This is a genomic window from Streptomyces sp. NPDC047061, assembly GCF_040643955.1.
Lineage (GTDB): Bacteria > Actinomycetota > Actinomycetes > Streptomycetales > Streptomycetaceae > Streptomyces.
In genome coordinates this window covers 56,388-103,822 of sequence record NZ_JBEYVI010000039.1, presented here as the reverse complement: position 1 = coordinate 103,822, position 47,435 = coordinate 56,388, and the positions used below count along the sequence as shown (strand labels likewise).

The 47,435-nt window shown below is 71.9% G+C and carries 41 protein-coding genes and 5 pseudogenes (1 of these 46 only partly in view); 24 read left to right on the top strand and 22 right to left on the bottom strand.

The genetic code is table 11. The features are described 5' to 3' along the window. Nucleotides 1-689 precede the first annotated feature (689 nt). The 3 genes and pseudogenes from ABZ887_RS39755 to ABZ887_RS39745 all read left to right on the top strand — a co-directional run. Nucleotides 690-1,223: a cupin domain-containing protein gene (locus ABZ887_RS39755; protein ID WP_361301198.1), complete on the top strand. Its 534-nt coding sequence runs from the start codon at nt 690-692 to the stop codon at nt 1,221-1,223. 13 nt (nt 1,224-1,236) lie between these two features. Next, nucleotides 1,237-1,821 carry a hypothetical protein gene (locus ABZ887_RS39750; RefSeq protein WP_361301195.1) on the top strand — a complete coding sequence of 195 codons (585 nt, stop codon included), beginning with the start codon at nt 1,237-1,239 and terminating at the stop codon, nt 1,819-1,821. A 1,272-nt stretch (nt 1,822-3,093) separates the two neighbouring features. Next, nucleotides 3,094-3,192: pseudogene (locus ABZ887_RS39745) on the top strand (CorA family divalent cation transporter); the annotation flags it as partial. A 6-nt stretch (nt 3,193-3,198) separates the two neighbouring features. Here ABZ887_RS39745 and ABZ887_RS39740 read toward each other — a convergent pair. Continuing rightward, nucleotides 3,199-4,611: a DUF1214 domain-containing protein gene (locus ABZ887_RS39740; protein ID WP_361301192.1), complete on the bottom strand. Its 1,413-nt coding sequence runs from the start codon at nt 4,609-4,611 to the stop codon at nt 3,199-3,201. Nucleotides 4,612-4,867: 256 nt separating this feature from the next. Continuing rightward, nucleotides 4,868-5,515 carry a superoxide dismutase gene (locus ABZ887_RS39735; protein ID WP_361301216.1) on the bottom strand — a complete coding sequence of 216 codons (648 nt, stop codon included), beginning with the start codon at nt 5,513-5,515 and terminating at the stop codon, nt 4,868-4,870. An 809-nt stretch (nt 5,516-6,324) separates the two neighbouring features. Here ABZ887_RS39735 and ABZ887_RS39730 point away from each other — a divergent pair. Continuing rightward, nucleotides 6,325-8,022, top strand: coding sequence for an esterase (locus ABZ887_RS39730; RefSeq protein WP_361301189.1), 1,698 nt, complete (start codon nt 6,325-6,327; stop codon nt 8,020-8,022). A gap of 677 nt (nt 8,023-8,699) precedes the next feature. On the opposite strand, the gene ABZ887_RS39725 is transcribed toward ABZ887_RS39730, so the two are convergent. Further along, entirely contained in the window at nt 8,700-9,152 is a 453-nt protein-coding gene (locus ABZ887_RS39725) for a hypothetical protein (protein ID WP_361301186.1), read from the bottom strand. Between the two features lie 25 nt (nt 9,153-9,177). Between ABZ887_RS39725 and ABZ887_RS39720 the strand changes: the two genes are divergently transcribed. After that, on the top strand, nt 9,178-9,534 hold the full coding sequence (locus ABZ887_RS39720) for a CAP domain-containing protein (protein WP_361301183.1): 357 nt from the start codon (nt 9,178-9,180) through the stop codon (nt 9,532-9,534). A 57-nt stretch (nt 9,535-9,591) separates the two neighbouring features. Here the strand turns inward: ABZ887_RS39720 and ABZ887_RS39715 are convergent, their stop codons facing one another. Then, complete coding sequence (locus ABZ887_RS39715; RefSeq protein WP_361301180.1) at nt 9,592-10,464, bottom strand: universal stress protein; 873 nt, start codon at nt 10,462-10,464, stop codon at nt 9,592-9,594. Between the two features lie 5 nt (nt 10,465-10,469). Beyond that, nucleotides 10,470-11,492, bottom strand: coding sequence for a zinc-dependent alcohol dehydrogenase (locus ABZ887_RS39710; protein ID WP_361301177.1), 1,023 nt, complete (start codon nt 11,490-11,492; stop codon nt 10,470-10,472). Nucleotides 11,493-11,908: 416 nt separating this feature from the next. Between ABZ887_RS39710 and ABZ887_RS39705 the strand changes: the two genes are divergently transcribed. The 3 genes and pseudogenes from ABZ887_RS39705 (at nt 11,909) to ABZ887_RS39695 (ending at nt 13,430) form a co-directional block, all read left to right on the top strand. After that, nucleotides 11,909-12,373, top strand: coding sequence for a cyclic nucleotide-binding domain-containing protein (locus tag ABZ887_RS39705; protein ID WP_361301174.1), 465 nt, complete (start codon nt 11,909-11,911; stop codon nt 12,371-12,373). An 18-nt stretch (nt 12,374-12,391) separates the two neighbouring features. Continuing rightward, nucleotides 12,392-12,748 (top strand): annotated as a pseudogene (locus ABZ887_RS39700) (CBS domain-containing protein); the annotation flags it as partial. Nucleotides 12,749-12,758: 10 nt separating this feature from the next. Next, nucleotides 12,759-13,430, top strand: a complete 672-nt coding sequence (locus ABZ887_RS39695; RefSeq protein WP_361301171.1) for a hypothetical protein — start codon at nt 12,759-12,761, stop codon at nt 13,428-13,430. Here ABZ887_RS39695 and ABZ887_RS39690 read toward each other — a convergent pair. Further along, nucleotides 13,373-14,095: pseudogene (locus ABZ887_RS39690) on the bottom strand (NAD(P)-binding domain-containing protein); the annotation flags it as partial. The gene ABZ887_RS39695 and the pseudogene ABZ887_RS39690 overlap by 58 nt on opposite strands. Before the next feature lie 91 nt (nt 14,096-14,186). On the opposite strand from ABZ887_RS39690, the gene ABZ887_RS39685 reads away from it, so the two are divergent. Together ABZ887_RS39685 and ABZ887_RS39680 are read left to right on the top strand one after the other, a co-directional pair. Further along, nucleotides 14,187-14,564 (top strand): helix-turn-helix domain-containing protein, encoded by a 378-nt coding sequence (locus tag ABZ887_RS39685; protein ID WP_361301168.1) that lies wholly within the window; start codon nt 14,187-14,189, stop codon nt 14,562-14,564. A 97-nt stretch (nt 14,565-14,661) separates the two neighbouring features. Further along, nucleotides 14,662-15,027, top strand: coding sequence for a hypothetical protein (locus ABZ887_RS39680; protein WP_361301165.1), 366 nt, complete (start codon nt 14,662-14,664; stop codon nt 15,025-15,027). Here the strand turns inward: ABZ887_RS39680 and ABZ887_RS39675 are convergent. Continuing rightward, nucleotides 14,972-15,544, bottom strand: coding sequence for a hypothetical protein (locus ABZ887_RS39675; protein WP_361301162.1), 573 nt, complete (start codon nt 15,542-15,544; stop codon nt 14,972-14,974). The genes ABZ887_RS39680 and ABZ887_RS39675 overlap by 56 nt on opposite strands. 314 nt (nt 15,545-15,858) lie before the next feature. Between ABZ887_RS39675 and ABZ887_RS39670 the strand changes: the two genes are divergently transcribed. Beyond that, nucleotides 15,859-17,469 (top strand): M48 family metallopeptidase, encoded by a 1,611-nt coding sequence (locus tag ABZ887_RS39670; protein ID WP_361301159.1) that lies wholly within the window; start codon nt 15,859-15,861, stop codon nt 17,467-17,469. Nucleotides 17,470-17,562: 93 nt separating this feature from the next. Here ABZ887_RS39670 and ABZ887_RS39665 read toward each other — a convergent pair whose 3' ends face one another. Continuing rightward, entirely contained in the window at nt 17,563-19,122 is a 1,560-nt protein-coding gene (locus tag ABZ887_RS39665; RefSeq protein ID WP_361301213.1) for an SDR family oxidoreductase, read from the bottom strand. A 306-nt stretch (nt 19,123-19,428) separates the two neighbouring features. Between ABZ887_RS39665 and ABZ887_RS39660 the strand changes: the two genes are divergently transcribed. Next, nucleotides 19,429-20,151 carry a hypothetical protein gene (locus ABZ887_RS39660; RefSeq protein ID WP_361301156.1) on the top strand — a complete coding sequence of 241 codons (723 nt, stop codon included), beginning with the start codon at nt 19,429-19,431 and terminating at the stop codon, nt 20,149-20,151. A 113-nt stretch (nt 20,152-20,264) separates the two neighbouring features. On the opposite strand, the gene ABZ887_RS39655 is transcribed toward ABZ887_RS39660, so the two are convergent. Beyond that, entirely contained in the window at nt 20,265-22,124 is a 1,860-nt protein-coding gene (locus ABZ887_RS39655; protein ID WP_361301153.1) for a glycoside hydrolase family 76 protein, read from the bottom strand. 366 nt (nt 22,125-22,490) lie between these two features. Here ABZ887_RS39655 and ABZ887_RS39650 point away from each other — a divergent pair, with 366 nt between their 5' ends. After that, entirely contained in the window at nt 22,491-25,409 is a 2,919-nt protein-coding gene (locus ABZ887_RS39650; RefSeq protein ID WP_361301151.1) for an alpha-L-rhamnosidase, read from the top strand. Here the strand turns inward: ABZ887_RS39650 and ABZ887_RS39645 are convergent. From ABZ887_RS39645 to ABZ887_RS39615, 7 genes are all read right to left on the bottom strand, one after another. Then, complete coding sequence (locus tag ABZ887_RS39645) at nt 25,399-25,548, bottom strand: hypothetical protein (RefSeq protein ID WP_361301148.1); 150 nt, start codon at nt 25,546-25,548, stop codon at nt 25,399-25,401. The genes ABZ887_RS39650 and ABZ887_RS39645 overlap by 11 nt on opposite strands. Nucleotides 25,549-25,592: 44 nt before the next feature. Beyond that, nucleotides 25,593-25,742 carry a hypothetical protein gene (locus ABZ887_RS39640; RefSeq protein WP_361301145.1) on the bottom strand — a complete coding sequence of 50 codons (150 nt, stop codon included), beginning with the start codon at nt 25,740-25,742 and terminating at the stop codon, nt 25,593-25,595. A 70-nt stretch (nt 25,743-25,812) separates the two neighbouring features. Then, nucleotides 25,813-26,481: a response regulator transcription factor gene (locus ABZ887_RS39635; protein WP_361301142.1), complete on the bottom strand. Its 669-nt coding sequence runs from the start codon at nt 26,479-26,481 to the stop codon at nt 25,813-25,815. Continuing rightward, on the bottom strand, nt 26,478-27,773 hold the full coding sequence (locus ABZ887_RS39630) for a sensor histidine kinase (protein ID WP_361301139.1): 1,296 nt from the start codon (nt 27,771-27,773) through the stop codon (nt 26,478-26,480). Before ABZ887_RS39630 ends, ABZ887_RS39635 begins: the two co-directional genes overlap by 4 nt. A gap of 27 nt (nt 27,774-27,800) precedes the next feature. Then, nucleotides 27,801-28,646, bottom strand: coding sequence for an ABC transporter permease (locus tag ABZ887_RS39625; protein WP_361301136.1), 846 nt, complete (start codon nt 28,644-28,646; stop codon nt 27,801-27,803). Further along, nucleotides 28,643-29,581, bottom strand: a complete 939-nt coding sequence (locus tag ABZ887_RS39620; protein WP_361301133.1) for an ATP-binding cassette domain-containing protein — start codon at nt 29,579-29,581, stop codon at nt 28,643-28,645. Before ABZ887_RS39620 ends, ABZ887_RS39625 begins: the two co-directional genes overlap by 4 nt. Before the next feature lie 244 nt (nt 29,582-29,825). Next, nucleotides 29,826-31,349 (bottom strand): hypothetical protein, encoded by a 1,524-nt coding sequence (locus ABZ887_RS39615; RefSeq protein ID WP_361301130.1) that lies wholly within the window; start codon nt 31,347-31,349, stop codon nt 29,826-29,828. Between the two features lie 471 nt (nt 31,350-31,820). Between ABZ887_RS39615 and ABZ887_RS39610 the strand changes: the two are divergent. Next, nucleotides 31,821-32,423 (top strand): annotated as a pseudogene (locus ABZ887_RS39610) (phosphatase PAP2 family protein); the annotation flags it as partial. Between the two features lie 155 nt (nt 32,424-32,578). Beyond that, the gene (locus tag ABZ887_RS39605) at nt 32,579-33,169 is read left to right on the top strand and encodes a hypothetical protein (RefSeq protein ID WP_361301127.1); all 591 of its coding nucleotides are present in this window, start codon (nt 32,579-32,581) and stop codon (nt 33,167-33,169) included. Here ABZ887_RS39605 and ABZ887_RS39600 read toward each other — a convergent pair. Then, nucleotides 33,132-34,385 carry an acyltransferase gene (locus ABZ887_RS39600; RefSeq protein ID WP_361301124.1) on the bottom strand — a complete coding sequence of 418 codons (1,254 nt, stop codon included), beginning with the start codon at nt 34,383-34,385 and terminating at the stop codon, nt 33,132-33,134. The genes ABZ887_RS39605 and ABZ887_RS39600 overlap by 38 nt on opposite strands. A 142-nt stretch (nt 34,386-34,527) precedes the next feature. Between ABZ887_RS39600 and ABZ887_RS39595 the strand changes: the two genes are divergently transcribed. Then, nucleotides 34,528-34,719 carry a hypothetical protein gene (locus tag ABZ887_RS39595; protein ID WP_361301121.1) on the top strand — a complete coding sequence of 64 codons (192 nt, stop codon included), beginning with the start codon at nt 34,528-34,530 and terminating at the stop codon, nt 34,717-34,719. 93 nt (nt 34,720-34,812) lie between these two features. Then, nucleotides 34,813-35,802 carry an NAD-dependent epimerase/dehydratase family protein gene (locus tag ABZ887_RS39590; protein ID WP_361301118.1) on the top strand — a complete coding sequence of 330 codons (990 nt, stop codon included), beginning with the start codon at nt 34,813-34,815 and terminating at the stop codon, nt 35,800-35,802. A gap of 7 nt (nt 35,803-35,809) precedes the next feature. Here ABZ887_RS39590 and ABZ887_RS39585 read toward each other — a convergent pair whose 3' ends face one another. Both ABZ887_RS39585 and ABZ887_RS39580 read right to left on the bottom strand, forming a co-directional pair. Beyond that, entirely contained in the window at nt 35,810-36,922 is a 1,113-nt protein-coding gene (locus ABZ887_RS39585; protein WP_361301115.1) for a HAMP domain-containing sensor histidine kinase, read from the bottom strand. Between the two features lies 1 nt (nt 36,923). Continuing rightward, nucleotides 36,924-37,697, bottom strand: coding sequence for a response regulator transcription factor (locus tag ABZ887_RS39580; protein WP_361301112.1), 774 nt, complete (start codon nt 37,695-37,697; stop codon nt 36,924-36,926). 181 nt (nt 37,698-37,878) lie between these two features. On the opposite strand from ABZ887_RS39580, the gene ABZ887_RS39575 reads away from it, so the two are divergent. From ABZ887_RS39575 to ABZ887_RS39565, 3 genes and pseudogenes are all read left to right on the top strand, one after another. Continuing rightward, nucleotides 37,879-38,601: a glycosyltransferase family 2 protein gene (locus ABZ887_RS39575; RefSeq protein WP_361301109.1), complete on the top strand. Its 723-nt coding sequence runs from the start codon at nt 37,879-37,881 to the stop codon at nt 38,599-38,601. Between the two features lie 146 nt (nt 38,602-38,747). Next, nucleotides 38,748-39,374 (top strand): DUF2064 domain-containing protein, encoded by a 627-nt coding sequence (locus ABZ887_RS39570; protein ID WP_361301106.1) that lies wholly within the window; start codon nt 38,748-38,750, stop codon nt 39,372-39,374. Further along, nucleotides 39,371-39,799: pseudogene (locus ABZ887_RS39565) on the top strand (class I SAM-dependent methyltransferase); the annotation flags it as partial. The gene ABZ887_RS39570 and the pseudogene ABZ887_RS39565, both read left to right, overlap by 4 nt. Before the next feature lie 170 nt (nt 39,800-39,969). Here ABZ887_RS39565 and ABZ887_RS39560 read toward each other — a convergent pair. Both ABZ887_RS39560 and ABZ887_RS39555 read right to left on the bottom strand, forming a co-directional pair. Further along, nucleotides 39,970-40,458 (bottom strand): hypothetical protein, encoded by a 489-nt coding sequence (locus ABZ887_RS39560; protein WP_361301103.1) that lies wholly within the window; start codon nt 40,456-40,458, stop codon nt 39,970-39,972. Beyond that, nucleotides 40,458-41,696, bottom strand: a complete 1,239-nt coding sequence (locus tag ABZ887_RS39555) for a molybdopterin-dependent oxidoreductase (protein ID WP_361301100.1) — start codon at nt 41,694-41,696, stop codon at nt 40,458-40,460. The genes ABZ887_RS39560 and ABZ887_RS39555 overlap by 1 nt, the downstream gene beginning before the upstream one ends. Before the next feature lie 113 nt (nt 41,697-41,809). Here ABZ887_RS39555 and ABZ887_RS39550 point away from each other — a divergent pair, with 113 nt between their 5' ends. Continuing rightward, nucleotides 41,810-43,153 (top strand): hypothetical protein, encoded by a 1,344-nt coding sequence (locus ABZ887_RS39550; protein ID WP_361301097.1) that lies wholly within the window; start codon nt 41,810-41,812, stop codon nt 43,151-43,153. A 345-nt stretch (nt 43,154-43,498) separates the two neighbouring features. Continuing rightward, entirely contained in the window at nt 43,499-44,161 is a 663-nt protein-coding gene (locus tag ABZ887_RS39545) for a LuxR C-terminal-related transcriptional regulator (RefSeq protein ID WP_361301094.1), read from the top strand. Between the two features lie 15 nt (nt 44,162-44,176). Here the strand turns inward: ABZ887_RS39545 and ABZ887_RS39540 are convergent, their stop codons facing one another. Beyond that, nucleotides 44,177-44,707, bottom strand: a complete 531-nt coding sequence (locus tag ABZ887_RS39540) for a MarR family transcriptional regulator (RefSeq protein ID WP_361301091.1) — start codon at nt 44,705-44,707, stop codon at nt 44,177-44,179. A 111-nt stretch (nt 44,708-44,818) separates the two neighbouring features. On the opposite strand from ABZ887_RS39540, the gene ABZ887_RS39535 reads away from it, so the two are divergent. After that, nucleotides 44,819-45,892 (top strand): substrate-binding domain-containing protein, encoded by a 1,074-nt coding sequence (locus ABZ887_RS39535; RefSeq protein WP_361301088.1) that lies wholly within the window; start codon nt 44,819-44,821, stop codon nt 45,890-45,892. A gap of 133 nt (nt 45,893-46,025) precedes the next feature. Then, on the top strand, nt 46,026-47,435 hold the 5' portion of the coding sequence (locus ABZ887_RS39530; protein ID WP_361301085.1) for a hypothetical protein. 315 nt of this gene lie beyond the right edge of the window; only the first 1,410 of its 1,725 coding nucleotides appear in the window; it begins with the start codon at nt 46,026-46,028; the stop codon falls past the right edge of the window.

The following is a 47,435-nucleotide window of genomic DNA, read 5'->3' as shown; positions in this document are numbered from 1 at the left end:
TTGCCCGCGCGGGCGAGCAGCACCGCGAGCAGGTACGACTGCTGCCGAGGCCCGGGGTCCAGTTCGACACCGTCCCGCCAGATCCGCAACGGACCCAGGATCTGTAGATACGGCGAGCCGCTCCTGGCCGGCCGATCTTCCCCGCCGGACCGGGCTGCAAGGACTGGCACCGCTACCCTCCTCGGTCCCGGGACGGACACGACCCGGTCTTCGCTAGTGCCGGCTTCGTGCGAGTGTACGGGGACCGGCCGAATTCCACCGCCGGGTACGGCAAGGCTCGACCACGCCTTCGCAGGTGCAGGCGGCCACTCCGGCGGCCGGCGAGACGCCGCAGCCTGCGGTGCAGCACCGGCGGAGGGGGCCGGTGCGGGGCGTCGGCCGCTGCAGTCACACCGGCACCATCGTCGGATCCTCCGTGGCGAGCACCGACTTCTCATTGGGGCGAGGGCGACGTCGGTCGGCGCCCTTCTCCCCGGGCGTGCATAGCGAGACGGACTTTACGGGCGATGGAGCACCGTCCGCAGACGATTCACTCCGCGTCAAGTCGAGGGCGCCAGTCTTGCGGTGTGCGGCGGCGCCACTGCCTGCCGGGCTGCTTTCCGCACTGACGTGACGACCTTCGAATACCCAAATAAGCCGAAAGGGGCAGGACTTACCATATGAGCCCAGTGCAACCGTTCCGGAGAATCGTGACCGGCCATGACGCGTCCGACCGTGCGGTGATCACGCAGGACGCACCGCCGACTCGCGTGGTGCAGATCGGCGGACCTGGTGGCCCGACCTTCTACGAGGTGTGGAACACACGCCAGACGCCGGCCGTCATCGACCGGCAGTCGGGTGAGCCCGCGGAGGACGGTCTGGTGCTCGGACCTCCCGAGCGCGGCACCCGCATCCGGGTGATCGACTTCCCTCCGGAGGACGACCGGATCCGGAGTCTGACGGGGGCCGAGGCGGCAGAGAAGTTCGGGGAGATGGGCGGTGCCGACGCCGCACGGTCCACTGCCGGCGCCCCGCATCCGTTGATGCACCGCACACAGACGATCGACTACGGGATCGTCATCGAGGGCGAGCTCACGCTGGTTCTCGACGATGGCGAGACCATCGTCCGCACCGGAGACATCGTGATTCAGCGCGGCACCAACCACGCATGGGCAAACCGGTCGGCTGCGAACTGCCGGGTCGCCTTCGTACTCATCGACGGCCAGTACACCGACGGACTCTGAGGAGGAGCATCGTATGCGTATTCGACCCATCCCACCCGGTGAGCTCAACCCTCAACTCCGCGAGGTGCATGACGGCATCGCCGGCCTCGTCACCGAGGAGCAGGGCCGCGTCGTCATCCTCGACGACGACGGCGCGCTCGTCGGGCCGTTCGCTGCGATGCTGCACTTCCCCACGTTCGGGGTTCCGGCGCTGTTTCTGCAGCGGGCGGTCGCGGCCGAGGCTCGCCTCGATCCCATCGTTCGCGAGGTGGCGATCCTCACCGTCGGCGGCGCCTACGGCGCCCGGTACCTGCTGTACGCACACGAGCAGACGGCGGATGAGGTCGGCCTTCCGGCAGCGCAGATCGCGACCTTGGCGGCGGGCGGGCGACCCTCCGGGCTGAGTGACGAACAGGCCGTCGCCCACGACGTCGCGATGGCGTTGACCGCCGGGCGCATACTGCCGGACTCCACATACGACCGGGCCACACAGTTGCTGGGCCATGACGGGGTCGGCGAGCTCGTGTTCCTCATCGGCAGCTACTGCCTCATCGCGATGGTGCTGAACTGCTTCGACGTGCCGGTCCCCGGTCAGGATCCGTCGACTGCCCCGTCGTGACGACTACGAGGTGCCTGCCGACGACTGCAGCATTGCGGATCGTCGGTTCACAGCGCTCGGGGTCCGGGCGCAGAGGTGTGGGCGTCGTCTGACACGCCCCCGGATCCGGCCGGATGCGGGGGCGGCCCCCGCCGATCCGAGGCACGGCGACGGGTCCCGGATCGTGACGAGGCTGGGCCGTCACGAGATGCCCATGCTCCGCGCCCCGGCTCCGTCGAGTGAGTCGGGGCGAGCTGCGGGACTCCCGCCGACGCCCGGCGGTCAATCCGCGCAGACGCCGCGGTATCGGTGTGGGCGGGCGCGAGAATCCACAGACGCAGGTGTCCGCCGGGGGAAGCCATGCCCACCCCTGCCCCTGCTCACGGACCGTCGGGCGGTGCTGCTGTCGTGGCAGAACCAGGTTCCCGATCGACCGGCACCAACGCATCGATGGCCCACGGTCGGTCCACGTGCCGACCCGCAGGGGCCTCGCCGGTGGATGAGCGCAGACCGGGTTCTTGACGTGCCTTGGACGGTGCGCCGACCCGCGTCGGGCGGTGCGTCCAGGCGCAGTGCCGTCCTCGCCAAGTGCGTGGATCTGCCGTGCCGTGCGCGCCGGCCGGCCTCGTTCCGGCTGCCAGCCACATCTCACCGAGGAGCCCGTACCAGGTGGCCAGGCCCGAGCGTGGCGGGTCGGAGAGCGACGCGACGATCAGATCCTGCGCCTCCGCGGCTGCGCCGACCGGGTCCTCGCCGGTCACGGCACGCGCCCAGCACCGGGCCAGCGAGGACAAGGTCCCTTGTGAAGACCTGTAGAGCTCCTTTGCCAACACGCGGGAGGTGCCACAGGTCGGCAGCCCTGCATTCACTGTTCCGCCAGCTTGATGCCACAGACACGGGAAGTCATACACATGACCGACGGCGTTGTGGACGCCCATCCCGCACCCCCGACACCTGTACGAGGGCTCGGCGTGGCCATACGCGTCTTGGACGGCGCCCCCTTCTGCGTGAAGAACATCAGCTGACAGGAGCGCTCCAACCATGGCCCTTCTCCTAGAACACAACATCACTCCGGAGCCCGGCACCCAACCGAGACCGCCGCACCCCGTCGCCGGCGATCACCAAAAGGACGACGGACTCGCCTGCACCCCAGGGAGTAACTCACCGTAACGGTGGTATCCAAACAGGCGTGCGCGGGTATCGCCTGACCTACGCTCCAAGACCTCGAAAGACGCATCGACGCAGGCCACACACGTCGGCAGCAACATCGTTGCAGGTCAGTCCCGTTAGGTAGACGACTTCAAGAAGATCTCCTCCTGGGCCGCCATCCTCTTCGCCCCGACCCTGGTCGGCACGATCTACGGCATGAGCTTCCGGGAGATGCCGGAGTTGCGGGGGTCATCGGCGCATGCCCTTCGTGACCGGCGGTGGTTTCCAGGTGCCGTCGAGAGCCGCGGTGTCCGGCCAGTACGCGCGCAGGTAGAGGGAGAAGCGTCCGGCGGGCGCGGGCAGCCAGTTGGGCAGGTCGGCCTCGTCGGCGGGTGGTGCGGCCCCGGCGTACAGGGTCAGGGAACCGTCGGCTGCCAGGCGCAGGGTCTTGGTCTTGGTGCCCAGGGAGTACCGGTCGAGTGCGTTGGGATGGAAGAAGTGGTGCTCGTTGTAGAGGGTCACCGACCAGAAACCCCGCACCGGGGGCAGGGCTCCGGCGGGGAAGGTGAGCGTGCAGCCGTGCTCTCCGGTGAGGAGTTCGCCGGTGTCGTCCTGGTCCTGGTAGAAGTACGCGGTCTCGGACGGCACGTTGACGAAGATGTTGGCCTTGGCCATGGCGGCGCGGCTGAGGTAGTCGCCGCCGAACGCCGCGCCGTTGCGCTGGGTGCTCCAGTGGTGGTCGAGGGGGACGCCGATGTTGCGGAACTCGAACAGCTCCCGCAACAGCGTGGCGTCGGACTCGACCGCCGCCTCTCGCAGCGCCGCGGCCGCTCGCGGGTCGCGGGCCGCCTGGTCCACGAGCGAGTGCAGCACCCCGTAGAGGGCCTCCTCGCCCGGGCGCGGGGGCACCTCGCCCAGAACCGCCGGGAGGGTGTCGAAGAAGGTGGTGGGGTCGACCCAGCGGGTCTCGTGTTCACCGCTGGTGGCGTCACCGGCCGGGTGGGTCGGTGCCTTCGACCAGTCGGTGCCGCGCGGTTCGCCGGTGTACTCGGCCAGTGGGTAGGCCATGATCCGGTTCACCAGGGGGCGGACCGCGGACCGGTCCTCGTCGGTGTCGTTCATGAAGACCCGCGGGATACAGGCCGCGATGCGGGTGTCGAAGCGGAACATCCCCGCGATCCCGTCCGGGACCCGGCCGTTCCACCCGGCCGGGGCCAGGAGGTAGCAGCCCGGCTCGGTGCCGTACATCGCGCCGAGCCGCGCGAACGCCTCCGTGCGCTGGTCGACCACCTGGTAGACCCAGAACCGGTCGCCGAAGTCCGGGACCTGTACCACCGAGGGTCCGCGCCGCGCGTCCAGGACGCCCATGCCGTAGACGACGTCCTGGTTCGGGCAGGCCACGATCCGCTCCTGCGCAAGGATGTAGTCGTGCAGCATCCCGAGCGTCCCCGGAGGACCGGCCGGGACCACGCCGCCGAGCAGTCCGGGAACGGGCACCTGCTCCATGACACCGAGCCGGTTGTGCATGTTCACCAGCGGCCAGCCCCAGAGGTAGGCGACCCGGCCCATGGCACGCAGGTACTCGCCGGTCATCCGTGACCCGGAGACCGGGACCGCGAGTGCGCCAAGGGTGCCGGGGGTGGCTGGTGCGGAGGGCGACATGTGTCGAACGTACGGACTCCGGGCCGGGGGCACGCTGCTGGGCTACGCCGTTCGGCTGCCGTGGTGGCGGGCCCGGGGCGTCGTCCCGTCGCCCGCGAGCATCAGCTGTACGCCCCGCCGGTCCAGTTGGCGGGCCTGCCCTCACAGAAGGGCTCCCGCAGGCATCCGGCCCGCGGGAGCCCTCCCTTGTACCGCCTGCCGTCGTGAAGGGTGAGAAGACGATCACGAGGCAGGACGCTCGGGGGGCGTCAGGGCGTCAGGGGCGGAGGAGCAGGCTGTCGCCGCGTTCCTTGGCTGCGGTGTAACGGCGGGCCACGTCCTGCCAGTTGACGACCGCCCACATGGCGTCGATGAAGTCGACCTTCTGGTTCTTGTACTGGAGGTAGAAGGCGTGCTCCCAGGCGTCGAAGACCAGGACCGGGGTGGAGCCCTGCCCGACGTTGCCCTGGTGGTCGTAGACCTGCTCGACGATCAGGCGGCCGCTGAGCGGCTCGTAGGCGAGGACGCCCCAGCCGGAGCCCTGAGTGGTGGCCGCCGCCTTGGTCAGCTGGGCCTTGAAGCCGGCGAATGAACCGAAGGACTCGGTGATCGCGTCGGCGAGGTCGCCCACGCCGTCCGCGGCCAGGGGCTCGCCGCCGCCGTCCTTCGGGCCGGTCATGTTCTGCCAGTAGATGCTGTGCAGGATGTGGCCGGAGAGGTGGAAGGCCAGGTTCTTCTCCAGGCCGTTGATCGAGCCCCAGGTCTCCTTCTCCCGCGCCTCCGCCAGCTGCTCCAGCGTGTCGTTGGCGCCCTTCACGTAGGCCGCGTGGTGCTTGTCGTGGTGCAGCTCGATGATCTCGGGGCTGATGACCGGGGCGAGCGCCGAGTAGTCGTACGGGAGCTCCGGGAGCGTGTACACCGGCATGTCGAACATCCTCCGACGTTATTGCGACTTTTATGCAGCTGCACATTAGCAGCAGGAACCGTAGGGTGCCGATCAGGCACTGGTCCTAGGCCCCCTGCCGTGTCGCGCACATCAGCAGCGGCATTGCGGCACGGCCAGAGGTGCGCGAACCGCTCCGGGTGCGCGGTCCGCGCCGCACTCCGGGCCGACCGGGGATGCTCGCCCTGCCCTGCCCCGCTCTCCGATCGGGAGCGCCCGCTCTCGACGGCGGAAGTCGGGCGGCGAGTGGATGCGGGGCGACGCCCTCCGAAGGGACGCTGTCAAGCAGAGGCCGCCCCGCACCCGGCGGGCTGGGTTTGGCCGCCCGCCCGCTCGCCGCAATCTAGTTGTTATTGCGATAGATATGCAATAGAGCTCGCCTTCGAGGTCCCCCTTCGAAGGCACCCTTGCAGCCGCGGCGGGGCGGGGCGCCGAGGACATGCAGGCCGTCGCGGATCCGGGCAGGGCGCGGGCCCGGCGCCCGGTGTCGGAGTTCTGTCCGATCGGGCGGACGGCGATGCCGCGGTCGGTGAGCAGTCGGCGCAGCCGGTTCTTGCCGACGGCGCCCGCCTCACCCCTCCGCTCCGCCCCCTGCGTCCCGACGAACACTCCTGACCAAATCGTCACCGAAATCGTCAACAATCCAGAGGTAATCCTGGGCCAATCCCTGGACTCCTTGCCTACGGTCTGGGACTCGAACGAGCCGCACAGCCCGCCTACCCACGGTGTCGCCCAGGAGGTGCACAGGCACGGCTGTGACCACGCAACCCACCGCACAAGGAGGTCCACTGGTGGACATCAACCGCCGAGCCGTTCTCCGGGGCGCCGCAGCCATAGCCGCGTTAGGAATCGCCGAGAGCGCGGCAGGCACGGCCTTCGCCGCCGCTTCGTCGTCGTCGAGCACGTCCTCCACGTACTCGCTGGAGTTCGACTCCACCGCCTGGTCGTACGACTCGACCAACGACGTGTACTACCAGCTCGGGACGGTGTACTGCACCGACCCGGCCGCCACGGACTACGAGAACCTGTCGGTCTACGTGCCGGGCGCCTATCTGACGGCCACCGTGAACAGCGACGGGACCACGTACACCGCGACGGTCAACGCCAGCGGCACCGTCGGCTCGTACACGGGAAGCACCGCGCCGATCGTGATCCCCGTCAACACCCCCGGCTACGCCGCGCAGTCGCCGGCCACGTCCTACAGCTACAGCAGCGTCTCGGAATACCTCGAGGCCGGTCTCGTCTACGTGTGGCCGGGCCTGCGCGGCCGGGACAGCTCGACCAGCAGCCGCTCCGACGCGGCCCCCTGGGGCGTGACCGACCTCAAGGCCGCGGTCCGCTACGTGCGGTACAACGCGAGCCTCCTGCCGGGCAGCACGGACTCCATCGTCCTGTTCGGCATGAGCGGCGGCGGCGCGCAGGACACCGTGGCGGGCGCGTCCGGCGACAGTTCCCTGTACGACCCCTACCTGACCGCGATCGGCGCGGCGACCGAGGACGCCGACGGCAACACCCTCAGCGACGCGGTCGCCGGCGTCATGGCCTGGTGCCCGATCACCAACCTGAACGAGGCCAACCTGTCCTACGAGTGGAACATGGGCCAGTTCGCCTCGACGAGCACCCGCGCGTCCGGGACCTGGACCAGCGTCTACTCGACGGACCTCGCGAAGGCCTGGCCCACGTACCTCAACAGCCTGGCTCTGACCGACAGCGACGGCAACGCCCTGGAGCTGACCGAGTCCGACAGCGGCGTCTACCTGGCCGGCAGCTACTACGACCACGTGATCGAGGTGATCACCACCTCGCTGAACAACTTCCTGTCCGACACCACCTTCCCGTACACCTCGTCCGGGACCACGTACGAGACGGCCGACGACTACATCGCCTACCTCAACACCGACAGCACCTGGGTCACCTACGACTCATCGGCCAACACCGCGACGGTGTCCGGCCTCGAAGGCTTCGTCACCAGCCAGAAGACCGCGAGCAAGCCGGTCGGCGCGTTCGACGGGTACTCCCGCGGGCAGACCGAGAACAACGTCTTCGGGATGGGTCTCGACTCGCCGGCGCACTTCGCGCCGCTCACCCGTGACGTCGTCGCGGCCAACGAGTCGACGTACGCCACGTACTCCGACTGGGACTCCGACTACGGCTCCTCGGCGTACGACAGCGACTTCGCCGAGACGGACAGCGTCGGCGAGGAGATGGCCTGGCGGACCGACGCGTACAACCCGCTGTACTTCCTCTCCTCCGCCTTCGACGGCTACCAGCAGTCGACGGTGGCGCCCCACTGGCGCATCCGCACCGGCATCATGCAGGGCGACACCGCCAACACGACCGAGATCAACGTCGCGCTGGCCCTGCAGAGCTACGACGGGGTCAGCGACGTCGACTTCGCCACCGTGTGGGGCCAGGGACACACCGAAGCCGAGCGCACCGGCGACTCGACGACGAACTTCATCAGCTGGGTGGAGTCCGTCCTCGGGTAGTGCCCCCGGTCGTCCGAACAGTCCGGGGGCCCGGCCGACACCCGCCGGCCGGGCCCCTGGCACCGGAGCGGACCCACGGCCACAGTCACAGCCACAGCCACAGCCACGGCGGGCATCACCACCATCACCCGGTCGTCATGCCCACCACCTTCCGCGCCGGGCTTGATCCAGCAGCGTACGGGTGGCCGGTTTCCCGGCCGTCGCGCCATTGGCGCAGGGCGCTTGCCTGCCGCGCTTCGCCCACTCCGCGCCCCGATCTGCTGCATCCAGGCCGGGCCAGAACCGGAACCGGAACACGTGATTCCGTGAAGTCCGTCACAGCGAACCTGGGACCTAGGCGGGCCGGATAGTAGAGGCCGCTCTGGCGATATATGGGACTTGTCCGTCTTGGGGTGCGCATACGCCGCGCCCGGATTCACGGCTTTCCGTCTGCAAGCAACCTCCGTCGGTTCTGCACGCGGGCAGGGGTTCTGACGGGTCGACAGAATCTCGCAGAGGTCCCGGCAACCGGACCAGTGCACCCCGCTGCCGCGGCAAGGGCCGCCGGAGCCTACTAAGCGGGCTAGTACCGAGGCCCTTTGCGCTCCGCGTGAAGGCTTCCTAAGAATGACGACCCGCAGGACACCGCCGCAGCTCAGGAGCGGGTTACGCATGGGTAGACATCGCAAGAACACGCATTACCGGCGGATAGTCATCGCCGCCGTCGCCTTGGGCGCCGTGGGCATACCGTCCGCCGCCATGGCCTGTACCAATTGGCCCGACAGCGGCGGACACCGGTCCGACAGCGCCGAGAACACCACGACGAAGGGCTGGTGGAACGACGCGAGCTGGGGCCGCCCCTGGAACGCCACCAGCCCGGCCGCCGAGCCGTCGGCGACGACATCGGCGGTGCCGAGCGCCACGAAGACTTTGAGTGCCTCCGCAAACGCCGCGAAGACTCCTCGCGCCGCTGCGGGCGCCAGGAAGACCACCGTGCACAGGCCGAAGGCAACACCGCGCCGGCACATCGTCCGGACGGCCGCGCCCACGCCCAGCACCACCGCGTCGCCCAGCCCCCGGACCACCACCACCACCGCCGCCGCCACTTCCGCAGCCCCCAAGCCGTCGAGCACCCCGAAGGCCACCGCCACGGCGTCCGGAGTCGTCGCTCGCATCGTGGAACTCGTCAATGCCGAGCGCAGCAAGGTCGGCTGTTCGGCCCTGACCCTGAACACGACCCTGACCAAGGTCGCGCAGGCGCACAGCGAGGACATGGCGCTTCACCAGAACATGTCGCACTCCGGGTCCGACGGCTCCTCCCCCGGAGACCGGATCACCAGCGCCGGATACACCTGGAGCGCCTACGGCGAGAACGTGGCCTACGGTTACGCCTCCCCCGAGCAGGTCATGGCCGGCTGGATGGCCAGCCCCGGCCACAAGGCCAACATCCTCAACTGCGCGTTCAAGGAGATCGGCGTCGGTCACGCACAGCCCGACGACTACTGGACCCAGGACTTCGCCACCGCCCGCTGAGCGGGTGCCGCCTGCCGTCGCGGCGCTTCCCCACCTGGTCGCCGCCTTCCGTCGCCGTCACGCCGGCTCGGGTACGACGGCGACGGGGCAGGCGGAGTGGTGCAGTACTCCGTGGGCCACGCGGCCCAGCTGGAGCCCGAAGTGGCCGGGGCGGCGCCTGGCTCCGACGACCAGGAGGCCGGCGTCGTACGAGGCGTCCACGAGGACGTTCCGGGTGTGGCCCTCGACCGTGTGGCCGGTCGATTCGATGTCGATGGGGGCGTCCTGGAGGGCCGCCTTCAGGGATTCGACCGCCTGCTGCTCGTGCAGGCGCGCGGGCTCGCCGGCGAGGAGGGGGTGGTCGGTGGTCTCGTGCGCGGGACACCGCCAGGCTCGTACGGCCTCCACCGGCACCCCGCGCCGGCGCGCTTCCTCGAAGGCGAACCGCATGGCCGCGGAGCCGGTCGGCTTGTCGCCGACGCCCACGACGACACGGCCCTGGGCGGCGGAGCGGGCCCGGTTGTCGTGGTGGCCGCGTACGACGATCATCGGGCAGTGGGCGTGTCCGGCCACGATCAGGCTCACCGAGCCCAGCAGGGCCTCGGCGAGGCCGCTGCGGCCGCGGGTGCCCGTGACCAGCAGGGAGGCGTCCCGGCTCTCGCGCACCAGCGTGTACTCCGGTTCCTCGGGCAGTACGTCGGTGGTGACCTGCAGGTCCGGCGCCCGGAGCTGGGCGCGCCGGGCGGCGGTCGCGACGATGTCCTCGGCCCGTACCTGTTCGGACGGCTTGGTGAGGTCGTCGGCGAGGGATTCGCCCTCGTACCGCTCCCACAGCGAGGCGTACACCAGCCGGAGCGGTGCCCCGCGCAGGACGGCCTCGTCGGCCGCCCAGTCGACGGCCCGCAGACTGGGCTCGGAGCCGTCGACACCGACGACGATCGGGAGGGTCATCGCGCTCACGCTCCCGCACCGAGGTCGAAGACGATCCGGGCCCTGACCTCGCCGCGCAGCACCTCGGCGATGGACTCGTTGACGGACGTCAGCGGGCGGGTCTCGCAGATCACCTGGGTCCGACCGGCGGCGTGCAGCTGGAAGACCTCGGCGAGGTCCTGCCGGGTGCCGACGATGGAACCGATCACACTGGTGCCGTTCAGGACGGTGTCGAAGATCGGGACACGGACCGTACCGTGGGCGGGGAGGGCGACCATGACCAGCTTGCCGCCGCGCCGCAGGCCGGAGTTGACGGCCTCGAAGGCGGCGTCGTTCACCGCGAGGGCGATCGCCGCGTGGGCGCCGCCGTGCTGCCTGAGGACCTCGCCGACGTCCTCCTTGCGGGCGTCGATGACGAGGTCGGCGCCGAGTGCGGTGGCGAGTTCGAGCTTCTCGTCGGTGACGTCGATGGCGGCCACCTGGGCGTCGGCGATCTTCGCGTACTGCACGGCGAGATGGCCGAGCCCGCCGATCCCGGAGATCGCGACGAGCTGGGTGGGCCGGACCCCGGCGACCTTGAGCGCCTTGTACGTCGTCACGCCGGCGCAGGTCAGCGGGGCGGCGTCGACGGCACTGACGCCGTCGGGCACGGGTTGGGCGAAGTCGGCCCGGGCGAGCATCTTCTCGGCGTACCCGCCGTCGCAGCCGTAGCCGGTGTTGACCTGCTCCTCGCACAGGGTCTCCCAGCCGGACAGGCAGTGCTCGCACCGCCCGCACGCCCTGCCCAGCCAGGGCACGGCGACCCGCTGCCCGACGGCCAGGCGGGTGACGCCCTCACCGAGCTTCTCGACGACGCCGACGCCCTCGTGTCCGGGGACGAACGGCGGGTTCGGCTTGACGGGCCAGTCGCCGTGCACGGCGTGGATGTCGGTGTGGCACAGCCCGGAGGCCTCGACACGGATCCGGACCTGACCGGGGCCGGGCTCCGGGTCGGGCCGCTCCTCGATGACCAGGGGCTCGCCGAAGGCTCGTACGACCGCTGCCTTCATGATCTGTTCTCTCCTCGGGGTCTGCCGTGGGCTACGACGGCGACGGGGCGGGGTGCCGGTTCGAGCCTTGCCCTCGGACGAGGCGCCCGGCAGGGGCCGCAGGTCCCGGAACGGGGCCGACCGGCCCTGGGCGGCGTACACGGTGCGGCGAACCCGGGAGCAGCCGGAGGGACGCGAGGTGTACGCCCTCCCGTCGTCGGCCGTCCGTGGAGCACCCCACAGTGCTCACCCCTCCGGTGAGCAGGTCGTCCCGCACCCTCGTCGAACGGCGGAGCCGGGGTGGCCGCAGGGTGCCGAACGGCTCTCCGCCGGAGCCGGGCGGCCCGGTCGGGGGGCCGGGTGGCCCATGGCCCGCCGGCAGTCGTCGAAAGGACGCTGGACATGGCAGTTCCGACACTTCTTCCGGGAGGCACGCCATGATCACCGCGCCCACCCCCAGCATGCTGCGCGCCCTGCCCGCCGAGCACCGCGAGCGGCTCATGCGCCTCGCCCGCGAGGTGAGCTTTCCGCAGGGGACGCGGCTGTTCGACGAGGGCGGCCGGGCCGACCGGTTCTGGATCATCCGCTCGGGCACCGTCGAGCTCGACATGCACGTGCCCGGCCGGCAGGCGGCCGTCATCGAGACCCTCCGGCACAACGAACTCGTCGGCTGGTCCTGGCTGTTCGCGCCGCACGCCTGGCACCTGGGCGCCGAGGCGACGACCCCGGTGCGGGCGTACGAGTTCGACGCGACCGCCGTCCGCCTGATGTGCGAGGAGGACCCCGCGCTGGGCAACGCCGTCGCCCTGTGGACGGGGAGCATCCTCGCCCACCGCCTCCGCTCCACCCGGACCCGGCTGCTGGACCTGTACGCCCCGTACGGCGCCGGCACCGTCGTCTGAGCTCCGGGCCACCCCGAGGAGGAACTCATGCCCTCCCCCGCGCTCACCACGAGCCCCGACGCGACCCTCGCCCAGGCCGCCCGCACCATGGCGCACGCCAAGGTCAAGCGCCTGCCCGTGGTCGACGGGCTCGGCATGCTGGAGGGCGTCGTCAGCAGGGCCGACCTGCTCAAGGTGTTCCTCCGCGGTGACGAGGAGATCGCCGAGGAGGTCGGCCGCGAGGTGGTGCCCTGTCTCTTCCCGGCCCCGGTCGCGGCGATCCGGGTCGAGGTGCACGACGGAGTGGTGAAACTCGCCGGCCGCATCGGGGACAGGTCCCTGGTCCCCGTGGCCGCCCGCCTGGTCGGCGCGCTCGCGTCGGTCCGGACCGGATAGCGTCGATCGGGTGGAGTTCAATCTCGTCCGTAGGGAGCCCGAGGGGCTGACGCGGCGGGCCCGGCGCTTTGTCGGCGTGCACGGCATCAGGGTCGACGTACCGCCGGTGGGCCGGCTCAGGGAGCAGTGGCTTGCGCTGGGGGTTCCGCCGGCGGAGCTGGACCGCGTGACGGCGTATCAGGAACGTTGGGGTGGTCTCGTCCTGCCTCCTGCTCCGTACTACGACGGCGGCTCCAAGTATCTGGATCCCGACCTTCCGGAAGGTTCGCCGGCTGAAGGGTGGTGGTTCGCCGCGGGGATCCAGCGGACGGCGCTCCCGTACTCGTTCGTGATCGGTCCGGGGGGCGAGTTCGGCATCCTCGGCGATCGTTGGACGCCCCTGCACCGGACCGTGGAGGGGTGGGTGGAGTCCGTCGCACTGGCCCACCATGCGTCTGCGCGGGCGAAGGAGATCACGAGGGTTACCGGCGACGCGGTCGACGCCATCGCCCTGGACTCCTTCACGCCGGTGGGGGAGATCACGGGGCTGGCGGACACCTGGTGGCGGGGTGGCGACTCGTTGGTGGCGGTGTACGCCGGGGAGGCCGAGTGCTTCTCGGACCCCGAATGCCGCACCGCGTGGATCTACTCGGGTCTCGATGAATGGGGACTGTATGGCGGTGTCAGGGACGACGACACATGAGAAGGACCGTGAGCGCTTCCTGAGGGGAGGCGAGGGACGGCGGAGCCCGGGTCGAAGCCTGCGAAGGCCAGGCCGATGACGAAACCCGCCGCCTCCTCCAACTGGCGGGCGCGGTCCAGCGCTCCCACGGTCGCCGGGACACCGCCGACATCACGGACCAGTTCGCCGACGACGTGCAGGGCCGTCGCGTCGTCGCCGCACATCGCGACCGTCACACGGGGTCTGCCGTCACCGGGTGGACCCGTCCACTGGTCGGCGGGAAGGAGATGGAACGCCTTCACCACCCCGGCTCCCGGGGCGAGGTCGGCGATCCGCCGCGCCATCGACCCACCGTCTCCGATGAGCACGGTGCGGACGCCGTGCGTGACGGCGTTCGTGGGATCGATCAGCGGCTTCCCCACCAGCACGCCGTCGGAGGCGTCCACCGATCGCAGCATGTCCCCGACGCCGTCCCAGGACACGGCGAGGAGCACCGCGTCGCACCAGGTGACCGCTTCACGCGGCGTGACGGCGACCGCTTCGCGGCCCAGTCGCTCCGCGAGCCTCACCGCCTTGGCCTGCGACCGTCCGCCGATCGCCACCTCATGTCCTGCACGTGCCCAGCCCTCGCCCAGGGCCGCGGCCAGTGTGCCTGTTCCCAGGATCCCGATACGCATCTGTCCGTGCCTCTCCGTCGGCGGTCGGTCGGGAGGTCACGGTATGCAAGGCGTCACGCACCCGTCAGTGCGTGACCGACGCGCGATGATGGACGGTGAGATGACTGAACATGACCCCGACTGCCACGAGTTGGTCGCGGACTGCCGTCTGCGCGCGGCCACCGATCTCTTCGCTCACATCTGGGACCCCGTAGTGCTGGCGGCGCTGAGCGTGGGGCCGCACCGACGCCGCCGGCTGCGCGCTGCAATCGGAGGCATCAGCGACAAGGTGCTGACCGACTCCCTGCACCGTCTGCTCGCGGACGGGCTGATAGAGCGCCACGCACATGCCGAGGCCCCGCCGCGCGTCGACTACGCCCTGACCGGGTTGGGGCAGAGCCTGGTCGACGGCCCGATGAGGGCACTCGGGCGCTGGGCGATCGAGCACGGTGACGAACTTCTCGAAGCGCAGGAGAGGGGTGCCGCAAGAGGTCTGTGAGCGATGCCTGACGTGGATCACCAAGGCGCGTTCACAGCCCCCTCCTTGGTCGTAGGATCCACCACTGATGGTCGACACGGCTTGTGGGGGGGCGGACTTGGAGAGACCGGACGACCGCATCGCATCCGTCCTGCGCTTCGCTGCGGAACTCGTCGCCTGGGTGGCCACTCCCTGGGCCCTGTCCACGTATTCACGGCTGCTCGCCGTCCTGGCGGTGGTCGTACTGATCGGCCTCCCGACCGTCTTCTCCACTCCGGGAGACAAGGCTCAGGTGATCATCCCTGTCCCGGGTACGGTCACGATCCTGCTCGTGCTGCTCCAGCTCGCTGCTGCCGTGATCGCCGCATGGCTGGCATGGCCCACTTGTGCGGCAGTCCTGGTGTCCCTCCTCGTGGCAGCCACCCTCGTCACGGAACGTCGACGCTGGCAGTGGCTGCTCTCCACGGACCGGCACACCGGCTGAGCTGCGAAGGGGGCACCGGAGTGCGTTCGCTCCCCGGGCCGGCCCGCCGCTTCCCTACCTCTCGCTGTCCTTCGGTGAAGTAGGCGTACGGCGCCACCGAGACTCCTTCGGAGACCGCGCGTTCGTCGTCCTCGCCGGCCTCCGGGTCGAGGTCGCGTGCCCACAACGAGTGCATGGACCAGACGGAGAAGCCGGCGTGGAAGTCGTGGCCGATGTCCGAGGGTGTGCTCGAGTGCCCCAGTGCGTAGAGGTCTGCGACGACGTCGTCCAGAAAGCGATGGGTCAGCTGAACCCCGTCGTAGTGCGCTTCGGCATCGCCGCCTTCGCCGCTGTAGCCGATCTCCACGAGTTCGACCGTCTCGTCGGCCGCGTAGGTGATCACCAGCGTGGGTGAGGTGGTGTAGACGGCCCGCTGTCCGCCTGGGCCGTGGTACGGAGACCCGACGCGCTCCTCGACCTGCGAGCGCGGATCGCCGATCCTGACGAGGGCCACGCCCTGCCCTGGAATGATCTCCATGTCGACCATCCTGCCAGCCAGGACAACCGTTCGGGGGCCCGCGGAAATTCAGAGCGCCACCGCTCCGTCCGGTGAAGGTCTGTGACCGCGGCTTGCCCTGGACTCCGCCGCCCGCCTGCTGCCCCAAGAACGCCCCTGTCCCGTTGGCCTGGACGAGACGCTCTCGTCCGGCATCCAAGTGCGTCGGCTCGCCGACCCGCACGTCCGACTCGACGCCTCGGGGAGCGGCGGACCCGTTCGGAAGGCTGCAGGTAGTATCCGCGAGCGCTTTGGCCTCGTCAGGCTGCTGAACCAGGTGGGTGGGAGACTCCTCGATGACGTTTCGACTGCGCGCTGTCCGCGCGTTCGCTTTGCTGGTCGGCTTCTTTCTGATGGGTGCGGTGCTGCTGTCGGCCATGGCAGTGCTCGACTGGCTGCTGATGACACGCCTGTTCAGGGCGCAGGCAGCCTGGTTGGAGGGCATGGTCGTGACCGTCACCGTTCTGCTGGCGGCGGCGATCGTGCGGGGTATGTTCGCCTTTCTGCGGGCGGGGCGTCTCGGCCCGGTGCCGGACGCGGTTCCGGCCACTCCTGAGGAGCAGCCCGAGCTGTGGGAACAGATACGGCTCGCCGCCGAGGTGACGGGGCAGCGGCCACCGGACGAGCTCTACCTGGACGCCGAGGTCAACGCGGGAGTCGCCGAACACAGCCGCCTGCTGGGGCTGCTGCCCGGACGCCGCCGTATGCACCTCGGTCTGCCGTTGCTCGCCGGGCTGACGGTCCCACAGTTGCGTGCCGTCCTCGCGCACGAGTTCGGCCACTACGCACACCTCGACACCCGGCTCGGCGGTGTCACGATGCGCGGCCGGACGGCGGTAGTGCACACGGTGGAGGCCTTCCAGCAGGGCGGAACCAGGTTCCACTTCGTGATCGGTTCCCTGTACGTCGGTTACGCCCGGATGTTCCTGCGTACCTCGCAGTCCGTCGCCCGCCACCAGGAGTTCGCCGCCGACCGGATGGCCGCCCGGTACGCGGGGCGTGACACGACGGCCGCCGCCCTGCGCATCATTCCGGTACTCGACGGTGCGTACGCCCACTACCTGGAGACATACGCCGGGTTGGGCAGGTCGCAGGGAGCGCTGCCGCCGGTGGGCGAGGTGCACGGCGGTTTCCGGCGGCTGCTCGCCGCCCGTACCGGGGAGCGGCTCGCCGAGCTCTCCGCCGGGCAGCGTCCGCCGCGGCCGCACCCGTACGATTCGCACCCGCCGACAGCCGAACGGATCGCCCTGATCGAGAAGCTGCCCACCGACGACCGGCCCTCCGAGCCGGCCGACGGGTCGGCCGCGCTGACCCTGCTGCGGGACACGGACCAGGTGTTCGCTGCTCTGGAGGAACGGACGCTGTCGCAGGAGACGGCGCTCCTGCGGCGGAGGAGTTGGGACGACCTCGTCATGGCGCGCGCGGTCGAGGACGCCGACGGCTGGTCCCGGCCGCTGCGGGTCGCCGTGTCCAGGGCGCTCCGCTCGTCGGCGCAAGGTGCCGAGGAAACGGTGCCTGTCCACCGGGATGCCACGGCCGAGGAGGCGGCGAGCGACCACCTGCCCGGCTTGGAGGAGATACTCGACGCGATCGACGGCGGCCTGCTGTGGATGGCCGTCGCCGACCGCATGCCCAAGCCGTATCAGGCGTCACGGCTGACAGGGCCGTCCGCTCGCAACTTCATTCGGCCCAGGATCTTCGACGGGCTCGCGGGCCTGGTCCACCTGCGACTCGTCGAGTCGGGCCACGCCAGACCGGACATCGCCTGGTCGGGGCAGCCTGGACTCTTTCTGCCCGAGCCGTGGGAGAAGGGCATGGACGACGCCATCGACGCGGCCGTCGCCGACACACCCGACACCGCCCCGCTGCGCGCCCTGCTCACCGGCCGCGACTGCGTGTCCGCATAGCCGGTGTGCGGCCGGGTTGCCCGGTTGTCGGGTTGCGCGTCGACGGAATGGTCCCAGCCCGCTTCAAGGGGAACCGGCGAGGCGTGCAGCGGTTCAGCTTTCCGGTCGGGCAGGGCGGTGGTCGGTGCTGTCGGTGCTGTCGGTGCTGTCGGGTGCGGCCGGGGTGCGTTCGGCGGCGCGGACGATGTTGCGGGCCATGCCGCCGAAGACGACCGCGTGAAAGGGCGACACGCTCCACCAGTAGAGCTGGCCGAGCAGTCCGTGCGGGTGGAACAGGGCCCGCTGCCGGTAGTGCGCGCCGCCGGCCCCCTCCTCGTCGACGTACATCTCCAGCCAGGCCAGCCCGGGCAGCCGCATCTCGGCGCGCAGGCGCAGCAGCCGCCCGCGGTCGATCTCCTCCACCCGCCAGAAGTCCAGTGAGTCACCGACCCGCAGGCGCCGCGCGTCACGTCGTCCGCGGCGCAGGCCCACCCCGCCGGCGAGGCGGTCGAGCCGGCCGCGTACCGCCCAGGCAAGCGGGAAGGAGTACCAGCCGTTCTCGCCGCCGATGCCCTCGACCACCTCCCACAGTGCGTCGGGGGTCGCCTCGGCATGGCGTTCGCGTACGTCGGTGTAGAGGCTGCCGCCGGCCCACTCCGGGTCGGTGGGCAGCGGGTCGCTGGGGGCGCCCGGCAGGGCGGCGGAGGACCAGCGGGTGACGACCTGGGCGTCCCGCACGCGTTGCAGCGCGAGGGAGACGGCGCGGTCGAAACCGACCGGGTGGCCCGGCGGGCTGGGCACGTACCGCTCGATGTCCCGTTCCCGGCACACCACTTCGTGGCGCAGCGACTCCGTCAGCGGGCGGGCGATGGCGGCCGGCACGGGGGTCACCAGGCCGACCCAGTGGCTGGACAGGCCGGGCGTGAGCACCGGCACGGGCACGATGAGCCGCCGGGGCAGCCCGGCGACGGCGGCGTACCGCTGCATCATCTCGACGTAGGTGAGCACCTCGGGGCCGCCGATGTCGAAGGCGCGGCTGACGTCGGGCGGCAGGCCGGTGCACCCCACCAGGACGCGCAGGACGTCCCGTACGGCGATCGGCTGGATGCGGGTGCGCACCCAGCGCGGGGTGACCATCACCGGCAGCCGCTCGGTCAGGTAGCGCAGCATCTCGAAGCTGGCCGAGCCGGACCCGATGATGACCGCGGCCCGCAGTACGGCCGTCGGCACGCCCGAGTCGAGGAGGATCCTGCCCACCTCGGCGCGGGAGCGCAGGTGCGGCGACAGTTCCCGCTCGGGCACGTCGGCCGGGGTCAGGCCGCCCAGGTAGATCAGGCGGCCGACGCCGGCCCTGCGGGCCTGCTCGCCGAAGACCCGGGCCGCCTGCCGGTCGGTGCGCTCGAAGTCGCGGCCGGTGCCGAGGGCGTGCACCAGGTAGTAGGCGACATCGACGCCCGCCATCGCCGCCGCCACCGAGTCCGCGTCGGTGACGTCGCCCGGTACGACCTCCACCCGCCCGGCCCACGGCTGGTCGCGCAGCTTCGGGGGCGTGCGCACCAGGCAGCGCACCCGGTACCCGGCGTCCAGCAGCTCCGGTACCAGCCGCCCGCCGATGTAGCCGCTGGCACCGGTCACCAGACAGGTGCGCGGACCCGTGGCACCGGTTCCGTTCACGTTCGTGGTCGTCCCGGCCGTCTCGTCCGCCACGCGCACCGCCTCGGTCGTCGTCCGTGCGCCCTCGCGCCCCTCGCCCCGATACCTCTACGGTGCCGCCCGCCTGTCCCGATGCGCCGGGCGACTGCGGCATCCGGGTGACGCGGAGCTCTCGCACGGCGCGTCCGTCCAGGCCGGGGAGGCGCCGGCGGGCAGGCGCCCCAACGGCGCACGGGACGGCCGCCGCACGCCCCTCCTCACTTCAACACTCCCTTACCGGGCACACAAAGCGCTGATAGTACGGACTCCTGCACAAGGGGGACGAAAGTGACACACACTGACACAGGCTCCGACGACGCCACCACAGGCAACGAACCGCAGGGCGGGGGCAACGGCAGGAGCGACAACAGGACCAAGATCCTGATCGCGTCCATCGGCGCGGTCGCGGCGGTCGCCGCCGCGACCGCCGGAGCCCTGTTCGCCCAGAACGGCGACACCCGGGAACCGTCCAAGGGGTCTTCGATCGCCACACCCGTCTCACCCGCGATCGAGACCGACGACCCCTGCGATCTGCAACGGCTCGCCGACTCCTGGAACCAGCCGCCGTCACAGCGCTACAACGAGACGCTCTTCGCGAACCACGACGCACCCCGCGTCTACACCCAGGTGGGCGGCCCCGCGAGGAGCCCCGAGATCAGCGTCAAGGGGCAGATGAACCTGAACATCCCGGCGGGCCAGGTCCTCTATCTCGTCACCCGGCCCGACCCCGACTCGAAGGACGAGTACGGGCACCCGGGAAACGGCCGTTTCTACCCGGGCACACCCGTCAGCCCCACGTCCGACGGCTGCTGGGAGGACGACAACCACTCTGTCGGCTATCCCGGCGTCGAGGGGATCAGTGAGACCTACCTGCTCGTCCTCGTCGGTTCCGACCAGGCGGCGAAGTTCCCGGCCGACCGCAAGGCGAAGGACTGGGACGGATACAGCGCGGACGACTGGCGGGCGATCAGCAAGATCGACGTCATGAACTTCCATGTCTCGACGGCCTAGTGCCGTTCCTGTGAACCGACTTGAGGCGATGCCGTCCTGCGCGGGCCTGCGCGCGGCCCTCCGCAGGGCCGAGGACGGCATCCTCGACCGCGACGGAATCCTCGGCCTCGGCGTCATCCCGCGGCGGTGAGCGCCCCCAGGGCGCTCGCCTGGGTCCGCCAGTCGCCCTGGTTGGGGCTGGTGCCTGCCCAGCGTTCGCCGAGGGCGTTGAGGGGGGTCCGGTCCTGTGCCCACAGGGTGTCCGCCTGCTGCTGGATGTAACTCCGGTACGTCCCGGCGCCGGTGGCGGTCGCCAGGTCGGCGAGGTTCCGCATGAAGATGCCCTTGAACTGCTTCTGGTTGTCGTCGCAGGACGCCGAGCCGACGTCGCAGGACTCGGTGAGCACCCCGCCGACGGTCAGTGCCGAGTTGCCGACCGCGGCGTCTGCGAGGGTCCGCGCGGTGGTCAGCAGGGAGCTGTCGCCGGTCGACTTCCACAGTTCGGTGAAGCCGCCGATGGCCAGCCCCTGGTTGTAACTCCACACGGTGGAGCCGTTGTTGGCGCAGGCGGAGGTCAGGCCGTCGTTCACCAGGCCCGAGGAGTTGATCATCCCGCTGGCCCGGTACCAGGCGGCGGACGTCTTCGCCCGCTGGAGCCACACGGTGTCGCCCGGGATGCGCTGGTGCAGTGCGGTGGTCAGCCACAGGTACTGCCCGTTCGTCACCGCGTTCTTGTAGGTACGCTCGCGGTCCCACCACACACCACCGCCGCAGGTGCCGGTGTCCCAGTACTGCTGGACGTAGTTCGCGATGGTCACGGCCTCATTGAGATACCGGGAGTCGCCGGTGTAGTCGTACGCGTCGATCCACGCGATGGCCCACCAGCCCGAGTCGTCGACGGAACGGCTGATGAAGTCGCCCTCGATCGCGTCCGTACCGCGCACCCCGGCGGCGAAGGCGCCCTTGTTCCGGTCGAAGGTGCGCGCGACGACCCAGTCGTAGTCGTGCGTGCCGGTGGTCCTCGCGAAGTCGACGAGGGCGGTGAGGGTGGCCGCCGAGTTCCACCAGCTGCTGGGCCACCAGCCGTTGTAGGGGTCGTACGAGGTCAGCAGCGCGTCCGCCGCCGCGCGCGCCCTGGTCGGTGCGGGCCTGACCCACGCCGTGCAGCTGCCCTCGTTGTGGCTCGCCTCCCGGCCGCAGGCGCGGACCGCGCCGCCGTAGAGGAGGCCGCGCGGGTCGCGGACGGCGTACATCGCGGTACGGGTGCCGGTGGCCCCGGACGGGGTGCCGGTACGGCCGAGGGAGGAGCCGTCCGGCCAGGTCGAGCCGCCGTCCCAGGAGCGGTCGAGCCAGATCTCGTCACCGGCGCCGCCGCTGTCGATGCTCGCCCAGGCCATGGAGTTCCGCTGGTCGACGTGGAGCCGGATGGTACGGCCGTAGAGGGTGGTGGACGGTACCGGCTGGTCGTCGCCGGCCGCCTGGCCGGCGCTCGTGCCGTCGCAGAGGGTGTCGCAGACGGCGGGGTAGACCCAGTTCGTGCAGCCGACCCCGGCCGCGTCGCCGCAGGCCCGGACCAGCCCTCGGCGGTGGTCGCGGGGGTCGGTGATGTTGTACATCAGCGTCCTGGTGCCGGTCCAGGTGCCCGGGATGCTCGCCTTGCCGAGCAGCCCCTCCCAGGTGGCGCCGCCGTCCCAGGACCGGTCAAGCCACACCGAGTCCCCGGTCACGCCGTCGTCGATGCTGGCCCACGCCATGTCGTCCGCGTCGGACACGTGCAGTTCCAGGCGACGGCCGTCGAGGTCCTTGTCCGGCACCGGGAAGGTCTCCTCGCGGGCCTGCGAGGGGTCGAGCGTGTCGCAGGCGAGTACACAGACCTGGGTGGCGGCGGAGGCGGGCGCCGCCGCAGGGGCGAGGACGGCGAACGCGAGCGCGGCCGACAGCAGGAAGCCGAGAAGACGGCGCCTGACAACGATGTCTGAACGATGTGAGGACACCGGGACTCGCCTCGATTTCGCGATGGGGGACGGCGGTCGGCGCACGTGACGGGGGCCGGCAGCTCCGGTCGAGCCGGGCCGGAATCGGGCACTGGTCCATACCTGTCAACGAGGCAGTGAACCGGCTCGGCGAGGCCCTGTCAATGCATCAAGAGCACCCTTTTTCAAGGGAGTTGAGAGGCAGCCGGGACGGGTTGACACCCGGATTTCGGGCGCCCATCATCGGTGGAACTTCGGCGAGGCTCCTCGTGCATCCACCTGTCGCAACCGGCACCGGGCCTCGTGCGGCGCGGTTTTGAATCGTTTCAGGCAATCGCCGACCGAGTTCCCCGACACCCACTCCCCCCCCCACCCCAGGAGGTCCCCATGCGCCGTCGTTCACCGCTGAGCAGACCGCCGGGCCGGCATCATCTGGTCGGCCTGGCCGTCGTCGCGGCCACCGCGCTCACCGCGAGCCCCGTCCCGTCCGCCGACACCGTCGTGCCGGCATCCGTCGTGCCGGCGTCCGTCGGGGCGGCCTCGACGGGGGCCCGGGCGGCGGCAGTCGACCCCCTCAACTACTCGCCGAGCTCACGCACCCTGACGCCGGCCGCCGTCCACGGGACATCCGGCAGCGTCGCGAACCCGCAGAACGTGCTGAGCGGACAGCCGACCCGGATCTCCGGCTCGCAGTCGGCCGTCACCCTCGACTTCGGCAAGGAGGTCGGCGGCCTGGCAACGTTGTCCTTCGGGAGTGTGAGCGACAGCGGTCAGCGGGTCGGGCTGGCGTTCAGCGAGTCGTCCCTGTACGTGGGCAACGACAGCGACCGCAGCAGCGGCCGTGGCGGCGAGGACGGGGCGCTCTACGCCACGGCCTCCGCAAATGGCACGTACACGATGCCCACCGCCCAACTCCGCGGCGGCTTCCGCTATCTGACCGTCTTCCTGGACACCTCGGGCTGGGTGGACCTCAAGGGCGTCAGCCTCGCCTTCACCGCGGCCCCCGGGAAGTCCGACCCCGCCGACTACCCCAACTACTTCCACTCCAGCGACGACCTGCTCAACCGCGTCTGGTACGCCGGGGCCTACACGGTGCAGCTCGACACGATCGCCTCGGACCAGGGCCGTGCCTGGCCCCCGCCGGCCTCGGCGTGGGACAACGGCGCGACCGTCGGGGTGGGCGACTCCGTCCTGGTCGACGGCGCCAAGCGCGACCGCACGGTGTGGCCCGGCGACATGGGCATCGCCGTGCCCACGCAGTACGCGTACTCGGCCGACCTCACCTCGACCCGCAACGCGCTCACGACGATGTACGACGCCCAGTCGGCGGAGGGCGAGATCCCCTGGTCGGGGCCGCCGTTCAACCTCACCGGCTCGGACACCTACCACACCTGGACGCTGCTGGGCACGTCGACGTACTACACGTACACCGGTGACCGGGCCTGGCTGGACTCCGAATGGGGCAACTACAAGCGCGGGATGGCCTTCATCACCGGCAAGATCGACGGCAACGGCCTGCTCGACGTGACCCGCACCCAGGACTGGGCCCGGGTCGGCCAGGGCGGTGAGAACATCTCCGCCAACGCGCTGCTGTACGCCGCGCTCAGGGGCGGCGCCGCCCTGGCCGCGGTGGAGGGCGACAGCGCGCTCGCCGCGAGCTGGACCGGTAAGGCGGACGCGATCAAGGCGGCGGCCAACTCCCGTCTGTGGGACGCCTCGAAGGGCATGTACAAGGACAACCCCGCCAGCGGTCTGTATCCGCAGGACGGCAACTCCCTCGCGGTCTGGTACGGGTTGACCGACTCCACGGCCAAGGCGGCGAGCGTCGTCGCGGGGCTCGGGAAGAACTGGGGCGCGTACGGCCCCACCACCCCCGAATGGGGCGGCAACGTCTCGCCGTTCGCGGGCGGCATGGAACTCAACGCCCGCTTCACGGCGAACGACGACTACACCGCGCTGGACCAGATCCGCCGGACCTGGGGTCACATGCTCGACAGTGACATCGGCACCGGGAGCACCTTCTGGGAGGGACTCAAGGCCGACGGCGGCCTCGCCTACGGCGGTTCGTTCATGAGCCTGGCCCACGGCTGGTCCTCCGCGCCCACCTCCACGCTCACCTTCGACGTGCTCGGCACCGCACCGGAGTCGGCGAGCGGCGCCTACCGCTTCGTACCCCACCCCGGCGACCTGACCAGCGCCGAGGGCCGCATCACCCTGCCCCAGGGCGCCGTCGACGCCTCCTGGTCCCGCGATCCCGCCGCCGGCACCTACTCGGCACACCTGACCAGCCCGTCCGGCAGCACCGGCCGTATCGGCGTCCCCAAGTTCGGCGGCGGCGACGTCTCGGTGTCCGTGAACGGCACCGTCGTCTGGCGCGGCGGATCCTTCACACCCGCCGCGGGTATCTCCGGCGCGAGCCAGGACGGCGCCTACGTCTACCTCACCGGCGTCGCCCCGGGCAGCTACACCGTGACCGCGACCGGCCTCGGCAACCCGGCCGCACCCGCCGACCCCGCCACCACCGGTGCGCTGCGCGCGGGTTACACCCGGTGCGCCGGCGAGGGCGGCACCTGCTCCTTCAGCGGCACCCGCTCGGTGGCCTACGGCGCCGGGACCTACACGTACAAGACCGTGACCGACAGCACCGCCTGCAGCAACGACTCCTTCGGCGGCGACCCGGCGCCGAACCTCGTGAAGTCCTGCTACGTCGCCGACGCGGGCGGTCCGCCCGGCTACACCGTCTGCGCGGCCGAGAACGGCACCTGCGCCGTACCCGGCTACAACCGTGACGTCGTCTACGGCGCCAACGGCAACTTCGTGCACCAGGTCACCAACGGCTCCGTAGCCTGCTCCAACGCCCACTTCGGCGATCCCGTCGACGGTGTCGCCAAGTCCTGCTACCTGCCGCCCGCGGGAGCACCGGCCGGCGGCTGGACCAAGTGCGCCGACCAGAACGGCACTTGTCCGGCCGCCGCCGGACAGCCGGTGCTGTACGGCGCGTTCGGAGCGTTCACCACCCTCCGCGCCACCGGCGACACGCCGTGCACCGACGCGAAGTTCGGCGACCCGATCCCCGGCGAGTCGAAAGCCTGCTACACCGCCGTCGGCGGTCCGGCCGGTTACGCCACGAACTGCGCGGACGAGACCGGGACCTGCGCGTTCAGCGGGCAGCAGACCATGGCGTACGGCGCCCGGGGCGCCTTCGTCTACCGAACGTTCACCGGCGGAGCCGGCTGCACGACGACGGCGTTCGGCGGCACGGACCCGCTGCCGGGTGTACGGAAGGGCTGCTACCTCACCCCCTGACGACCGGGTGGCGCGCGACGGCACAGGTCGCACGGTTCCCCTGGATCGTCTTGCGCAGGGACATCGAGGTCACCTCGTATCCGAGGCGGCGGTACAGAGCGACCGCCGCCTCGTTGTCCCCGACGACGCTCAGGCCCAAGGCCGCGTCCTGCGCTGAGCGAAGTGCCGGTCAGGGATGCGCTGTCATTGATTCAGTACCGCTGCGGCCTCGACCTCGGTGTCCAGCTCGTGCGGGATCCTGACTCCCAGGTAGCCGTTGAACCGCCGGTCCTGGAAGTGCGACAGGCCGACGGGCGTTTCGCTCGCCTCGTGGTCGGGTTGGCGACGGGCCAAGGCGCCCTCCTCCCCACCGGTGTGGGGCACGGCCATGGTGCTGGGGCGCCTGCCGTCGCGCCTCGTCGGGTCAGTCCGCGTTGGGGCGGGCGAGGCCGTGGTCGTAGGCGAAGATCACGGCCTGGACGCGGTCCCGGGCGCCGATCTTGGCGAGGACACGGCCGACGTGGGTCTTGACGGTGGACTCGGTCACGACGAACCGGGTGGCGATCTCGCCGTTGCTCCAGCCCTTGCCGATGGCGACGAGGATCTCACGCTCGCGGTCGGTGAGGGAGCCGAGTCTGGGGTCCTCGGCGCGTTCTCCGGGGTGGGCCGGGACGTAGCGGGTGAACTCGTCGAGGATGCGGCGGGTGAGGGCCGGCGCGATGACGGCGTCCCCGGCGGCGACGGCCCGGATGCCGGCGAGGAGTTCCTCGGCGTGCGCGTCCTTGAGGAGGAAGCCGCTGGCACCGGCGCGCAGGGCGGCGTGGACGTACTCGTCGAGGTCGAAGGTGGTGAGGACGAGGACCCGGGAGCGCTCGCCCGCGGCGACGATCCGGCGGGTGGCCTCGATGCCGTCCATGCCGGGCATGCGGACGTCCATCAGGACGACGTCCGGGCGCAGTTCGGCGGCCTTGCGGACGGCGTCGGCGCCGTGCGCGGCCTCGCCCACGACCTCGGTCTCCGGAACGGACTCCAGCAGCATGCGGAAGCCGTAGCGCTGCAGTGGCTGGTCGTCGACGATGAGCACGGTGGTCATCGGGCACCGCCGCTCTGCGGGGTGAGGTCGAGGACGGCCTCGACCCGCCATCCCCCGCCGCGCACCGGACCCGCGCTGACGGTGCCCCCGTACAGACCCGCTCGTTCCCTCATGCCCACCAGTCCGTGTCCTTCCTCGTTCGGCGGTCCGGCCGGTGCGGTCCGGCCGGTGTCCTGGACCCGGATGGTCAGTCTGCCGTCCTCGGCGAGGATCGCCAGGTGGACCCGGGTGTCGGCGTCCGTGTCAGCGTGCTTCAGCGTGTTGGTGAGGGCCTCCTGGACGATCCGGTACACGGTCAGCTGCACCCCGCCGTCCAGGGCGTCCACGTCACCGGAGGTGCGGTAGACGACCTCCAGTCCGGCGGCCCGCACCTTCGCGCAGAGCGCGTCGAGGTCGGCGATGCCGGGCTGCGGGCTGAGTTCGGGGCCGCTCGTGGGGCCGTCCGCCGTCTCGCGCAGTACGCCGAGCACCCGCCGCAGCTCGCCCAGGGCCTGCCTGCCGGTGTCGCCGATGAGCTGGAGGGCCTCCTTGCCCCGTTCGGGGGCGGTGTCGGTGGCGTAGGCGCCGGCGTCGGCGAGCGTGATGATCACGGAGAGGTTGTGGCCGACGATGTCGTGCATCTCGCGGGCGACGCGGGTGCGTTCGGTGGCCGTGGCCAGTCGGCTGCGCTGGTCACGTTCGATCTCCAGCTGGGCGGCGCGCTCCCGCAGTCCGGCGAGCTGGGCCCGGCGGATCCGGACCATCAGGCCGAGCGCGAGGGCCGCGGTCGCCGTGCTCAGAAGGAAGAACAGGGCGTCCCAGACGGAGACGGCCGGGGAGACGCGCACCGCCACCAGGGCCATGGCGCCCGCCATGACCCCGCACGCCCACGGCAGCCGGCGCAGCCGCCCGTGCAGGGTGAGGCTGTACAGGGCGACGAAGAGCGCGACGTCCGCGCGCAGCGCCGCGCCCACGGCCCACTGGACGACGAACACCGCGGCGATGACGCCGAAGGCCACTTCGGGCCTGCGCCGCCGCCACAGCAGAGGCAGCACCAGGCCGAGCTGCACCGCCAGCATGCCCGCGACGGGGAGCTGGGTGAAGGCGAACCGGAAGTGGCGGGCGCGCTCGCCGTCGCCGTCCCCGTCGCCGTGGTGGAAGAGGTCGGGCAGGCAGAACATCAGGAAGACCAGGACCACGACCCCGGTGTCCAGCACCCAGGGGTGGGCCCGGTCGGCCTGCCGCAACCGCTGGCCGCCCCGGGAGAGCCGGGCGACCAGCGGTCCCGTTCCGCTGATGTCATCGATCGTCACGGACGTCACGCTGCCATAGTGCGGGTGTCAGACGTCGCTGCGCAGGAGCCGGTAGGCGGCGCCGGCCAGCGCCAGTGCCGTCCAGCCGAGGAAGACCAGCAGTCCGGCGCCCGGCGACAGGGTGGTGGAGTCGTGGGTGAGGGCGAACACCGCCTCGCCCGCGTTGGACGGCAGGTAGGGGCTGATGTTGTCCTGCCAGGAGCTCGGCAGCAGGGAGATCAGGCCCGGGATCAGCATCAGGGAGGCCACCAGGACCGAGATCCCGCCGGCCACCGAACGCAGCAGCGCGCCCAGGGCGACGCCGATCACCCCGACCAGGCCGAGGTAGAGCCCGGCGCCCAGCAGGCTGCGCAGGACACCCGCGTGGGAGAGGCCCATGGCGGCGGGCGTGCCGGAGACGATCCCGCTGCCGACGAGGAAGGCGACGAACGCGCCCAGCGTGCCCACCGCCAGCGCGACCAGCCCGAACACGGCCGCCTTGGACCACAGCACGGGCAGCCTGCGGGGCACCGCGGCGAGGGTCGAGCGGATCATGCCCGTCGAGTACTCCCCCGCCGTGACCAGCACGCCGAGCACGCCCAGGGCGAGCTGGGCGAAGTTCGTGCCGAAGAGGGAGAGGCTGACGGCCGTGGCGGTGGCGAAGTCGCGGTCCTGGTGGCCGGAGTTGAGCCCCGACTTGTAGTGGCTCGCGGCGATCACGCCGAAGGCCACCAGGAAGAGCAGGCCGAGGCCCAGGGTGATCCAGGTGGAGCGCAGGGACCACAGCTTGGCCCACTCCGAGGAGAGCACGCGGCGGCCGGTCACCCGGTAGGCGGGGCGCTCCCGGGTGGTGGTCCGGGGTTCTTCCTCGGTGGTCGCGGTGAGGGTGCTCATGCCGGCCTCCCGAGGGACTCGACGGCGGTCGTGGAACCGTGGTACTCCACGGCATCCCTGGTCAGGTCCATGAACGCCTCCTCCAGCGACACGCTCCGCGAACTCAGCTCGAACAGCGCGATGCCGTGCTCGGCCGCCTTCAGCCCGATCTCGCGGGCGGTCACCCCGGTCACCTGCAGCTCCTCGGAACCGATCCGGCCGGTGATGTCGACGCCCGGCCCGGCCAGGACGTCCCGCAGCCGCGCCGGATCCTGTGTCACCACCGTCACGGTGTCCCCGCCGGCCTCCCGGATCAGGTCGCCGACGGTGGTGTCGGCCAGCAGCCGCCCTCGGCCCACGATGATCAGGTGGTCCGCCACCAGGGCCATCTCGCTCATCAGGTGCGAGGACACGAACACGGTCCGGCCCTCGTCGGCGAGCGTCTTGAGCAGGTTGCGGATCCAGAGGACGCCCTCCGGGTCCAGGCCGTTGACCGGCTCGTCCAGCATCACCGTCTGCGGATCGCCCAGCAGCGCCGCCGCGATGCCCAGCCGCTGCCCCATGCCGAGGGAGAAGGCACCGGCCCGCTTCTTCGCCACGCTGCCCAGGCCGGCCAGCTCGATGACCTCTTCCACCCGGCGGCGCGGAATGCCGTGGGTCAGCGCGAGAGCCCGCAGGTGATTGTAGGCCGAGCGGCCCGGGTGGATCGACTTCGCCTCCAGCAGGGCACCGACCTCCTGGAGCGGGGCCTCGTGGCGGGCGTAGGGGCGGCCGTTCACGGTGACGGAGCCGCTCGTCGGCGCGTCGAGTCCGACGATCATGCGCATGGTCGTGGACTTGCCCGCGCCGTTGGGCCCGAGGAAGCCGGTCACCGTGCCGGGCTTGACGACGAAGTCGAGGCTGTCGACGGCGGTCTTCTCGCCGTATCTCTTGGTCAGCTGCCGTGCGTCGATCATGCGCGTGTCTTTCTGTCGGCCTTCGGCGTCCCTCGTCTGCGACGCCTCACGGCAACGCTAGGCGCGGGATCACCGCGTCCCGTGGTACCGGGAGGCTGACCTGCGCCGGGCGCGTGGTACCCCGGTACTACGCGGCTGAGCTGCGACGGCGCCGTTTGTCCGGGCGTCGCCGGGCCGCCTCCGTCGCGGCCCTGGTGCCGGCGAGCCGCCAGGTCCGGCCGAGGCCGCGGGACACCGGTGCTGCTCACCGACGTCCTCCCCGGTCCGGGGCAGGTGCGACGTAGACGCGCACTCCGGCCACCGTGTGGGGGGTCCAGGAGCGGGCGTAGCCGGGCGGGCGGGCGCCGGGTGCCAGGAGCGTGGCGGTGGGCAGCCGGCGGGCGGTCCGCCTGATTTCCGCCGGCGTGGTGGATTCGTCGTGGCCGCCGGTCGCCGCCGAGGCGCAGCCCGCGTAGTAGCCGATCGGGGCGTAGTTGTTCCCGGTGACCAGGCAGGGCGGGCGGACGCCCAGCCGGTTCAGTCCGTCTGCCACGCGCGCCCACTCGCGGTGGGTGGCGGTGGCGCCGTGCACGGTGTGCTCCAGGACCACGAACTGCACGGCCAGATGACCGGCCAGGGCGAGGGTCAGCAGGGTCGCGGTCAGCGGCCGGCGGATCCGTCCGGGGGCCCGGACCAGGCGCACCAGGAGATCGGCGACCGGGACGGCGAGCAGGGCGTAGGCGGGCAGCAGGAAGCGCGGTGCCGCATAGCCGATCAGGAAGAGGTAGGGGAAGGCCGCCGAGGCGGCGCAGGCCAGCGCCACCAGCGTGGCGGGGGCGCGCCGGGCACGGATCGCGACCACGGCCGCGACCACGGCGAGCACCGGGAGCGCGTACCACCACAGGGTCACCGGGGCGGGGGGCAGGGCACCGGTGCACGGGCGGCAGAGCGTACGTCCGCCCAGGGCGCGCAGCTGGTCGGTGACGGCGACGTGCCAGCCGAGGCCGCCCTGGATGCGGGACGCGTCGGACAGGCGCTGCGCCAGGCCGCCGTAGGAGACGTAGGCCTCGATCACCCACTCGGCGGCACCGGCGGCGAGGCCGCCGAGCAGGGTCGCCAGCAGTGCGGGGCGTCGCCATCGCCGTACGCCCACCAGCAGGGCGAGCAGGGGCAGGGTCGCCCAGACCGCGTCCACCGGCCGCATCCAGCCCATCACGGCGGCGCTCAGGCCCACGCCCCACAGGGCCGGGCGGTCGAAGCGGTCCGCCTGGGCGCGCAGGAAGCATCCCGTGCAGGCGAGGGCGCCGACGGCGACCCAGTAGTTGGGCATGGCCTGGGGGCCGTAGTACAGCGTCACCCAGAGGGTGGCGAAGAGGGCGCCCGCGGTCGCCCGCACGCGGGCCGGGAAGAGGCCCCGCCAGGCGCGGAGCGCGAGGAAGAGCGCGAGGCCGGACAGGACGGCCAGGTAGATCCGCAGCAGTGCGGTGGACGACGACCAGGCGGCGACCGGCGCCACCAGCAGCGGGACGCCGCGGGCGCGCGGGGCGCTGAAGAACGCGGGGGGCGCGTGGGCGGCCACCTGGCTGACGTACACCGACTCGTCCCAGCCGAGGCCCAGCCCCGGTCGTACGAGGAGGAGCTGGGCCAGCGTGAAGGCGGCGGCCACGACCGCCGACGCCCACTCCCCACGGAATCGCCGGGCGGCAGGGCCGGCCACGGGCGGGCCGGGCCGGCGTGGGCCGGTCGACCTGACCGGCGCGCTGTCCGTGACCTGTGTGCCGTCTCTCATCTCGCATCCCCCTCCCCCTACAGCCTGTAGGGCCAGGGCAACCCTACAGGTCGTAGGGTCGGAGCGAGGACGGCGACGGGGGCGCGGGCGAGAAGGGCGGATCAAGGGGCAAGTCGGGCGGCGAACCAGGGCAGGACGGCCACCCGGCCAGCCTTCCAGCCGGACGTCGCGCCCGGCGGCGAACACCGCAAGACGTCTTGAATTCACCGGACGGCCTTGCACATCTCCTTGCGTCGGACACGGAACGTCGAGAACCCCACCTTCGTCTACAGTGAGGTAGACCGTCTACAGAACTGTAGTCACAAAGGGGATCCCGACGATGACCACGGCCGTGCACCCGTCGCCGCAGTTGCCGAACGCCCGGCGGTATCCACGCAGGGCAGTCGCCGTCGTCGTCGGCTGCTCGGCGATTCCGTTTGTCACCTGGGGATTCCGCTCGGACCGGGCGGCGATGGCGAAGGAGGCTCGCGGATGATCCTCGCGTTCGACGGCTCGTCGCTCGACGGTCCCGCCTACACCGATGTGGTGAACCTCGCCCGGCATGCTCCCGCTTGGCTGAATGACACGGTGTCGGCATGGTCGACGTACGGGTTGGCCTCTTTCGCGGTGCTCATGGCCGTCGGCTGGTGGCGGGCCCGGCGGGAGGGCGCCGGCGCGTCGGTGACGGCGCTCGCCGTGCCGTTCGCCGTCCTCGCGGCGTTCGGGGTGGACTCGGTGCTGAAGCTCCTGGTGCGCGAGGACCGGCCCTGCCAGAGCCTGCGCGTGACCACGCTGGAGGCGTGTCCGGCGCCCGGCGACTGGTCCTTCCCCAGCAACCACGCGGCCATCGCCGCCGCGGCGGCCGTCGCCCTGCTGTACGTCTCCCGGCGGCTCGGCATCGTGGCCGCGGTGGCCGCCGCCTCGATGGCGGCCGCACGGATCTGGGTCGGCGCGCACTACCCGCACGACGTGCTGGCGGGGATCGCGGTGGGCGCCCTCACCGTCCTGCTCGTCATGCCGGCACTGCGCGGGCACGCGGACACCCTGGCCGGGCGGCTGACCGCGACCCGCCTGCGCCCGCTGCTGGCACCTTCGCAAGGCGCACATCACCAGCGCATTCCGGCCGATACCGCTGACGGCCGCGGCAGCCGGCCGGGCTTCGGCCGGACCCCGCGGGCGATGGTCAAGAGTGCGTCACATGATCTCGACGGCTGAGCGGAGGGGAGCCGGCCGACGTACTCAGGGAGCAGGTGGACGCGACTCCGACGAAGGGCACCTCCTTGATCCCGCGACGCATCGGTCCGAGCCTCGCCGCAGGGCTCGCCTGCGCTTTCCTGCTGGCGGCGTGCGGCTCCTCGAACGACAGCGGCACCGCCGGCGCCGCCCCGGTGGCCCCGGCCACGTCGGCCCCGGCGGCCTCGGTGCCCGCGGCCTCGACACCGGTCGCGGGCACCAGCCCCGCGAACGGGCAGACGGCGACGACCGCCGCCGTGCTGGCGGGGTCGGCCCAGGGCCTGGCAAGCATCGTCACGGACGACAAGGGACTGACCCTCTACCGCTACGACAAGGACCAGCCGAATCCCTCGAAGTGGACGTGTTCCGGCACGTGCACCAAGACCTGGCTGCCGGTGATCGTGCCGGAGTCCGTGCAGACCTCAGGGGTGGAGAAGAGCCTGCTCGGCACGGTCCACCGGAACGGCGAGACGCAGCTCACGCTCGCCGGCTGGCCGCTCTACCGGTACGTGGGCGACACGGCGGCCGGGCAGACGAACGGCCAGGGGAAGGACGGGGAGTGGTACGCCGTCACTCCCGCCGGCCAGAAGTCCGGCGCCACGGGCTGACGCCCGGCGGACGGGTGACGCCCGGTGTTCGGGCCACGGCACCGGAACGAGCCGCGACAATCGACTTCCAGGACCTGTTCTTCTTGAACGGGATTTCGAAGAGCCTGGAGAAAATCCACGCCGCGAGTATCGAGACCGGCAGGCCGACCGCCAGCGTGAACCAGAACGTGGGCAGTCCCCGCGACACGAAATGCGGGGCGATCCGGCGTATCACGGCCATGACGATCGGAAGATGGATCAGATAGAGGCTGTAGGAGAAATTGCCGAGGCCGTGGACGGGGCGTGCCGTCAGAAGCCTTACGAGGGCGGCGGGTTTTCCGGTGGCGACGGCGGCCAGCAGCATCGCCATGGCCGGAGCGATGGCGAGGTCTATCCAGAAGTAGTGGTTCACCGTCCAGACCGGACCCCGGACGGCACCGAGCGCCAGGACCGGCAGTGCGGCCAGGACGGCGAACCATCCCCACGGCAGGCGTCGCACCCGGTCCGACGCGGCGACGACGCCCGCGCCGACGACCCCCGCGGCGAACACCGGCGCCAGATGGGGAGCAAGCCAGTTGTCGCCCTCCACGGGGGTCCCGCCGGGCGCCGTCAGACCGCCGACGACCACCGGGAGCGTCACGCACACGGCCAGCAGCACGGCGCCCCAGCGCCGGCGGACGAACAGCAGGAGCGGGAAGAGGAGATAGAGCTCGGCCTCCACCCCTATCGACCAGAACGCGCCGTTCGGCGTCGGGGCGGTGACCACGTCCTGGGCGACGAGGCCGTACACCAGGACCGTCGCGCCGGTGGGCGGCCCGAAGTGCGAGGCCGGCACCACGAACCACGAGATCACCAGGCTCAGGGCCAGCGCCGCCCAGTACGGGGGAAGGATGCGCCAGGCGCGTCGGCGCAGGAACTCGCCGACACCGGCCGGCCGCCAGCCGTGCCGCGCCGGGGAGATCGCCAGGGAGAACCCGGACAGCACCAGGAAGAAGACGACGGCCAGGCGCCCGAACATCAGCCCGCCCAGCCATGCCGGTGCCGAACTGCGGGGATAGCCCGGGAAGGTGTACAGCCAGCAGTGGAACAGGACCACGTACAGCGCCGCCAGGCCACGGAGACCGTCCAGGCCCTGCACCTGCCGACGGACCTGCCCCCCGTCGCCGTTCCCGCTCTCCCCCCGCTGCGCGGGGACGACCGGGTCGAGCGTGTCTCCGGCCGGGCGACTCGCATCCACGGAAATCGTTCAGCCCTTCCTCCGGGCAGCACGGCGCCGCCCCCAGCGACAGGTACGTGACCCCCGGCCGGGCCGTTCAACAGCAGCGCCCGCATGATGCCGGGTCGCAGGGCTTGGTGCCCTCTTCAACCGAAAGTCGACGATGCCGGACCACGCCGGCAGACCCCTCGTGATACGCGGCCACCACGACAGCGGCGACTACCACGCCATGGTCAGGGTCAGGATCGTCGGCCACATCGCGGAACACCTCAGCGGCTGCCGCGTGAACTACACGCAGGGCGGCAACAGGTACACCCAGGAGGTGCACTGCGACTACGCGCTCGACATGAAGTGAGCGGGTGAGCGCGTACGACGGGTCGCCTTACGGAGTCGTGACGTGCGGGCGTGGGCGCGTGGTCCGGGGGCCGCGCACGCCTAGCGTGGCCGTATGCGTGTACTGGTCACCGGCGGTGCCGGGTTCATCGGGTCCCATGTCGTCGAGGCGCTGACGGCGCGCGGGCACGAGGCGGTCGTGTTCGACATGCGGGACGATCCGGGCGCCGACGTGCGCAGTCCGGTGGCGGTGGGGCGGGCCCTGGCGGGCGTGCACGCGGTCTGCCACCAGGCCGCGATGGTCGGCCTCGGCGTCGGGTTCGGCGACGCGGCGGAGTACGTCTCGCGCAACGACCTCGGTACGGCCGTGCTGCTCTCCGCGATGGCCGAGGCGGGGGTACGGAACCTGGTGCTGGCCGGGTCGATGGTCGTGTACGGGGAGGGGCGGTACGAGTGCCCGCGCCACGGCGTCGTACGGCCGGGGCCGCGTGCGGTCGCCGATCTGGACGCGGGCCGGTTCGAGCCGAACTGCCCGGTGTGCGGTGCCGAGTTGGCGCCCGGGCTGGTCGGTGAGGACGCCCCCGTCGATCCGCGCAACGTGTACGCCACGACCAAGCTGGCCCAGGAGCATCTGGCCGCCGCGTGGGCCCGGTCGACGGGCGGGTCGGCGGTGTCGCTGCGCTACCACAACGTGTACGGGCCCCGGATGCCCCGTGACACCCCCTACGCGGGCGTGGCCTCCTTCTTCCGTTCCGCGCTGGCCCGGGGCGAGGCGCCCCGGGTGTACGAGGACGGGCGGCAGCGCCGGGACTTCGTGCACGTCCGGGACGTGGCCGCCGCCAACGCGGTGGCGCTGGAGGCGGGCTCCGCGCCGGGTGCGCTGACCGCGTACAACACCGGCAGCGGCGAGCCGCACACCGTCGGCGAGATGGCCCGCGCGCTGGCCGAGGCGCACGGCGGGCCGCTGCCGGTGGTCACCGGGGAGTACCGGCTGGGCGACGTACGGCACATCACGGCCGACTCCTCACGGCTGCGGGCCGAACTGGGCTGGAAACCCGAGGTCGGGTTCGCGGAGGGGATGCGGGAGTTCGCGCGGGCTCAGTGAGCGGCTGTCACGGCGCCGTCGGCAGGGTGACCTCGAAGCGGCAGCCGCCCGGGATGTTGTGCACGGTGGCCCGGCCCTGGTGGGCCTCGACGATCCCGCGCACGATGGCGAGGCCGAGCCCGGCCCCGGCCGGCGGCGTCCGGGCGTGGCTGCCGCGCCAGCCGGTGTCGAAGACGCGGGGCAGGTCCTCGTCGGGGATGCCGCCGCAGCCGTCCGTGACGGACAGCACGACGGCCCCCTCGGCCGACCGCTCGGCGGCGACCGCGACCGTGCCGTCGGGGGGCGTCCGGCGGATGGCGTTCACCAGCAGGTTGCCCAGCACCCGGCTCATCTCCTTGCCGTCCACCTCGACCGGCACCGGCTCCACCCGGTCGCCGACCAGCCGTACGCCGTGCTCGCGGGCCAGCGGGTCGGCGCCCGCGAGGGCGTCGCCGACGAGGTCGTACAGGGACATCCGGCTCGGGCTCAGCGCCAGCGTGCCGGCGTGGATGCGGGAGAGCTCGAAGAGGTCGCCGACCATGTCGTTGAGGCGCTCGACCTCGGTGCGGATCTGCTTGTGATAGCGCCCGGGATCGGTGGCGACGCCGTCCTCCAGGGCCTCCGACATGGCGCGCAGACCGGCCAGCGGGGTGCGCAGGTCGTGCGAGATCCACGCGACGAGCTCCCGGCGCGAGGTCTCCAACGCCCGCTCCCGCTCCCGGGACTCGGCGAGCTTCGCGCTGGTCGCCGCCAGCTCCCGGCTCACCTCGGCCAGTTCGGCGGTGGCCGGGACCGGGGGCACGGCGAAGTCGCCGTCCTCACCGAACGAGCGTGCCGCGAGGACGAGTTCACGGCTGCGGGCGACGACCCAGCGGCCCAGTATCAGCGCGGTCGCGAGCGACACCACGGCCGCCATCGCGACGACCGTCGTCACCACCGAGAGGTCGTGCGAGGAGAGGAACATCGCCCAGGCGACGGCCAGGGTGCCGGCGAGCATCGCGACCACGCCGACGGTGGCGACCACGGCGAGGGACGCGGTCAGCGAGCGGCGGCGCAGCAGGCGCAGCGCGGCCGCGCCGAGCAGTCCGGTGCCGGCCGCGCCGGCGAAGGCGTACAGGGCGATGAGGAGGGTGTCGCGCATGTCAGGCCGCTCCTTCCGGTCCGCTCTGCCTGTCCTGTCCGTCCTGCCCGTCCTGCCCGCTCGGCTCGAAGCGGTAGCCGACGCCCCACACCGTCTGGATCAGGCGCGGCCGGGCCGGGTCGTCCTCGACCTTGGCGCGCAGGCGGCGGACATGGACCGTGACGGTGGACAGGTCGCCGAAGTCCCAGCCCCACACGGCACGCATCAGGTCCTCCCTGCCGTACGCCCGCCCGGGGTGCCGCAGGAAGAAGGCGAGGAGGTCGAACTCGCGCAGGGTGAGGGCGAGTTCGGCGCCGTCCTTGGTGGCGCGGCGGGCGCCGGGGTCGAGGGTGAGTCCGGCGGAGGAGAAGGACCGGTCGGCGGGGGCGGGGCGGCTGCGGCGCAGCACCGACTCCACCCGCAGGACCAGTTCCCGGGGGCTGAAGGGCTTGGTGACGTAGTCGTCGGCGCCGACCTCCAGGCCGAGGATCCGGTCGTCCTCGTCGCCGCGTGCGGTGAGCATGATGACCGGGACGGGGGCGTGGCCGCGCAGCCGCCGGCAGACCTCCAGGCCGTCCATGCCGGGCAGCATCAGGTCGAGCACGACCAGGTCGGGCCAGTGGGCGGCGGCGCGGGTGAGGGCGGTGGGGCCGTCGCCGGCGTGGTCGACCAGGTACCCGGCGCGGTCCAGGTACCCGGCGACGATCTCGGCGACGGTCGGATCGTCGTCCACGACCAGGACCCGGGCGCCACCGGCGGTGGCCTCGGCCTCGGTGAGCTCGTACGGCTGCTGCATGCCTCCACCCTCGCACCGGGCCGTCGCGGGTGTCGCGGCCGAGGGTGGGCCCGGGGTGGGACGTTCGTGTTTCGTAAGAAACCCGGGAGGCGGGGACCCCTGCGCCGCCCGGGCGCCGACGTCCGCGTTTCGTAAGCAGTCGGGGCCCGGTATGCCCGGTTCGCGTTCGTAGGGTGAAGCCGTGACCACCTCACCTTCTTCCCCTTTCCCGGCGGCTTTCCCGGCGACGGACGTGGACGTCGTCCTCCCCTGCCTGAACGAGGCGGCGGCCCTGCCGTGGGTGCTCGGCCGGATCCCGGCGGGCTGGCGGGCCCTCGTGGTGGACAACGGCTCCACCGACGGCTCGGCGGACATCGCCCGGGCGCACGGGGCGACCGTCGTCCACGAGGCGCGGCGCGGCTTCGGCGCGGCGTGCCACGCGGGGCTGACCGCCGCCACCGCCGACGTCGTCTGCTTCTGCGACTGCGACGCCTCGCTGGACCCGGGACTCCTCGTGCCGTTCGTGCGCGAAGTCCTGGACGGCGAGGCGGACCTGGTGCTGGGCCGGCGGCGTCCGCAGGGGCGGGGCGCGTGGCCCGCGCATGCCCGTGCGGGGAATCTGGCGCTGGCGCGGATGCTGCGGCGCCGTACGGGGCTGCGGCTGCACGACCTCGGCCCGCTGCGGGCCGCTCGCCGCGAGGCGCTGCTCGGGCTGGACCTCGACGACCGGCGCAGTGGGTATCCGTTGCAGATGGTGGTGCGGGCGGCGGACGCGGGGTGGCGGATCGCCGAACACGATGTCGCGTACCTGCCGCGCACCGGCACGTCCAAGGTGACGGGGACCTGGCGCGGCACGTGGCAGGCGGTGCGGGACATGAGCCGGGTGCTGCAGGAGCGACCTCGGGTGCGGGCCGGTGGGGGCTGATCGCGCAGTTCCCCGCGCCCCTAAAAAACTCAGCCGCGGGCAGGCGTGCCGCAGGGCGGCACGGGTGGGCGCGGCGGCACCCGGCCAGCGCCGGTGAGCGTCCCCACCCCCGCACCACCCCCCACCCGCACCCCCAAGGAACCCCCATGACCACCCTCCTCGTCATCGCCAAGGAACCCCGCCCCGGCAGGGTCAAGACCCGGCTCACCCCGCCCTTCTCCCCCGAGCAGGCCGCCGCTCTCGCCGAGGCGTCCCTCGCCGACACCCTGGACGCCGTGGCCGCGGCCCCCGCCACCCGCCGCGTCCTCGCCCTCGACGGCACCCCCGGCCCCTGGCTGCCGCCCGGCTTCGACGTCGTCCCGCAGTGCGCCGGCGGGCTGGACGAGCGGCTCGCCGACGCCTTCGCGCACTGCTCCGGCCCGGCCCTCCTCATCGGCATGGACACCCCCCAGGTCACCCCGGCCCTGCTCACCGTGGACTTCGCGGAGTGCGACGCGTACTTCGGGCCCGCCGAGGACGGCGGGTTCTGGGCGCTGGGGCTGGCCGACCCGGACCCGGCCCTGCTGCTCGGGGTACCGATGTCCACGGCGGAGACCGGCGCCGTCCAGCGGCGGCGGCTCGTCGCCGCCGGGCTGCGCGTGCGCGACCTGCCGCGGCTGCGGGACGTGGACACCGCGGCCGACGCGGCCGCCGTCGCCGCCCTCGCCCCGCACGGCCGTTTCGCCGCGCTGCTGGCCCGGTGCATGGCACACGGCGGAACGGGCCGCCGATGACCACCTCGCCGGCCGTCCCCTGGACCGGCCCCGACCCCTACGCCGCCGCCCTGGACGCCGGGCACGGCCCGCTGTTCCTGCGCCGCACCGACGGCTGGCTGCTGCCCCTGGACGTGGAGCGCTGGTGCGCGCGGGCCGACCCGGTCGACCGCGCGGTCCTCGACCGCTGCGAGGGTGCGGTCCTGGACGTGGGCTGCGGCCCCGGGCGGCTGGTCGCCGAACTGGCCGCCCGGGGCCGTACCGTCCTCGGCATCGACGTCAGCGCGGCCGCCGTCGACCATGCCGTGCGGCTCGGCGGGCAGGCCCTGCGCCGCTCGGTCTTCGAGCCGCTGCCCGGCGAGGGCCGCTGGGGCACCGTCCTGCTCATGGACGGCAACGTCGGCATCGGCGGCGACCCGCACGCCCTGCTCGGCCGGGTGGCCCGGCTCCTCGCCCCCGGTGGGCTGTTGATCGCCGAGACGACCGAGGCGGACGTCGACGAACGCGTCGACGTCCACCTCACCGACGCCCAGGAGGCGGTCGGCGCCCCCTTCCTGTGGGCGCGGCTCGGCACCCCGGCCCTGCTGCGGTACGCGCGGGGCTGGGAGCGGGAGGCTCAGTGGGTGGCCGGCGGGCGCCGCTTCGTCGCCCTGCGCAGCCGACGCGCCAGCAGCAGCGCCGAGCCGCCGAAGAGTACGGCGGTGATCAGCAGCCAGCGGGCCAGGAAGCCGTCCGCGGACTGGCCGGTGGCCGACCGGTAGTGGCCGGCCACCGCCCCGCTGATCAGCGGGAACCACACCAGCAGGAGCAGCGCGGAGAGCGCGGCCGGGACCCGGACGTACATCGCCCACTCCCTGCGGCCGGCGGCGCCCAGCCCCCGGACCACCGCCCGGTCGGCCAGCGCGTACAGCGGCAGCAGGACGAGGTCGTGCAGCAGCGCCGCCCCGGCCACCCACAGCGCCACGCCGAGCCAGTCGCCGGAGAGCAGCCGTACGCCGGCGTAGCCGGCCAGCGCGAACGAGCAGGCCAGCAGGAGGATCTGGAAGGGGCTGCCGACTGCCGGGCGCAGGCTGGCATGCAGATTCGGACGCAGACTCGGGCGCATCACAGGTCTCCGAAGGTCATCCGGGCCACCCACTTGGTGTTGAGGACACCGGGTGCGGCGGGCACGATCACGCGCGCCGGGTAGCCGTGGTCGGAGGACAGGTCCTCGCCGTTCACCTGGAGGGCGAGCAGGGAGCGCGGGTCGGCGACCTGGTTGGCGCGCAGGGCCGCGCGGCGGAAGGCGCCGTGCCGCTGGATCGACTCGACGAACACGTCCGGCGGGTCGCCGTCGTAGCCGACGAGCGCGGCGAGGTCGCGCAGCCGCACCCCGCGCCACCACTGGTCGGCGGTCGACCAGCCCTCGACGCAGGCGATGGGCAACGCGGCGCTGTGCTGGGGTAGTTCGAGAAGCCGGGCGCGGCTGAGGCGGACCGTTCTGCCGCCCCGGCCCGTGACGACGAGCTGCCACGCCTCCTCCCCCGTCTCCTTCGCGTCGATCCCGGCGTAGGCGGCCGTCTTGTTGATCTGGAAGCCGTTCGGTCCGCTGCCGGGGTCGGCCCCGCCGTGCGGTGCGAGCAGGGCGGTGCGCCGCAGCGCGCCGCCGATGCTCTGCCCGGCCGTCGTGACGAGCAGCAGCAGGGACGCGCCGCCCACGAACCACAGCGCCCCGCGCCGCGAGACGGTGGACGGGTCCGGCCGGGGTGCCGCCAACTCCCCTTCGTCCAGGCGTCGTCGGCGAACGGCCCGGAGTGCCGCCGGGGTCTTCAGGGCGGCATGCGCGAGGAACGCGGCAAAGAACACCCAGGCGCCGTAGAAGTGCAGGGGGTAGAAGGAGCCGGGGAAGAGGTAGTCGAGCTGGACGTTGAGGACTCCGGTCGTGAACTCGAAGAGACCGCCGCCGACCAGGAGCAGCAGCGAGATCCGCTCCAGGGCGTGGGCGAGCGAGCGGGCCGGGGGCAGTGTGAACAGCTTCGGCACCACCGACCACAGCTTGGCGAGCAGCACCGGGATCAGGGCGATGCCGAGGGTGACGTGCAGGCCCTGGGTGACCCGGTAGAGCCAGTACGGGTCGGTCGGCCAGGAGAAGAGGTAGAAGCCGAGGATGCCCTTGTCCGGGGTCTGGTCGTTCACCGGGGCCAGGTCCGGGTTGTACGCGGCGTACGACAGCAGTCCCGTCACGAACAGCACGGTGATGCCGGCGAGCAGCACCAGGCCGAGCACCGAGGTGAACCAGGTGCCGCGCAGCGGGCTGCGCCAGAAGCCGGGTGCGGTGGGAAGCCGTGGGTCGTCGGGTCGCATGGTTCGACCGTAGGCCGGGGAAACCCCCGGAAAGGGTGCGCGACCCATGACGAAAGTCTGACGTCAGCCGCTTGATCCACGCTCTCGCGCGGTCACCGACCTAGCGTTCCGGTGTGACCCGCGCTCCGCTCCGTGATCGGTACGCCGATCTGCTCGCCGTCCTCGGCGCCGCCCTGCTCGTCCTCGTCGCCGTACTCGTCGGCAGGCACCTCCAGGACGCCTACCGCGTGCTGTTCGTGCACTGGCCGCCGCTGTTCGCCGACTGGGATCCGCACGTGGGCCCGGGCACCCCGGCCGCCCTGCTGGTCGCGGCCGCCGTGGTGGCGTACGGGCCGAACCTCGCCGCACGGCTGCCCTGGCGCGGGCTGCTCGGCGCGGCCTGGGGTGCCTGTCTGGCCTGGACGTGGGCGCTGGCGCTGGTGGACGGCTGGCAGCGGGGCGTGGCCGGCCGGCTCACCGCCCACAACGAGTACCTCACGGTCATCGGCCGCTTCCACGACATCCCGGCGACCCTGCGGGACTTCACCCACCACATCGTCAGCGGCACCCCGGACCCCTGGCCGGCCCACATCGCCGGACATCCGCCGGCGGCCACGCTCACCTTCGTCCTCCTGGACCGGATCGGGCTGGGCGGCGGGGGCTGGGCGGGCGCCTGGTGCATCACCGTCGGGTCGACGGCCTGTGTCGCCGTGCTGGTCGCGGTGCGGGCCCTGGCCGACGAGCGGCTCGCCCGGCGGGCCGCGCCCTTCCTGGTGATGGCGCCGGCGGCGGTGTGGGTGGGCGCCTCGGCCGACGGGTACTTCGCGGCGGTCGCCGCCTGGGCGGTGGCCCTGCTGGCGCTCGCGGTGACCGGCCGGTCGGTGGCCTGGGCGGCGGGCGCGGGCCTGCTGTATGGCCTGACCTGCTATCTCTCGTACGGCCTGACGCTCTTCGCGCTGATCGGGGCGGCCGTGCTGGTGCTCGGGCGGCACCGGGTCCGGGCCCGGCCGGTCGTCCTCGCCCTGCTGGTGGCCGGGGCGGCGGTCGTCCCGCTCGTGTTCACGCTCGCCGGGTTCGACTGGTGGCAGGGGTACCGGCTGCTGGTCACCCGCTACTACCAGGGCGTCGGCGGGACCCGGCCGTACGGCTACTGGGTGTGGGCCAACCTGGCCTGCACGGTGGTCATCACGGGTCCGGCCACGGTGGCCGGGCTGCGGCGGGCGGGATCCGTGCTGATCCACCGCCGCAGCGCGCCGTCCGCGCGGACCCGCCTCGCCTTCCTCGCGGGCACCGCCCTGCTGGCCCTGCTGATCGCGGACCTGTCCGGGATGAGCAAGGCGGAGACGGAACGCATCTGGCTGCCGTTCGCGATGTGGCTGCTGCCGGCCTGTGCCCTCCTGCCCCGGCCGCGCGCCTGGCTCACGGCCCAGGCGGCGCTCGGACTGCTGCTGAACCACCTGCTGTTCACCGGCTGGTGACCCCGCGGGTATCGCGCCGTGCGTTTCGGTGGAAATGCGGGACACCGAAGTAATTGACGTGTCTTTCCGGTCTTCTCGACGCCGGCCACGGCATGAATGAATCTTCAGTCGCTCCCCGATGTATGTCAAGTCCGGTACACCACCTGACGTTTCACGAAGCGCCGAGCGATTCAGGACGCTCGCCCCGAGCACCGGTTCCCCCCTCCGGCAATTGACGAAATTATTGCGCACGCAAGGACGCCACGCCCGGGAGAGGCTTGACAAGCCCCGGATATCGTTGAGAAGAATCGAGCCCGTCGAGAACTGTTCTGCAATTCAACGCCGGACACCGGAGAGGAGACCCAGATGGCAGGCGCCACCCCGCGCGGTGCCACCCGTCCGCACCCGGTCCCCGGCGACGCGGCCCGGCTGGCGGTCCACGCCGCCGACCCCATCACCCGGTCCGCCCTGGTGAGTTACCTCCGACGGCAGCCAGGCCTGGCGCTGTCCGGCCGGGACGCCCCCGCCGACATCGTCGTCGCGGCCCTGCCCACCCCCGATGCCCGCACGCTGACGCAACTGCGCCGGGGCGCCGCGGACGGCGCCCGACTCGTCGTGATCGTGGACGGCGAGTGGTCGGTGGATCCCTACGCCGCGCTGGAGGCGGGTGTGCGCGCGGTGCTGTTCCGCCCGGCGTTCACCTGGGAGCGGTTCGGCGAGGCGGTGCAGGGGGTGCGGGCCGGTCACGGCGACCTGCCCGCGGCGCTGCAGGGCCAGTTGATGGACCAGGTGACGAGGACCCACCACGAGGTGCTCGCACCCCTTGGCCTGACCCCCGGCGGGCTCACCCTGCGGGAGGCGGAGGTGCTGCAACTGGTCGCCGAGGGAGATGAGTTGCAGCACATCGGAGACAAGCTCGGCTACTCGGAGCGGACCATCAAGAACGTGCTCTACGGAATGATCAAGCGGCACCGGCTGCGCAACCGCGCCCACGCGGTCGCCTACGCGATCCGCAGCGGGCAGATCTGACCGCCCGCACACCGGTCAACCGGAAGTGTGCCGGGCGGCGGTGTGCGGGGCGTCCGCGGCGGCCGGATGGGGGACGTCGGCGGCGGCCGGGTGCGGGGCGTCGGCGGCGATCGCCGCGAGCGGGGTCCCGGCCGCCGCCGTGAGCCGGAGGAGCAGGTGGGCCAGGGCTCCCCCGTCGGCCGTCTCGTCGAGCAGGCGGGCCTGGTCCGCGCGGACGCGCCGGGCGGCGCGCCGGTGGAGGTCCTCGCCGCGCGGGGTGAGGTGGAGCAGCACCCGACGGCGGTCGTGGGGGTCGGGGCGGCGGTGGACCAGGTTGTCCGCGACCATGCGGTCGACGAGCTTGGTCAGGCTCGGCGCCGGCATCAGGGCGTGGTCGGCGATCTCCGACATCGGGTGCCCCTGGCCGTCCCCGACGATCGACAGGACGCGCCACTCCTCGACCGTGCAGTCCTCCTCGGCCAGCACCGCGGCCAGCCGCCGCACCACCCGCCGCTCGGCATGGCTGAGGAGGTGGGCGAGGTCCGGCGAGGAGGGTACGGACGGCATTGCCGGTGTCCTTCCGGTAGGTCTACTGTGCGCGCAGAATACGAGTCTTGGCGAGGGCGCCGGGGCCCGGGACCGGAATCCGCGTTCCCCATGCCCGCACGGAGGTGTCCGATGCGTCCGGCGCCGCCGCACGACGGGAGCGGCACGCTGCTCCTCGCCCTGGTCGTGCCGTTGCAGGGGCCGGCGGGGGTCCTCGGGCCGTCGTGCGAGTCGGCCGCGCGGCTGGCCGTGGAGGAACTGAACGCCGCGGGCGGGATGCTGGGCCGGGAGGTCCGGCTGGTCACGGTGGACGGCGGGGCGCCGCCGGCCCGGGTGGCGGCCGAGGTCGGGGCGCTGGTCTCGCTGGGTGCCGTGGACGGGGTGGTGGGCTGGCACACCTCGGCGGTACGGCAGGCGCTGCTGCCCCGGGTCGCGGGCCGGGTGCCGTACGTGTACACCGCGCAGTACGAGGGCGGCGAGCGGACTCCCGGCGTCTTCCTGACCGGTGAGACCGATGTGGCCCAACTGCTGCCCGCGATGCGGGTGCTGGCGGAGGCGGCCGGGGTGCGGCGCTGGTGCACGGTGGGCAACGACTACGTGTGGCCCCGGGTGACCGCCCGCACGGCACGGGCATACGCGCGGGAGTGCGGCGGGCGGGTGCGGGACGAGGTGTTCGTGCCGCTGGGGACGGAGGAGTTCGGTCCGGTGCTGCGCCGGATCGAGCAGTGCGAGGCGGACGCGGTGCTGATGCTGCTGGTCGGCGCGGACGCGGCCCGCTTCAACCGGGCGTTCGCCGGCTACGGGCTGCACCAGCGGTGCCTGCGGCTCAGCACCCACATGGACGAGAACATCCTGCTGGCCACCGGCGCGGACGGCACCGACGGGCTCTGGGCGGCGGCCGGTTTCTTCGAGACCCTCGCGACCGCCGAGAGCCTCGACTTCGGCGCCCGCCACGCGGCCCGGTTCGGGGTGCACGCCCCGGTGATGGGGAGCCTGGGCGAGTCCTGCTTCGAGGGGGTACGGCTGCTGGCGGCCCTGGCCGAGCGGGCGCGGTCGATGGACGTACGGGCGATGTGCGCGGTCGGGGACGCGGTGTCGTACGAGGGTCCGCGGGGCGTCGTACGGCTGCACGGCAACCATCTCGCCCAACGGCTGTACCTGGCGCGGGCGGACGCCTTCGACTTCCACGTCGTCGCCCAACTCTGAGGTGGCGCCCGGCACTTGCCGATACTTCCCATGGGAAGTATCAAGCTTTGTCTTTTAAAGCAGGTGAAACGTTCGGGAAACAGCGCGCCGCGACTCTTCCGTGCAAACGACCGGGGACGAGAGAGGGAAGATCGTGACGGAGATCGTCGGCAAAGAGGCGCCACCGGCCGTGGCGGACGGCGGGACGGACGGCGACACGGGCAGCGGCACGGACGGCAAACGGACGTACAACGACTGGGCGCAGAACGACACGCTGGAGGACTACTCGCTGCGGTACGCGCCGAAGTCCTTCCGCCGCTGGACCCCCTACGTGGTGGCCACCACCGCGCTGGGCGGCATCGCATATCTCGCGGACTTCGCCATCGGCGGTTCGATCGCCATCTCCAACGGCTTCTCCAGCGCGATGGTGGCGATCCTGACCGCGGCCGTGGTCATCTTCCTCACCGGGATCCCGATCTCGTACTACTCGGCCAAGTACTCCATCGACATGGACCTGCTGACCCGGGGCGCGGGCTTCGGCTACCTCGGTTCGACGCTGACCTCGGTCATCTACGCCAGCTTCACCTTCATCTTCTTCGCCCTCGAAGGCTCGATCATGGCGCAGGCCCTGGAGCTGGGCCTGCACATCCCGCTCGCCGTCGGCTACCTGATCTGCTCCCTCATCATCCTGCCGCTGGTGATCTACGGCATGACCGCGCTGTCGAAGATGCAGGTGTGGACGCAGCCGGTCTGGCTGGTGCTGATGGTCGCGCCGTTCGTGTCCATCGCGATCCAGGAGCCGGGCAGGTTCTCGGAGTTCACGCACTTCGCGGGCAACTCGCCCACCGGGTCGAGCATCAGCATGCTCGGGGTGGGCGCGGGCGCCGGTGTGGCGCTGTCGCTGATCGCGCAGATCGGTGAGCAGGTCGACTACCTGCGCTTCATGCCGGACAAGACGCCCGAGAACAGCAAGAAGTGGTGGGGTGCGGTGCTGTCCGCCGGCCCCGGCTGGGTGGTGCTCGGTGCGGCGAAGCAGATCGGCGGCGCGTTCCTCGCCTTCTACATCGCCAAAAGCGTGGGCCTGGCCAAGGCCAACGAGCCGATCCAGCAGTACGTGTCCGGCTTCAAGACGTTCGCCGCGCCCGTCGCCCTGGGCCTGGCCACGTTCTTCGTGATCCTCTCCCAGATAAAGATCAACTCGACGAACGCGTACTCCGGTTCGCTGTCCTGGTCGAACTTCTTCTCCCGGCTGACACACCGTCACCCCGGGCGCGTGGTCTACATCTTCCTCAACGTCGGCATCGCGCTGGCCCTGATGGAGGGCGGCGTCTTCGGGTTCCTCAACACCGTCCTCGGCTTCTACTCCAACGTGGCGATCGCCTGGATCGGCGCGGTCGTCGCCGACCTGGTCATCAACAAGCCGCTGAAGCTCAGCCCGTCGTACATCGAGTTCAAGCGGGCCCATCTGCACAACTTCAACCCGGTCGGCTTCGGCTCGATGCTGATCGCGTCGGCGGTCTCGATCGCCGCCTACTTCAACGCGTTCGGGGAGTACGGCAAGGCG

Excerpts from the sequence above, each read along its gene's own strand:
- ABZ887_RS39750 (WP_361301195.1), top strand. The coding sequence starts at position 1,237 with ATGCGTATTCGACCCATCCCACCCGGTGAGCTCAACCCTCAACTCCGC.
- ABZ887_RS39740 (WP_361301192.1), bottom strand. The coding sequence starts at position 4,611 with ATGTCGCCCTCCGCACCAGCCACCCCCGGCACCCTTGGCGCACTCGCG.
- ABZ887_RS39735 (WP_361301216.1), bottom strand. The coding sequence starts at position 5,515 with ATGCCGGTGTACACGCTCCCGGAGCTCCCGTACGACTACTCGGCGCTC.
- ABZ887_RS39715 (WP_361301180.1), bottom strand. The coding sequence starts at position 10,464 with ATGACCCTCCCGATCGTCGTCGGTGTCGACGGCTCCGAGCCCAGTCTG.
- ABZ887_RS39710 (WP_361301177.1), bottom strand. The coding sequence starts at position 11,492 with ATGAAGGCAGCGGTCGTACGAGCCTTCGGCGAGCCCCTGGTCATCGAG.
- ABZ887_RS39705 (WP_361301174.1), top strand. The coding sequence starts at position 11,909 with ATGATCACCGCGCCCACCCCCAGCATGCTGCGCGCCCTGCCCGCCGAG.
- ABZ887_RS39685 (WP_361301168.1), top strand. The coding sequence starts at position 14,187 with ATGACTGAACATGACCCCGACTGCCACGAGTTGGTCGCGGACTGCCGT.
- ABZ887_RS39675 (WP_361301162.1), bottom strand. The coding sequence starts at position 15,544 with ATGGAGATCATTCCAGGGCAGGGCGTGGCCCTCGTCAGGATCGGCGAT.
- ABZ887_RS39670 (WP_361301159.1), top strand. The coding sequence starts at position 15,859 with ATGACGTTTCGACTGCGCGCTGTCCGCGCGTTCGCTTTGCTGGTCGGC.
- ABZ887_RS39650 (WP_361301151.1), top strand. The coding sequence starts at position 22,491 with ATGCGCCGTCGTTCACCGCTGAGCAGACCGCCGGGCCGGCATCATCTG.
- ABZ887_RS39635 (WP_361301142.1), bottom strand. The coding sequence starts at position 26,481 with ATGACCACCGTGCTCATCGTCGACGACCAGCCACTGCAGCGCTACGGC.
- ABZ887_RS39625 (WP_361301136.1), bottom strand. The coding sequence starts at position 28,646 with ATGAGCACCCTCACCGCGACCACCGAGGAAGAACCCCGGACCACCACC.
- ABZ887_RS39620 (WP_361301133.1), bottom strand. The coding sequence starts at position 29,581 with ATGATCGACGCACGGCAGCTGACCAAGAGATACGGCGAGAAGACCGCC.
- ABZ887_RS39615 (WP_361301130.1), bottom strand. The coding sequence starts at position 31,349 with ATGAGAGACGGCACACAGGTCACGGACAGCGCGCCGGTCAGGTCGACC.
- ABZ887_RS39595 (WP_361301121.1), top strand. The coding sequence starts at position 34,528 with ATGCCGGACCACGCCGGCAGACCCCTCGTGATACGCGGCCACCACGAC.
- ABZ887_RS39590 (WP_361301118.1), top strand. The coding sequence starts at position 34,813 with ATGCGTGTACTGGTCACCGGCGGTGCCGGGTTCATCGGGTCCCATGTC.
- ABZ887_RS39585 (WP_361301115.1), bottom strand. The coding sequence starts at position 36,922 with ATGCGCGACACCCTCCTCATCGCCCTGTACGCCTTCGCCGGCGCGGCC.
- ABZ887_RS39580 (WP_361301112.1), bottom strand. The coding sequence starts at position 37,697 with ATGCAGCAGCCGTACGAGCTCACCGAGGCCGAGGCCACCGCCGGTGGC.
- ABZ887_RS39570 (WP_361301106.1), top strand. The coding sequence starts at position 38,748 with ATGACCACCCTCCTCGTCATCGCCAAGGAACCCCGCCCCGGCAGGGTC.
- ABZ887_RS39560 (WP_361301103.1), bottom strand. The coding sequence starts at position 40,458 with ATGCGCCCGAGTCTGCGTCCGAATCTGCATGCCAGCCTGCGCCCGGCA.
- ABZ887_RS39555 (WP_361301100.1), bottom strand. The coding sequence starts at position 41,696 with ATGCGACCCGACGACCCACGGCTTCCCACCGCACCCGGCTTCTGGCGC.
- ABZ887_RS39545 (WP_361301094.1), top strand. The coding sequence starts at position 43,499 with ATGGCAGGCGCCACCCCGCGCGGTGCCACCCGTCCGCACCCGGTCCCC.
- ABZ887_RS39540 (WP_361301091.1), bottom strand. The coding sequence starts at position 44,707 with ATGCCGTCCGTACCCTCCTCGCCGGACCTCGCCCACCTCCTCAGCCAT.
- ABZ887_RS39535 (WP_361301088.1), top strand. The coding sequence starts at position 44,819 with ATGCGTCCGGCGCCGCCGCACGACGGGAGCGGCACGCTGCTCCTCGCC.